The organism is Maribellus mangrovi, from assembly GCF_037646455.1.
GTDB lineage: Bacteria > Bacteroidota > Bacteroidia > Bacteroidales > Prolixibacteraceae > Draconibacterium > Draconibacterium mangrovi_A.
In genome coordinates this window covers 372,489-430,159 of sequence record NZ_JBBIXN010000003.1, presented here as the reverse complement: position 1 = coordinate 430,159, position 57,671 = coordinate 372,489, and the positions used below count along the sequence as shown (strand labels likewise).

Genomic DNA, 57,671 nt, shown 5'->3' with positions numbered 1-57,671 from the left:
GGAATTTTCTACCGATTATGGTTTGCCGATTATCACCTCTTTAAGTAATGACGAAACAGCTGGTTATTGGAGTTTATGGCAGATAAAAGCACAAAACAGTTTTGAAACGAAAACCACCTACCAATGCTATTTTATTGCCGACAATGGAAAACTTTATGATGCGTATGCCAATGACATTTGGAACAGGTTAATAACCAGAAGCAATGAATTTAAGCTATTACCAGACAAGCAGGAACCCGATTCGATGGATTTTAGAGCCATTTTGAATGACAAGCTATACATCGCATTTCAGAATATGGAAGTAGATGTAAGAGAAAAAATTCAATCGAAATACGATAACCGGTTAAATTCGTATAACTTTCAGAAACTAAGAATTAATAAAATTGGTATTGAAAACATACGAAACTCAAGGCTAAAAAAACTGGAAAAAGAACATGCTGACTGGTTGAATGCATTTCAAATGAACCAAAAAGTAATACCTGGAACAAGACAATTATTAACCATACGAATTGATGGATAAAGGGCTGATTCAACATATAATTGATGACTTTAAAAGCCATGGACGAAAGACCATATTGGTTGAAAACAATGATGGATTCTTGTTTAGAAATGATGTGGTGGCAATTCTTGAAAGAGAAGGAATAATAGTTGCCACCGGCACACAACTAGAACAAAGAGTAGCTTATGAATTAAAAAAAGATACTGAGATTTTGGTCTTACCTAATAAAGACAAGATTACTCATTTAGAAGATATTCGTAAGGATTCAGCAATTATTGAGTTTACTTTCGAGTACTATATGACACCGTATCATATCCCTTCAATTATTAAGGTTGAAATTGATATACTCGAAGAATTATTCAGAAAAAAACTACTGTTCAAGCAAAATAGAAAAGATACTCTTGCCTTAATAAAATCTTTAAAAGGAAAAGACTCCAGAGTTCAAAAATCATTGAATATAGAGGCTTTTGATGCCGAGGTGAGCCAAGAACTCACCAAAGATAAAATTGACTGGAATAAACTAAGTAAAATCATTTCATCTGCCATATTAAACACTATCGGTACAAGTCAACTCAACGAAGTGATGGAAAAAATAAAAGAAGTAAACAATTCATTTCAAGAGGTACTTCAGAAAAACTACCAGCAATCGAAAAATTCCAGTGCCGTAAAAAAACCTCAGATTGTATCTAAGGTTTTGGACTATCTTGAATTTAATTTCAAAAATGAAAAGATTGCCCTGATTGTAGCTGATGGTTTAGCTTATTGGCAGTACGAGTTGTTACAAAAAAATATAAAGGGTATTAAAAGTCAGAATACTATTTATTCTTGGTTGCCATCAATTACACAATTATCACGACAGGCTATTTTTCGTGGCGATACACCTAAATTAGATTATGTGCAGGGCCCCAAGAATGAGAGTAAACTTTGGTTTGATTATTGGCTGTCGAAAGGAATAAATAAACATGAAATTAAGTATGCACATGAGGATACTGATTTGAGCCAACTGGATTTGATTACTAAATTTGCGCTCGTTTTTAAAGATTTGGATGGGCACATGCATCATTCGCCAGATTTTAAAATGTTACTGGGATTAACTAGAGATTGGATTGAACGCAGTAAGATTGTTTCTGTAATCGAAGAACTAAAAGAACAGGGCTTTAGAGTATTTCTCACCACCGACCATGGTAATATAGAAGCTAAAGGATGGAGAAGTTTAAAAGGCAGGGAAAAACTTGGCACAAATAAGTCGGGAAGTAGAAGTGAACGGCATGTTGAATACAGTAAAAAATGGCTTACTGATGAATTTATTGAGAACAATCCGGAACTGAAAGATGATGTGGTTCTGGATGAACAAGCAATTTATTTTAAAAATGACTTGAGTTTCTCAAAAAATGAAACACTTGTAACACACGGTGGCAGCCATATTTTAGAGGTTTTAATACCATTTGTTGAAATTAGTAATGACGAATAAGAAAATTGATATAAACCAGCGTATCCCACTTGATACGCTTTATGCAGTACTTGAAAGTTACTTAGATGATAATTATTCTGATGAGTATATTATAGAACAATTACGATTACATTTTGATGGTGAAAACCGTTTGAAAAAATCGCTTCGAATTGTAAAAAAGATTGTTTCAAATAATCCACTTAGCGACTTTATCTTATCAAATAAAGAACAGGTGAAAGTCGCTATCAAAAAGAAAACCGATAGAAACTTAATATTAATTGCCTTATTAAGTAGCTCTTTTGTTTTTTCATACGATGTGATTTCAATACTTGGCAAGTTATTCAAGGTGCAGAACGCAGTTAACCGGGAAGCACTTACACGTGAAGCATCACGAATTTATGGTGGTAATCGTGCTTTGCCTAATGCCATTGATAGTGTAATCCCGATGTATTTAGAAGCGGAGTTATTTACCAGACCACAGCCAGGATTATACCAATGGGAAAGTGGTTTAACAGCTACTACAGAAATCACCAAACAAATATATTACGAGTCGTTTAAGGTGGTTAACTCAACCGATGAAGTATTGGATTTTCATTTAAGTGATCCGTATTTTTTGTTTGTAGAAGGTTTATGAGAAAAGAATAAATCAGGTGAGATGCAGATATAATTATCAATATATTACTTCCATATTTTATTGTCAATTTTGACAATATTTAGCCACAGGATTTCGAAATATAATCTCATGATTTGGGACGAGAATCGAAGTTGAATCTGCCGCTTCATGAATTTTATCCAGCATATATTTTTTCAGTAGCACATTGTAATCCATTCCTGATTTAATCCAATCCCGTTTCCTTTGAACTGTTGTAGGTATACCTGCTGTTAGATTTGAAAAATCAATGTCGTTAACCATTCTCTTTAAGGCACTTGTTATAAAATGGATTTCAGCAATTGAATATTCTTGGCAAATGTGATGATATAATGCAGCAGAAAATGAATATTGTTCAACATGCCAATCAGGCATGGGATTCATCCGAAATTTGCTTACATCAATTCCATTATTCGTAAAAAAATAATTGGGTGAGAAATTGGTAAATAGTATAATGTCCTGATACCTGTTTACTTCTAATGTATTTAGTAGATGTGGCACTTCTCCATCATCAATAAAATCATCCACTCCGATTTCATTCAAATGTTTTCCTAATAATTCTATTTCAACATCATTGAAGTCTTGGATTTGGTTAATATGCGCATTTATAACTATCGTACTTATTTTTTTAAATTTGAATTAAAGGGTAGGAATATTTCGATACCAACCAAAACAATTAGTCATTAAATTAAAATTTATTGCTAAAAGTGAAACTCAAATAACGAATATTATATATCTGAAGTGGAGTAAATTATTTCATTCGAAACAAACCCCCTAATTGTTAACATAGCTCCTTTTTTCACCCCTCCCACTAAGAACTCGAGAGCATTGTAATAAACACACTATGACGGTATTAAGTCGTTATTCAAGATCATTTTATATGAATAAGATTAACTGAAAAAAATAAAAACTATCGGTTCTGAAATCACTAAAAGAAATAAAAACTTTTATGATCATTTTAGAATTCAACTTTGATGATAACATCGAATTTAACCACAATGGTAAATTGTATAAGCTACGAAGAAGGAACTTTAATAAGGTATTGAATCTAATTTCTAAATCAATTTTATATAAAGGTGTGGATTATAATGGATATACGACAATACATAATTCAGTCTTCAATTCGGGTTATACTGGGTACCAAGCATATTTGGATTATCTGGTTAAATATGAATATATAAAAAGAGATTATTATGAAGTAGGAGTACGACCATATGGTTACCGATTCACTGAATTTTTTAAATCCCAAATTGAAGTAAATAGAATTATCTATCGTACAAAACCTCGCACGACCCAAAAACGCATTCAAAAATTTAATGAAGATGTATGTATCAAAGAACACATCAATGACAGACTAATTGAGGATTTTATGGACGCCAGTAAAAGTGTGGTATATTATCCAAGAAAAAAGCAAATTGAAAAAACGAAAGATGAATGGGGGAGATATTTCGATATTAAAAAGTGGTTGAGCAACAATATTAAATTACATAAATGGAAAAAGGAATATCTAATTTATAAATGGTCAAAAAATAGGCTCTATACAAACTTTACTTTCCTTTCTTCTCATATCAGAGCTAACAATATTCTTCTAAATAATGAGAAAATTGTTGAATTTGATATTCGTAGTTCATTTCCATTGATGCTTGCTCTTTATTGCCTTGATGTAAGCCCCGATTTAATTTATGATTATGATTTTGAATCTTATTGTTCGTCTATCTTAACAGGACAATTCTATAGCAAACTAACACAAGGCTTAAATAATATTCGGAATATAACAAAAGGTAACCATGAGTCAGACATAAGTAATAGGTTTCTGAGTAAAAATGAGGCTAAAATTCTTTTCCAGATGTATGTCAACGGAAACAGCAAAAAAACACACTATCTGAATGGTTTAAGAACTGACATTAACCGTTATATGGAAATTTATTACCCCCAGATACATCTATTATTATTGAATCTTAAGGAGTCTGGTGAGAAACCATTTACTGTCCTTGCTAAAATTGAGAGTCAAATAATATTTGATATCGTTGAGGAGCTTTATCTTGAATATGATGATATACGTATACTTACATGTCATGATGCAATTTATGTTCCAGCCTCATTTGAATCAGAAACAGATATAATTTGGAATAAACATATGGATCGCCTGAAGTCAAGATTACCAAGTGAAATTTCAGACGCAAATAATTCTCCTGCGGATATAAATGGTGTAGAATGTGGTGATGAGTATTTAGAAATTGAAGAATGGGATTACGAAGGGTAGATAAATAATTAATTGCAGTTACCTGTTTTCATTTAAGCATCATTCATTTTCTTCAATTAGGCGACTTCGAAATTTATATATAAAAGAAAAATAACTCAGAAATGGCAGAAGTATCATATAACTTGGTGACAATAACAGGAAGTAAAAACGAAATTGAAAAATTTGAAAAAACAGCTTACAAAAATGAATGTGAAGCATTTAACCTTGAAAACTTTATAGGTTATGAAGGAGAGTCTTCTCTTCCTAATCTTGCGGTTTTTAATACAAACTGGATTTCATTTGGAATACAAATAGAAAAAACTAATGATTCTCTGAAATATTTCTGCAATAGTAAGTGGAGTGCAGTAGATTTAAAACATCTCGTGCAGAAGTTTCCTGAATTAAATTTTAAGCAAGTTTATGTAGAGATCGCTACCGAGAAAGTTGGGGTAATCGATTATAGTTCCAAGGAACAACATGAGCTAATTGGCAATTTTGAGATGTGGGATAATCTGTGTTCACCTCATACTTATACGTTTATCGAAGATGTAGGAATTAAGTTAGATTGGCTTATTTCTCAAAACATCTCAGATTTGGATGGAAAACATTTCTTTGATATTGTTGAAGAACCCAAATTCCTCAATAGGTTTCATGAATTATATGAGAATCTATTTCATAATGCAATCGAACTCGAGAAGCAGAACTTGTTTAAAGCCAGACATGGAATGTTTTACAACTTGCATTCGCACCAAAAGGAAAATTTAGAATTCTTTGTTTGTGATTACATTTTACCAGACAAGCAAACTGAGTTTTTTGAGAAGCTAAGTTATATCAACTTCAATGTTTCTAAGGGAAGACGCTGGTGGAATTGTATTGATAATCATTGGAAAGAGTTCTTTATTGATAGCTTGATTAATTTTAATTCTACATTCAATGAAGAAGATCGAGATATATTAACTAAACACATATTTGAATCCATTCAAGTTTCTGACCAATATTTAATGGAGATATTAGAACTCGAAAATATTATTATACCCTTCCCACTGGTGTTTGATAATGCAGAAACTGTTTTAGATTTTCTTCCGAATTTGAAAACTATATATTTCGATCTTGAAGATTATGATGGAGGTATAGAAGTTGATGATAAACTATCATATTGCACTAAAGAAATAGAATAGTATCCTTATATTCGAACAAACAATTTAACAAGCTATGTCGAAACAACAGGTAAGTGAAATTCTAAAATGGCTTCAGGCAAATTATCCAGATATTGTCTTAACTCTTTCAGAAGTGCAAACACTGGTGGATATTGAACGCACTGCTGAACCAGGAACTTATGGCGCATGGGCTGAAAACATTCCACAAAAAATGATTGATGAAATGGATAAAGAGCTGAAAAACTCTGAGGAATATTTAAACTACCAAAATTTGGTGAATTTATTTACGCAAAAAATTGAACTCCGACTTAAAAACAAGAGCAACTAATCTAATCAATTAGCAAATTTGAAACTAAACCATTACGGTGAATTTTAAGTAACTTTCAATCATGCAGAGGATGAAACGCCGCAAAATGCTATTTGATCCTAGCTGGTCCAAACTGCCCACATCAAAGAAATTTTATTTGCTAGTCCAAAGAATTGTGGCAACACTGGCACAATTAAATCTATTAATGACATCTTATGATTCCCAGTTATTAAATCTTTATACATGTATGTAATAAAATATGGTACTAATTTGTGGCCACTAGTTATTAATGGAGGAGTGTTGCAAATATCTTATCAAATGTGTTTTATGTGATTTTTCGGCAACATTTGTATGAGATATTATACATATTCAAAACTATTTTGAAACGAACAATTAAGCTGGATACTCTGAATGACCATTCATGAAGTGGTTCATGTTTTTTATTCTTTTCTCTTTCTGTTTCAGTGTCAATTGGCTATACGGAAGTATCTTGGATTTTCTTCTTTTCTCTTTTTTCTTCTTAAGTTTATTGTTTTCATTCTCGGTTTCGTTGGTATCCGAATTCTTGCTTTCAATGAAGCAATTGAAGCTTCGATAAATTTGAGGGGATTTAACTTCTCTATCCATTATAATGTCTTTTAATCTCATCGCTTTTTACTTTATATATTAATATTAGGATGTGGCTTTTTGAATGATAAAAGCTGCATGTTTCTTTAATCAAGTAAAATCTAATGATGAGGCTGCTATAAGTTTTGAATTTGATGGTTTGTTACTTCAGAAAGATCGTTATACTAGGGAAATGGTTAAAAATATCAGCTGTAATTTATTAAAAAACCACCCCTATTTTATTGATTTCAGATGTTAAATGGTAGAAATAGTGCTTTATCAGAGGCGAAAAAGTCACGTTTACGCCAGATTTTTAGGAAATAATCCTTGCTGGTCATCAAGGAGCAAGGTTTTTTAAAATTATCCTAGAATAGACCTCTGTCTCTTATATAAAGAACAACTGAAAAGAAAATTCTAATTTCTTACAGTTTTTACTGCATTGAATCTCTGATCACAGGAGAAGCACCATTATTCATGGTGCCAAATCCAGAACTTGTAAGTAAGTCAACCTCGTTCGTTTTCAGGTTTTTGGTGAAGCGGTAATCTCAAAAGAACTGCACCAAAATTCATCCGCGATGGGCAAGATAAGGAGATTTTTGATGTAACCCTTGATGGCAATTAATGATAAGACTGAAACTTGTTAATTAGAAGCTCAAATCTTCCTTTCTTCTAAAATTTACTGCAAATTTTTTAGGTATTTGAACTGAAATATTATGCCTTTCATTATAGATCAATAGAACACCTTCGGTTTCTTCAACAATCTTATAATACTGCCCTCCCTCAAATTTTATATATGCGTTTATATTCCTTTCAAAATAATAGTAAGTATTGATGCATAACGTCGATTCGCTGGAACTTACTATGGCTCTCATAATTTTATTCAGATCACCAACCTTATATTTTGGTCTACCATTAATTATTTCTTTGAAATCAGATGCTTTTTTGTCAAAAGTTGATTCAGGCAAATTTGTATATTCTCGAGCAGACTTTCTATCCATATATTCATCCTCAAGCTTATCCCTAAGATTGGCATTTCTATTAAGTTTTTTAGAAAGATCCCGTAATTCTTTACTGCTCATATCTAATACTTCTGCTACACGATAACACGCATCAAAAATTTCTTGTTTCAACTCTTCTGATTCTTCTTTAAGAGAACCTCTTACTTTACGTCTGTAATCATCTCCTTTAAGATTTTCAGCAAGAGTCTTTAAGCAATCGTTTAAATCCTCAAGTTCATACTTTTTAATAGCCATTTTGGGTAGTTTTTGAATATTTGTGAAAAATAGAAAAATTTCTTCACATTTTTTCAAAACTGCTGATAGTCAGATTTTAATTCTGACACTAAGATCATCTGAATACGCATTTCACTATCCTCAAAAGTCCTCAAAACCTCAATGGTAGTCATACAATTGTCGTCAATTTGTAGTATGCAATTAGGCAAAAAACTACATACAAACAATTCTGGAAGCAGAGGGCAATGTATATCGAATTTATAAAACAACAGAGTTCAAAAACCACAAAAAAATAAGATTAATAAACATTAAAAAAATACAGATATGAAAAATTTAGAAAGAGGTAAGGAGAACAGAAATAAGGTATTAAACAGACTGGGACTAAGATCAGAAACAGTGAGAATGAAATATGTTCTCATTAATGGTATTCCTCATAAACTTAATTCGAACGACGAATTGGTTCCACTTAAACTAAAAGAGAAAAGATACAAGTCAGGGAAAGTCGTGAAGATGTCAAAACCGTTTACTACTAACGACTCACACGAGAAAATTCTTCTTGTTAGTTAAATTCATGATATCGTCAACAGTCCTCAAATTGAGATATGGATTTTTAACGCACTCTAACTTTGCATAAGATTTAGTTAAACAATAAAGACATTAATTAAAAAACAATAGGATTATGAAAGACATCACAAAAATGACAGACGAAGAGATTCTTATGAATTGCAGAAATGAAAAAAACTGGTTGGCTCAATTGGGCTATACAAGTGAAGAAATTGAAAAAATGTATGAATATAAACCTTATACTGAAGAAATTGAAGAATTTCTTTTTTTCAATAATGAATTAGACGAAATGATTTTTGAGCCAATCTTCGAAGAAATCTAATCAAAACACTTCAATTAACGTGTCACATCTGGCACAATTATCAAAAGCAAGGAGCCTGCTTTAAAACAAACCTGAGAGTTTAACTCAACCCAAAATCAGCGAGGGAAACCGCTTTGTCAAACCACGAAAATTATTAACCATAAAAAATTGATTATTATGATCGTGGACATTAAAAAATTAAAAATCAACCCTATTCATTCAAAGCTTTATCTTACAAATGATATTGATGATTTGGCAGAATCAATCAAAGAGACTGGTCAACTCGAGAAAATAGTAGTGAACAATGACTACGTAATTATAAGCGGAGTCAGAAGATATCTTGCACTTAAGAAACTGAATCGCACTGAAGCTGATGTGGAAATCAAAAATATTAATCAAGGTGACACAGTCACCTTGATTTCATTCAATAAACAACGAGTTAAAACAACTCGTGAATTACTCAACGAAGCAGACTATCTTAAGTCAATCTGGGGGCAAAAAAGAGGTCGAAAATCAGCCAATTCAACACCCTCTACCCAGAAAGCAAACACCAGAAGTAAGATTACCAAGAAGCTTGGCATTTCTGCTGGCAACCTGGTTAAACTTGAAAAGATTAAATCAATTAGCCCTGAATTACTTGATGAAATTGACAATGGAGTTGTGTCAATTAACCAGGCTCATAATTCTGTTGTGAAGTTTGAAAAACAAAAAAAACAGACTACTGAACAGATTATCCTGCCCTCCACGATTTCGAAAAATCATTATACAATATATAATAGTAGCTCGGATAAATTGGATGAGCTTGAGGATGAATCTATACAACTTTGCTTCACATCGCCGCCATACTGGGACCTCAGGATTTATTCTGGTGACAAAAATGAACTTGGTGCTGAAAAGACAAGTGACGAATATGTTCAACGAGTGGTAAATCATCTTCATGCCTGTTGGAGAGTTTTAAAACCAAGGGGTAGTTTTTTCTTAAACATTGGTGATACCTTTCATAAAAAAAGGTTGCAGAATATTCCTCATAGGGTGGTATTAGAGCTTATAAATAAGGGGTGGATACTTCGGAACTCTATCGTGTGGCATAAAGTGAATCGGTTGCCGTCAAATTCGAAGGATAACCTGACAAGTTCGTATGAATTTATCTTCCATCTTACGAAACAAGAAAGCTATGACTACAATCCTGTGCTCGCTCCAAAAAAGAATACTGTGAATAATGTGTCCATTATAAATCAAAAGACAAGGAACAATGGACTGAATATCTCTCATGTGAGTATTCCTGGATCGACCAACGGCAAACAATTAACTGACTTTTGGACAGAAGATGTAGTAACAACAGCAGTGGCAAATCAATCCATCGTAAAAAAATATGGCGGTACTGATCATCCTGCTCCGTTCGTTCAGGAAGTTGTTTTGCTACCATTGCTTCAAACGACTAAGCCTGGGGATCTAGTTTTGGATCCGTTTTCAGGTTCAGCCACGACTGGGGCTGTGGCATTGATGTGCGGAAGAAAGTACGTTGGCTACGACTTCAATCCTGCACATAATATGATGCAAGAAAAAAGATTGGATGAAGCTGTCAGGTTTTACAATCGAAATAATAGAATGAAGCAACTGAGCCAATCCAATTCTGTAATATCAATTAACCAGAACAAGCGAGCAGCTTAAAAGACTAAGATGACTTAAAAATTATAACAACAAATTTGTTTTTCGGTCAACTTTTTCAAAATATCAACTATAAATAAAAACAAGATGAACTTCTCTCTCTGTAATTACAGAGTCGGTTGTTCAGGACTTTATGTCCAAAATTTAAAGAAATAATATAAACCATTTAAAAATAAAGATCATGAACGAATACAATGAAAAAATCACAAACAATGTAGTTGAAATATTCTCAGACGTTATTGCTCAACTTACAAACACAATGACAAACAAAGATTTAATTCTGAAAGATTCAGTAGGAGGAGATAGATCATTGCTTGGAATGAAAATCACAAAAGTAAAATTTCTCGGCAAGGAATATTATTTAAAGGCTAACCGACATCTGTTGGTCATTGTACTTAAATATCTGGTTGAAAAGGATATGATCGATCTGATTGAAGAGTTACCACTCAAAAACATTAACACAAACAAACGCTGTCTTATCAATTACAGGCCTTTCCATGCTGATGACTACAAAATGAAAGATTTAATTTATCTCAACACAGAAGGAGGTTGTTTATACCTGGAAACCAAACTTGATACTCCGACAATACATGATGCTTGCTATAACCTTATGAGAAGATATGGAATTACGAAAGGAAGTCTTGAAGTACATTATTCAGATAAGAAGATAAAAGTACCAGTAAAATATAAGAAAAAGGTAAGGCGAAATGGTTATTGCCTAATCAATGATGACAACTTCAAATTGAATGACAAACAAGCAGCTTAATAATTGACAATTAAAACTTAATACATATGAACAAAATTTTCAAGTTTAAAACACAAGAACAATTGGACAAGTTTGATCTAATATACAACTATTCTGGTGTGTTGTCAACTGAAGGAAGCGTTTGGATTTATGGAGAAGGTACTCCTAAGTGGTTTTCCATTCAATATTGCGGTGATCGCTGGGTTATGAATCATAAAGTAGGGAGTAAGTGGGAGAATGTGAATTTCTATCCTGTTAATTACGATGAACTTACTGCTTTTATTAATGAAAGAATCAATACGGTTAAATCAAAAGAATCATGAAAATATTAGATAGAAACAAAACAGAATTTAAAACAAATGGAATACACACGTATCGGTTGGTAGGCTGTGATTTCAATGTGTATTGTCAAGGAAGATTAATAGCGAGAGAGAAATGGTATTGCTGAGTTTACAAGTAATAGAAAAACAAGAAAAATTAAAAACAATTAAAAAATATGAACGAAATGAAAATTAGAGCGAATGATGTCTATTCAGTAGATGAACCAAGGTATCCAAGATTAGCATTGCGTTTGTTGGATATTAATTCCGATTTACTGACAGACGATGAGGTTGATGAAATTCTTGAAGAAAGATTTGAAGAATATAATGAAAAAGCAGTGGAATTGCTGCCAGACGAGGTCATTCTAACATTTGAAGAAGGAAGCGAAATGTATGTCAATTACGTTGAATGTAATGAAGAACTTGATTATGTAGATTATTTTGAGAAACTGGAAGATACAATTTCAAAAATGTACTATGGACTTGACATAAGGTATCGTGACTATGAGAGAATTGAGTAATTTTCAAATTAATAATACAATCTCATTCGAAGTACGAATCGATTCTGAATTAAACTTTCTTGGAATATAATACTATAATAAAAGAATTATTGGCAATTTTATTGCTGATATATAAACCAAAATAAAAAATTAAATATGGAAATTAAACTAACAGCAGATTGGATTTGATCACAAGGTGATGAGATTTATTTTAAGGATGGTAAAGGCATAATAATAATAATAATAATAATGTATGATTACGACGTAATCAGGTATCGGTTGATAGAATTGGCATTGGACACTATGAATGTAAAATATGAAAGTGGTGATTATTATACTGAAGATAAAGACGGAAAAATAAACGATTCCTGGATCCAATATAGTATTGAGAATATTGAAGAGATTAAGGACGCTTGTCCGTTGATATATGATAAATTTAAAAACACGGTTATCAATTCTGATGAATAAACTTCTAAAAAATTTTTTTGATTGATTAATGTAATGTCAAAAAATGAAATGCTCTTAACTCCCTTTCTCTTTCCAAAAATAAAGTTCAAAAATGTCATTTTTGAACTTTATTTTTTTATTAGCCAGTGTATCAGAGCATTAACCAAATTTTCCAAGATCGCCCCCCAGGAAAAACGATTATTGCGTTGAAGATGAGGAGGTTATTGTAGATTTATTCCTTACGTTAGCCATGAATCAAAATTAAGAACCATGAATTTGACTAGTGACTATATTGAATATGACATTGCATTGAATAAGGGAATGAAACTCTTAAATGTTGACAAAAAATGCATTATCGGCTTTTACATCGTTCTTTCCATAAATATCGGAACTCGGGTTGGTGATACACTGAAAATTAAACATGGAGATTTATTGAGTGATAAGATTAATCTGAAAGAAAAGAAAACAAAAAAAACCAGGGAAATTACCTTGAACAGTGTCGTTAAACGTGCTTATCAAAAATTAACCGATAAACTGGATGAAATTCATTTCAGATACACTGATGATGATTTTGTTTTTGTTTCGCAAAAAGGAACAGTTTATAGGACTCAGTCAATTAATGTAATTCTCAAAAAAATCTTTAACTCTAAAAAACTGCAGATTAGCAGCCATAGTCTTCGAAAATCATTTTCAAGAAAAATTTACGATAACATGAATCAGAGTGAGTACGCTTTAGTGTTATTGTCAGATTTGCTCTCGCATAGCAATATTTCGATTACCAAAAGGTATCTTGGTATTAGAGCAGAGATTATTGAAAATTTATACCTTGAATTGGAACAATGAAAACTATTCAGTTTACAACAATTACTGCAAGAACTTTTAATGTCCAATTTGTTGAAGATGATTTTTTTGATTGGATGAAAATTTATGGATTCTCAGGATTGAAAATTGAAAATCAAGTTTGCTTATATCTCAACCATAAGCATAAGTTGGATCTAAATGTTCGAAATGATTCAGTTCAGTCTATAAAATACAAATTCAACAAATCGTTTTTTAAGAAGTACCAGTTAATTAATGATTCACTGAAATATAATTTGTAGAGAAATCCAATTAAGTCAGAGTTGACATCATTTATACATTGAACTCCATTCACCAATCTCATATTACAATTCAATATTCGCACAAATCAATGTTGACGGGGCATTCGGACTTAGTATCACCCAGAAAAATATCAAAAAAGAATAAACTTTTACATCAAAACCCTCTATAAACATTAGTGCTTTTCCATACTTTAGGGATTAGACCATAATCCTGAATTGTAATGGAAGCATTCAAAAAAGAATCCGATATGAATTGGAAAATAATGGTTTGTCGAGAATTTATTTCAAAGAAATATTGAAACGAATTAACAAGAAAGATATAAGAAGTGTGATTTCGTGGTGTAAGAAAAACAAGGTAGAGGTTTACAAAGATTGCTCAGGAAAGTTTGTAATCGAAGCTGAATTTGAGTTGGCATTTAATCGCCCTATCATTAACAGTTACAAACAAAAATATGGTGAGAACTGGGTGCAGATTTATGAACTGGCTAAAGAGAACAAGCTGTATTTAGCATCCGAGAACAATGAACGGATTTCAACTGAGAGAAGATACAAACCAAAAAGTAAAGCGAGTAGTAATTTTTTAAACGAGTTTAAGTGAAAAATGAATTAGAATATCAAAAATTTAAAGGACTAATAGTGTTTTGCAATAAATGTAAGCGAAACATCCATAATAAACAGAAAGGAAAGAAATGTAGCCACCCTATAGATAGACAAGTATATAAAGCCATAGTTAGAACAGGTTCAGGCTACGAAAGAAAAACAAAGATTTTAGAAGCAAGAGAATTTGATAAAGCAGTAACAGAATTTCTTGAATTTAAAGAGCAAGTTCAAAATCCTGAATTGTATCAGCAGAATAACAAACAAATGCAATCTCCTTATTTAAAAGATGCGATTGCTATGTATATAGACCACATGCATGATGAAGATGTTCCGCACCATATGAAAAAACATCTAACAGAATCATATATAAAATCCACAACGACATTTTTAAAAGAGTTTGTGAATTTTGTTGTAAAGATGGGAGCCAATTTTAATGCCTACAAGTTAGGTTCAATCAACGATATTGTAGTTGGAAAGTATTGCAATTTTCTGGATGAGAAGAATGGTAGCAATTATACTTATAACGGAAAGATAAAAACCATGCGAATATTCTTCAATTATTTAATTGAGAAGGAAGATTATGACCTGAAAAATGTATGGAAAAAAGTAAAACTCAAATCAGAGAAACCAACTGATATAAGTATCGCTGATAAAGATTTCTTTGATTTGTTGTCAGTCATAAGCCCTGATGATGCTTATGCTCAAATTGGAAAAACACACAGATTTATGTATCGTCGGTGGTTGAAAGATTTAATAAGATTGAAAGCTTTCACTGGAAGAAGAAATGCAGAATTATTTGCGATGCGCTGGAATATGATTCACTATGAGGATGGTATGCCAATTTATATTGAAAGTCCTAACATCAAAGTAAATAAACAACAGAATAACTTTGATGAGAAAGATTTTCAGTATTCATATATTCCTGTGGGCGAAGAACTTCTTGATTTATTGATTGACCTCAAGTTAAACGAATACTATGATAGTGATGAGTACATCATTGCTCCTGACGATGACAATAGAGTAAATTTGGAAAAACACACAAGTAAATATTTTAGCTTCTTTTTTAAGAAATTGAATAGAAGCTATACTAGACAATTGAAGCATTTAAGGCAAACATATATTACACAGGAAGATATGTTTTTGAGCAGAGGATTTTCCATGCAGCATAGTAACTATCGCATTACCGCGAAGCACTACATTGACAAGCGTGAAGTTGCTAAACAAATGGCACTAAATGGATTTCGGATTTTTCCAAAACAAGAATCAAAAAAGGCACTCCAGAAGGGCACTCCAGACAACAAAAAAAGAGCTACATCTCTGTAACTCTTTGATTATTAGGTGGAGAATACCGGAGTCGAACCGGTGACCTCTTGACTGCCAGTCAAGCGCTCTAGCCAACTGAGCTAATCCCCCAAATGCGCTGCAAATATAAAAATATTTTTTTTGAAATCTCCCAAAAAAAATGTGGTAAAGTTTTTGTAGTAAATTATTTGGATATTTAAACGACTGAGAACATGAACAGTGTTCATCACGGAGCGTGCTCCGGTATATTAAATTAACGGATTTTAGACTTGGATGTAAAGAATATTTTTTATCTTTAAGCCCCATTTTTAGGGGACAAAAATTCGAATAAAACTTAAAATAATAGCTTAGTATGGAACTTAAAAAATCGCCAAAAGTCGATCTCGAAAACAAAAGGAATACCTTTTTGTTGCTGGGATTAGTGCTTGCTTTAGGCATTACGCTTGTGGCTTTTGAATGGACTACCAAGCCGCAAAAAGTAGAAGGCCTTGGTCAGATTCAAACGCAGGAAATTGAAGAAGAGATCATTCCGATCACGCGCGAGCAACAAGTCAAACCACCGCCACCTCCTCCACCACCACAAGTAGTTGAGGTATTAAATATTGTGGATGACGATGTTGAAATTGAGGACGAATTGGAAATTGAAGACACCGAGGCTGACGAAACGACAGTTATCGATGTAGCTCCGGTTATTGAAACTTCTGAGGAAGCTGAACAAGATGATACTGAAGTTTTCTTTATTGTGGAAGACATGCCTGAGTTCCCTGGTGGCGACCTTGCACTTCGTAAGTATCTGGCCAGCCAGATTAAATATCCGGTTATTGCGCAGGAGAACGGAATTCAGGGGAAAGTATATGTAACCTTTGTTGTAGGTAAAGATGGAGCAGTAAGTAACGCACGCATTGCACGTGGAGTTGACCCATCGCTCGACAAAGAAGCATTGCGCGTTGTAAACAGTCTTCCAAAATGGAAGCCTGGAAAACAACGTGGCAAGCCGGTTAACGTATCTTACACGGTACCAATTAACTTTGTATTGCAGTAAAGTAAAAAACTATAATTTTGCACTCCTGTTTCATATGAAGCAGGAGTTTTTTTTTGAATTAAATTGAACATGATCGAAACAGCACCCATAACGGAAAAAGTAGTTATTGTAGGCTTAATCTACCAAAACCAGGATGAGAATCAGGTAAAAGAATATCTGGATGAACTTGATTTTTTGGCCGATACAGCCGGAGCCGAGGTGCTAAAGCGTTTTACTCAAAAGCTGGATGTGCCCAACAACGCCACATTTGTAGGCCCCGGAAAATTAATTGAGATCAGCAACTTTATTAAAGTAGCTGAAGCCGATACTGTAATTTTCGACGATGAATTATCGCCTACACAGCTTCGTAACCTGGAGCGCAAACTGGAGTGCAAAATCCTGGATCGAACCAACCTGATCCTCGATATTTTTGCGAAACGTGCCAAAACAGCCCATGCAAAAACACAGGTTGAACTGGCACAATACCAGTACCTGCTTCCGAGACTTACACGAATGTGGACCCACCTTGAGCGTCAGCGTGGTGGTATTGGACTGCGTGGTCCGGGTGAGACACAGATTGAGACCGACCGTCGAATCATTCTCGATAAAATTTCGCGTCTAAAAGCCCAGCTTGTAAAAATTGACAAGCAAAAAGCAACCCAGCGCAAAAACCGCGGGAAGCTGGTACGCGTTGCCCTGGTTGGCTATACCAACGTTGGTAAATCAACCATTATGAACATGATGGCGAAATCGGAAGTGTTTGCCGAAAACAAGCTTTTTGCTACCCTCGATACCACTGTAAGAAAAGTAGTAATCGGTAACCTGCCATTTCTTCTGGCCGATACTGTTGGATTTATCCGGAAGTTACCACACGGCCTGGTTGAATCGTTTAAATCAACCCTCGACGAGGTGCGGGAAGCCGATGTACTGTTGCACATTGTTGATATTTCACACTCCGGATTTGAGGAACAGATTGAAACCGTAGACAATACCTTAAAAGAGATTGAGGCCGGCGACAAACCAACCATCTATATTTTCAATAAAATTGATGCGTTTTCATACGACGAGAAAGACGAAGATGATCTTACGCCAAAAACGAAGGCCAATTTGACACTCAATGAATGGAAAAATTCGTGGATGGGAAAACACAATACACCGGCACTATTTATTTCCGCTACCGAGAAACAAAACATCGACGAATTTAAAAATTTGCTTTACGAAGAGGTGAAGAAGATCCATTCACAGCGTTTCCCATACAACGATTATCTGTACGACATTACCTGGGAACAGGAAGAGGATTAAGCCTTTTTACCATTCGTCAGGCAAACAGAGTACAGATCAGTACGTCGGTCTTTCAGGTTTCTGACGGCCCCAAAATTGTGCAATTCTTTTAACAAGTCCAGATCTACATCAGCCACCAGGATCATTTCGGTATTGGCGGTCGCTTCCGCTTTAATTCCGTTGGCCGGAAATGAAAAATCGCTGGGCGTAAATACCACCGATTGTGCAAATTGTATGTCCATATTTTCTACCCTCGGTAAATTACCAACCGAGCCGGCAATAGCTACATAACACTCATTTTCAATGGCACGTGCACGAGCACAATACCTTACTCTTGTATAACCGTTCTGTGTATCAGTTAGGAAAGGCACAAACAGAATGCTCATCCCCTGCTCGGCCAGTATTCTTGAGAGTTCCGGGAATTCAACATCGTAACAGATCAAAACCCCGATCGGGCCACAATCGGTTTCGATAACTTTTACCACGTCTCCGCCCGACAGTCCCCAGGTATTTATTTCATCAGGCGTTATATGTATTTTGTTGTAGGTTTCGTAGGTTCCGTTCCTGCGACAAACAAATCCAGTATTGTATAATTTATCATCTTCCACCAGCGGAAAGCTTCCGGTAACAATATTAATGTTGTAGGTAATTGCAAGGTTAACGAATCGCTCGCGGATCTCTTCGGTATACTCTGCCAGTTTCCGAATGGCTGCTGCATAGCCCAAATGATTGTAATCGGCCATCAGCGGGGCATTAAAATATTCCGGAAACAGTACGAAATCCCCGTTATAACTGGCTACAGCATCCACAAAGTATTCCACCTGCGTAAACAGTTCATCAATATTTTTGTATAGACGCATTTGCCACTGGATCAATCCAATACGAACAACTGATTTCAGTCCGCTTACTTTGGATGGCATTTTCTCGTAGTAAATATTGTCCCACTGCAAAAGTACCGCATATTCCTTCGATTCCTTATCGCCCTGTATATATCCCTTCAATACCTTCTTAACGTGAAAATCGTTCGACAGCTGAAAGTTGAGTACCGGATCGTGAATCTCTTTGTACTTTACTTTCTGAATGTATTCTTTGGGAGAAAGCTCTTTGGAATATTTGTGGTAACTTGGAATCCGACCACCAAAAACAATCGCTTTCAGGTTCAGTTTTTCGCAGAGCTCTTTTCGGGCATCATACAACCTGCGCCCCAAACGCAAACCACGAAAATCGGGACGAATAAAAACATCGATTCCATACAATGTATTGCCCTTGGGATTATGTGTATTAAAACTGTAACGCCCGATAATCTCCTCATAAGTATGATTATCGCCAAACAGTTCGTATTTCACAATTATCGATAGAGCGGAACCAACAACTACACCGTCAACCAAAATGGCCAATTGCCCTTCGGGAAAAATCTTCACCAGTTTTCTGATGTCCTTCTTTTCCCAGTAATCGTCTTTCCAATTTGGATAAGCCTCAACCGACGAGCGATATAATTCTTCGTAATCATCAATGTTCAACTGCCGCAATTCTACCGTACCAATATTTTCCATGCCATTCTGCTAATAATTCCTGCACATCAATATATAAAAAAAGCCCGGTATCCCGGGCTTCTTCATCTGAAATATAAATTAGTGTTATTTTACTTCTCCGTTTGCGATCAACCATTCAGCAATTTGCACCGCGTTAAGTGCTGCTCCTTTTTTTATCTGATCGCCAACACACCAGAACGTTATACTGTTCGGATCGGTAATGTCCTTCCGAATTCGGCCAACATAAACATCGTCTTTGCCCGATACAAATAGCGGCATCGGATATTCGTTTTTTGCTGGATTATCGATTACCGTCAGTCCGTCAAAATTCTCGAAAGCCTCTTTAACAGTTTCTATCGAAAGTGGGTCTTCGGTTTCCACCCAAATGGCTTCGGAGTGGGCACGCGCCACCGGGATTCGTACGCATGTTGCTCCCACCTCAGCGTCGGTATGCATAATCTTTTTGGTTTCCCAGTTCATCTTCATTTCTTCCTTGGTATAATCGTTCTCCAGAAATACATCGATGTGCGGGATAATATTCATCGCCAGCTGATGCTGGAATTTGCTGACCTTAGCTTCTTTGCCTTGTGAAACGTCGCTCACCTGTTCTTCCAACTCCGCGATTCCCTGAGCTCCGGCACCACTGGCTGCCTGGTATGTAGCCACGCGCACCCTTTTAATTTTCGAAAGATCCTGGATCGGCTTCAGTGCCACCACCATTTGAATGGTAGAGCAGTTTGGATTGGCAATAATATTTCTCGGACGAACACGCGAATCTTCAGGATTTACTTCGGGTACTACTAGCGGTACGTCGTCGTCGTAACGGAACGCACTCGAATTATCGATCATAATCGCTCCGTGTTTGGTTATTGTTTCAGCATATTCTTTCGAAACACCTGCTCCGGCCGAAGTCAGTGCAATATCAATATCTTTAAAATCGTCGCCATGTTTCAATTCCCTTACTGTGAGCTGTTTCCCCTTAAATTCATAGGTTTTACCGGCACTTCTTGCCGAACCAAAAATTACTAACTCATCCATCGGGAATTTCCGCTCGGCCAAAACCTGCAAAAATTCCTGTCCAACAGCGCCACTCACGCCAACAATTGCAACTTTCATTTCAAATAATTTTATAATTTAAAGTCCTTACTGTCAAATAAGTGCGATAAAGTTAGTATTTTGCATGTAATCAGTAATGTGATGGCACCCAATCTTCTAAAATTATTAACATACTCAATCTTGTTATTATCCCTGAATTCGTATTCGCAGGAAATTTGGAGGGAAAGCTTTAATACGCCCAACAAAGGAGTTTGGGGCGACGATGAAAAGTCCGACATTCAGATTGATTTTGAAGGAGTTACGAGCTGGACGCTCGACTATTCTTTGGTGGAACTCGTAAATGCCGATGATTACGCCAAAACCGTTTCAACCTCAGGTGGCCGTTTCGAGTGCCGCGATATTAATGCTGAACTAAGCTGGACTTCTGAACACATCGACATCTCGGAATACAAGAATGTGCAAATAAGTTTGATCGCCCGCGAAACCGGAAGCGGTGCCAACGAAAACAACAAATACCTGAAAGCTTTTTACGCTCTGGACCAGAATGAGAAAATTCCATTTGAAATTAACGCTGAAAACTACGGTAATTGGGGTACCGATACCGCAGTACAAACCGGATTAAATGGTAGCAATCTGCAAATAGTTGTGCACATGAATAACCACTATTCTGCCGACAAAGTGATCCTCGATGAAGTTGTTGTAACAGGCGAAGAAAAGAATCCGGTGATTATTGAAGCGGGAGATATACTAATCAACGAAGTGCTGTTTAATCCGGTGCCTGATGGCGAAGATTATGTGGAGATTTATAATTATTCCGACAAACTAATTCAACTGAATAAGCTCTATCTTGCATCGCGCGACAAAGAATATCAATTGACTCAAATCTATCCCTTGACTTCTGAAAAGATCGACTTTGAACCGCAGTCGTATCTTGCTCTTACTAAAGATACCAATAGCGTTTTCCCGTGGTTTACAATAGAATGCTCGGAGTGTTTTCAGCAAATGGAAAAGTTTCCATCGTTTAACAATGATGAGGATGTTGTGGTGTTGCTTAATAATGACTTTGAAATCGTAGATGAGTTGGTCTACACCGAAGACTTGCACCTTCCGGTTTTTCATGATCGCGAAGGTGTTTCGCTCGAAAGGATCTCCTTTGAGGCACCAACCAATGATCCTCAGAACTGGCAATCGGCCTCATCGTTTGCCGGCTATGGCACTCCAGGGTATAAAAATTCGCAAGCCGCGAATGAGGATGTAGAGAAATTAGCTGTAACCTTCGAGCCCGAATCCTTCTCCCCCAACAACGACGGATATCACGACAACTACTCCATTCATTTCGAACTCGACGAACCAGGCTATTTATGTTCGATTAAAATTTTCGATTCTGCAGGACGACAAGTACACACCCTCGCCCAAAACAGTTTACTTGGAACTTCAGAAACTGTAAATTGGGATGGAACCAACGAAAGTGGCTATCGACTCAACCTGGGCGTTTACATTGTGTGGGTACAGCTTTACGATTTAAACGGAAATGTTAAACAATTCAAAGATGGCGTGGTATTGACGGATATTTTGGATTGAAATTGTAACTTTAGTTAATATCATATTACTAACAATAAAACCAGAGTCTCAATACTCATAATCGAAATACTCATAACAAAGAAATGAAACGTAACTTCTTTTACTTTGCCTGGCGCGAATTTGTGCGATCGGCCACGATGAACAAAAACATGGCGACCAAGGGTGTGCTGATTTTTTTAGCAATCTATTTCTCGCTGGTCGGTATATTTTTTGGATTTCAGCTTACCGAAAAACTGGCCGAAGTACCCGATAAAATGCAGGCTTTTAATGCACTTATTTTTATATATGTTGGTTTCGACCTCATCATTCGGGTCATGGCACAAAATCTGCCCACCTTTGGCTACCAGCCATTTCTGATCACTCCGGTAAAACGCAAGCGAATAGCCCGTTACATGTTGAATAAATCGCTGTTGCATTTTTTTAATGTATTACCGTTGATATTAATGCTGCCTTTTGTTCTGAAAATTGCCGTACACGAGCTTGAAACTCCGGTTTTGGTGGCCTGGCTGGCATCACTTTTCCTGATGATCTTTGTCGAACATTTCCTGGCCATCTATATAAAATGGCGAACCAACGAATCGAATGCCCTTTTTTATGGATTTCTGGCACTTGCCGCCGGCATTTTTGCCATTGATTATTTTGGCATTTTCGATTTCGCTGCACAGTTCGGAAAACTGTTCGATATGGTAATTGCACAGCCAATCACAGCTCTGCTTTTCCCGGCATTAATTGCCCTATTGTACCTGCTTAACCAACAATATTTGTGGAGCCGTTTTTACATCGACGAACTCACGAAAAAGAAAAAAGAGGGCACCACTCACGATTTCTCGTGGCTAAACCAGGTGGGAGAATATGGCAAGATGTTATCGCTGGAGGTAAAAATGATTGCCCGCAACAAACGTCCGCGGCAGTCGGCCATGATGTCGGTACTTTTTATTTTTTACGGGCTGCTGATTTACCGTGATTACAAACCCGACGGACCCGAATTTATTATTGTGCTTGGCGGCATGTTCATGACCGGCATTTTCAGCATGATGTACGGACAGTTCTTTCCGGCCTGGCACAGTAGGTATTACCCGCTGCTGATGGCACAAAACATGAAAATGAAACAGGTATTGCAGTCGGCATTTTTCCTGATGGCAGTTACCAACATTATATTCTACCTGCTTTCGCTAGGCTATATGTTCATCACGCCTAAAGTGCTTTACATTCATTTTGTGGTGATACTTTATAATATCGGCGTAAATACCTGGGTAATTTTTGCCTTGGGACTGAATAGCCGGAAATCGATCGATCTTGACCAACGTGCCACATTCAACTACCAGGGAATGAGTGCCACCAACTGGCTGATCACTTTCCCCATTTTATTGGGTCCGCTAGCAGTTTACGGCTTGTTAACAGTGGCTTTCGGAAATATGGCAGCTTATGTTGTTCTTGGCTCACTCGGACTAATCGGCATTATCCTTCATCCAAAACTGATCGATTATTTTACCGGCCAATACCTGAAACGCAAACATAAAATGCTGGCGGGCTACAAGTCCACATAAAAAAAGCTGGAAGCGAGATGCTCGAAGCGGGAAGACATTTATAATCTTAAAATTACTCGATCATGGAAAAAGCAAAAGAATTCAAGTTTGAAAAATTAGTTGTTTGGCAAAAAGCTATGGATTTAGGAGAAATGATTAATAAACCAGCATCAACTTTTCCGGCCTATGAACTGTAAAATCTTTCTTCACAAATAAGAAGAGCGGCTGATTCAATTTAATGAACATGCTAATTGCATTTAGAAATAAGTTTAACTAATTAAATGAAGATTGACGTGAATACTTCGAGCTTCGCGCTGCTATCTTCCAACATTAATAAAATCATGATACAATCCATCAACTTACAAAAAGAATACAACGGAACAGCGGTACTGAACATCCCTGAATTAACGATCAACAAAGGCGAAATCTTCGGATTGGTTGGCAACAACGGTGCCGGAAAAACTACCTTTTTCTCACTGGTACTCGACTTGATTCGGGCCAGTCGCGGGAAAGTACTCATCAACGAAATTCCCGTGGCCAAATCAGAGGACTGGAAAGAACTGGTTTCGGCTTACATCGATGAGAGTTTTACCATTGGCTACCTCACGCCCGACGAGTACTTTGGTTTTATTGGCGAACTACGTAATATGAACGACACCGACGTTGCGGCCTTCCTCGAAAAATTCAGCGACTTTTTTAAAGATGAAATTCTGGGTAAAAAGAAGTTTATTCGCGACCTCTCGAAGGGAAACCAGAAAAAAGTAGGTGTTGTGGGTGCGTTTATGGGAAACTCCGAGGTAATTGTCCTAGACGAACCTTTTGCCAACCTCGATCCTTCGTCGCAGTACCAGTTGCGTAACATCATTAAAGAAATAGGGAAACGGCAAGATAAAACGATCCTGATCTCGAGTCACGACCTCGACCATGTGGCCGATGTTTGCTCGCGCATTGTTATTTTGGAAAAAGGGAAAGTGGTTCGCGATGTGCAGAAAACCGACACCACGCTGGCCGAACTGGAAGAATTCTTTACCGGTGTAAAAGTCGAAACTTCTTTCCACGACGAACTATAAAATTAGCGAATTCATGATGCTGAAAACGTTAGGTAGACAAACGTTTTTTCTGTAATTTTAACAGAAATTTTTCGCTCCATGGAAAATCAGGACCAAAATATAAAACAGGCTTATTCGAAAATGGCGCAGCTCTGCAGCCGTTCGGAACAGTGCTCGGCTGACATCCGCAAAAAAATCATGGCCTACGAAATCGTGGATGAAATTGTGGATGAGATCATCGATAAACTGATCGACGAGAAATACATCGATGATGAGCGCTATGTTCGGGCCTATGTAAAAGACAAATTTAAATTCAACAAATGGGGCAAAATTAAAATGCGCTATTACCTGAAATCGAAGGGCCTGTCGGATGAAGTAATTGAGCACGGACTGGAAGTGATCGACGAGGAAAAATACAAGGATTTACTGATTAAAACGATGAAAGCCAAAGCCAAATCCATCAAAAAGAAAAATAAATTTGAGAAGATGGGCCAGGTGATCCGCTACACCCAAAGCCGGGGATTCGAACCCGAGTTGATACACCGTTATATGAACCTGGCGCTGGAGCAGTAAACAGACCGCAGTCGAAGTACTCATTTTTTCAGTTTAACATGGCAGCTAAAAAGCACCAACAAAAATTCTCACTCTCTCGCCGGGCAAAAAGTTTTATACATTCTTTTCATGGCATTAAATTATTGATCAAAGAGGAACATAACGCGCGCATTCATTTGCTGGCTATTGTGCTGGTAATCATTGCCGGAATTTTTCTCAACATTTCACGTTTTGAGTGGATAGCAGTTGTTCTTGCTATGGGCCTGGTTTTGACTGCAGAAATCCTCAATACATCCATCGAAAACCTGGCCGATTTTATTTCCCCCGAACGAAACAACCGAATAAAAAAGGTGAAAGACCTTGCTGCAGCAGGAGTTTTTGTGGCAGCTTTAGCAGCTTTCATTACCGGACTGATCATTTTTGCACCCAAATTTATCAGGTTGTTCAGTTAGCACTATTCACAAGTCGGCCAACTATCGATTCAAAAAATATTCATTTGACTACGCAACCTTATCCGGGGAATTCACATCTTAATAAAAAACAAAATCGAAAATGAACCGCGTCTTCCAATTAACAATTCTGATTTTTTTCGCTTTTACATCATGCAGCGATGACGTTTTGAGACCCAATGATTTGATTGGAAAGTGGAATTGGATGAGTAGTACGGGAGGCATTGCCGGCGTAACATACACTCCGGAAATTACTGGCGAGACGATTGTCCTTGAATTCACCTCCGACTCAGTATACAAGTTAGTTCGCAACGATTCGCTACTTATCGATTGCGATTTCAGAATTATTCAATCTGAATCGATTTACGACCAAGAGATTACCGATATGATTGAATGTGATGGTTACCTGAGACGTTCATTTTCATTTAATGCTTCCGGCGATCTTGTACTAGCCGATGAAGCCTTCGATGGATTTATCAGCCAATACAAAAGAATAAAATGATCAGCGACCTGAAATAGAATACAAATCATTCTTTTTCAATATCACTCCCAAAAAAAATCTTGCTACCTTTGCTTTCCATCAAAAATTAAACAGACAATAATGATCTTAAAGGAACAGGTAAAAGACCTTGTTGAGCGCCGGGATGCGCTGAGGAGGCATCTTTGACTACGATGCAAAGTTGATTGAATTAGAAGAAGAAGAACTCAAAACACAAGACCCCGAATTCTGGAATAATCCCAAAGAAGCTGAAGCCCAGATGAAAAAGATCCGCACCATTAAATCGTGGACCGACGGATTCAAAAAGGTGGATCAGGCAACAGAAGATTTCATGGTACTTTACGAATTCTTCGAAATGGAAGAAGCCAGTGAAGAGGAAGTAGACAAAGCTTACTCCGACACCTTGGTTTTGGTGGAGGAACTGGAAGCACAGAACATGCTGCGTAACGAAGAGGACCGGCTGGGAGCGGTGCTTCGCATAAATGCGGGCGCCGGCGGAACCGAGAGTAACGACTGGGCCGACATGCTTTTCAGGATGTACACCCGCTGGATTGAAAAAAACGGCTACAAAATGAAGATTGCCGACATGCAGTCAGGCGACGAAGTTGGGATAAAAAGTTGTACTATAGAAATTGAAGGCGAATTTGCTTATGGCTACCTTAAAAGCGAAAATGGTGTTCACCGGCTGGTGCGCCTGTCGCCGTTCAATGCACAAAATAAACGCATGACCTCGTTTACCTCGGTGTATGTGGCTCCGCTGGTGGACGATACGATTGAGGTTGAAATCAATCCGGCCGATATTACCTGGGACACTTTCCGAAGCGGGGGCGCCGGCGGACAGAATGTAAACAAAGTGGAAACGGGCGTTCGACTGCGTCATGCTCCCACCGGAATTACCATCGAAAATACCGAAAGCCGCTCGCAACTCGGCAACAAGGAAAATGCCTTGCGCTTGTTAAAATCTCAGCTTTATGAAATGGAGCTGCGGAAACGCCATGAGAAAACGGCCGAGATCGAATCGCAGAAAAAGAAGATCGAATGGGGATCGCAGATTCGCTCGTATGTGCTGCAACCCTACAAAATGGTGAAAGACCTGCGCACCAATTTTGAAACCGGAAATGTAAATGCAGTCCTCGACGGTGAACTCGATGGATTTATTAAAGCATACCTCATGGAATTCGGAGGCGAATAAGCATAAATCCCGGCATTATCTGCTTGCAAATATCCGGCACTTTTAGCATCTTGTAGAAATAGTTGTTCCACCCGAAAATTAGGCTAAAATGTATAGAAACGAAAAATTCATTAACAGGGAGATCAGTTGGTTATCATTTAACGAGCGGGTGCTTCAGGAAGCTGAGGATCCACAAACTCCCTTATTCGAGCGAATTCGATTTATAGGTATTTTCTCGAACAACCTCGATGAATTTTTCAGGGTTCGGGTGGCCACCGTCCGAAGAATGGTCGACATTGGAAAAGACGAGGAAAACCTGCTGGGAGAAATGACTCCTACAGAATTACACAATAAGATTTATGCCACCGTTCATCAACACCAGGAAAAGGTACAGGAGATATTTAAAAATATTATTGATGAACTGAAAGCGAGCGATATTTATATTATCGATGAAACTGAGCTCACCGAAAGTCAGGGTGAATTTGTAAAAAAATATTTTTACGACAAAGTGCTTCCCAATCTGGTACCAATAATGCTGGGAAAAAACAAATTCCCGTATTTACGCGATCGCTCGGTTTATCTGGCCATTAAACTCTGGAAGGAAGAAACACCCGAAGATAAGGCTTATTCATTGATTCGGATTCCCGGGCGATCTGTGCCGCGCTTTCTGGTTATCCCGGGAGAGGAGGGAAAACAATACGTCATTATGCTCGATGATATCATCCGTTTTTGCCTGGCTGATATTTTCTTTTATTTCGATTACGATCGTCACGATGCCTACACCATCAAAATTACGCGCGACGCCGAACTAGACCTGGACGACGACATCTCGAAAAGTTTTATCGAGAAAATGAGCACCAGCCTTAAAAAACGTAAAAAAGGGAAACCGGTGCGTTTGCTTTACGACCGATACATGCCCGATGATCTGCTCGAGTTTTTGCTCAAAAAGATGAAACTGGCAAAAGCTGATGCGGTTCCCGGGGGGCGTTACCACAATCATAAAGATTTTATGAACTTCCCTGAAATCGGGAAGAAAGAGCATTATTATACCAACCTCCCGCCATCGCGGCACAAAGACTTGCCTCCTTTTACCAGTGTACTGAAAATGATGCGGCAAAAGGATATCATGCTGCATTTCCCTTACCACACCTTCAATCACTTACTCGATTTTCTTCGTGAAGCAGCCATCGATCCGCAGGTGAAAGAAATCGGATTAACGATCTACCGTGTGGCGCCGGCCTCGAAGGTTGTAAATGCCTTGTTAAATGCGGTTCGTAATGGGAAAAAGGTAACCGTTGTAATCGAATTGCAGGCACGTTTCGACGAGGAGGCTAACATACTATGGTCGAACAAGTTACAAGAAGAAGGCGCCGATGTTATTAATGGTGTCCCCGGCATGAAAGTACACAGTAAACTAGCCTGGGTGCAACGAAAAGAAGAGGGTAAGATGCGCAATTACGCTTACATTGGTACCGGTAATTTTCACGAAGGTACAGCAAGAGTATATACCGACAAAGGATTACTGACCGCCGATCCGAGACTGGCAGATGAAGTGGAAAAGGTATTCAACTTTTTTAAGCAAAATTACCTGCATTTCAACTACGAGCACCTGGTAGTGAGTCCGTTCTCGATGCGAAAACACTTTGTTAAAAACATCGATAATGAAATTAAACTTGCAAAAAAAGGGAAACCTGCATGGATGATCTTAAAGATGAATAGTTTGATCGATCCCGGTATGATGATGAAAATATATGAAGCCGCACAAGCCGGTGTTAGGGTGCAACTGATCGTTCGCGGAATTTTCGGTTTGCAGATCGGAATCAACGGTTACAGCGATAACATCACGGCCGTTAGTATTGTAGATAAGTACCTTGAACATACCAGACTTTTTTTATTTGGCGCCGGTGGCGAAGAAAAAATGTACATTTCCTCGGCCGACTGGATGCCGCGTAACCTTAATCGCAGAGTTGAGGTAGCCTGCCCAATCTACGACGATTCGATTAAGGCTGAATTAAAGGAACAACTCTTTATCCAGTTGAGCGATAATTCAAAAGCCCGAATACTGGATCCCTTGCTAACAAACGATTATGCAAAAGGAAACGAGGACAAAAAATACCGGGCACAGGAAGACTTCTACAATTACATTAAATCGATTACAAATTAGATCTTGAAAAATAATTGTCCATGAAAATCTACCACAACCCACGTTGCTCGAAAAGTCGAAAAGGACTGCAATATCTGGAAGAAAAAGGCTGTGATTTTGAAACCGTAAAGTACCTTCAGGATGGTATCAGTGAAAAAGAGCTGAGTGATTTAATCGCCAAAACCGGCCGGCCTGCATTTGATTTTGTCCGTACGCAGGAAAAAGTATACAAGGAACAGTTTAAAGGGAAAAACCTTAGTGACAAAGAATGGGTAAAAGTGCTGGTTGAAAATCCGAAACTGTTGCAACGGCCCATTGTTGTAAATGGCGACAAAGCCGTTCTTGGGAATCCGCCTGAAAATATTGATTCGATATTGTAATTTAGCGGTACATCAAATATGTTTATCCTCTGCACCAAAGTATGCGTTAAACTAAATTAAAGCATATTTCATCCGATTTTCGAAACAATTCATTGCCCAATCTTCTTTTATAAATAGATTATAACATAAAAGATATTGAAATGAAAACAGTAGGAATAATCGGATCCGGAAATGTTGGAAAAGCCCTTGCACACGGTTTTATAAATCTGGGGTACAAAACTTTTATCTCATCGAGAAAACAAAGCCATCGCGACGAACTGGAAAAAGAGTTTAAGGGGAAATTGGTAGCCACCACACCCGAAGATGCGGCTGCACAGAGCCGGCTTATTGTTTTTGCCGTAAAGGGAACAGCAGCAAAAGAAGTGCTCAATACTATCGGGATCCAGAACCTTGAAGGAAAAACGGTAATCGACACTACGAATCCCATTGACGATGCTGCACCAGAGAATGGTGTGTTACGCTATTTTACCGACATCAACAAAAGCCTGATGGAAGAAATTGCAGGAACTGGCTCCAAAAGCCAATTTTGTGAAGGCCTTTAGTTCAGTGGGTAGTCTACACATGGTTCAGCCGAAATTCGACGAAAAACCCACCATGTTTATTTGCGGACAAAACCAGGCTGCAAAAAAAGAAGTAAAAACTCTGCTAGAAGAATTTGGTTGGGAAACACAGGACATGGGATTTATAGAAGCTGCCCGTGCTATTGAACCACTCGCAATGCTTTGGTGTATTCCGGGACTGGAGGCTAATAGCTGGAACCACGCTTTTAAACTGCTGAAGAAATAATTGAAATCAAAGAACAAAAAAACCGGCTGCAAAATCGCAACCGGTTATATTAAACTGTCCTCTTCCTTTCCGCAAAAGACAATCTAATTATTTCGCTAATTTTTCTTTGATCAGATCCGGAATTTCAGCCGGTTCTTTAGCAACCGGTACTCCGGCGGCATTAAAAGCTTTTATTTTTTCCTCGGCAGTTCCGGCGCCACTTGAAATAATCGCACCGGCATGTCCCATGCGTTTTCCGGGAGGTGCCGATTGACCGGCAATAAAGGCCACGACCGGCTTGGTCATTTTTTCTTTTATAAAGCGGGCTGCCTGCTCTTCGGCATCGCCGCCAATCTCACCAATTACCACAACGGCTTCGGTTTTTGGATCGTTCTCGTACATCTCTAAAAGATCGATAAAATATAAGCCCGAAACCGAGTCACCTCCTATTCCTACACAGGTTGTTTGTCCTAGTCCGCTCTCGGTAAGCATGTTCACCACTTCGTAGGTCAGTGTTCCCGAACGTGAGATCAACCCAACATTACCCGGTTTAAAAATCATGGCCGGAAGAATTCCGATCAGGCTTTCTCCCGGAGTTATCAATCCCGGACAGTTGGCACCGATAAGTTTTGTACCGTGTTTTTCCAGTATCGGCATTACACGAATCATATCCTGAACAGGAACATGCTCAGTGATGCAAACCACCAGTTCGATTCCTGCGTAGCTGGCTTCCATAATGGCATCGGCAGCAAATGGTGCAGGAACAAATATTACGGAAGCGTTTGCCCCGGTTGCTTTAACAGCGTCTTCAACTGTATTAAACACCGGAACACCCTCAACCTGTTGGCCCGCTTTACCGGGAGAGATTCCTCCAACAATGTTGGTTCCGTAAGCTTTCATTTTACTGGTGTGAAAAGCACCGTCGCGACCGGTGATTCCCTGTACAATCAGTTTGGTATCTTTATTTATTAATATGCTCATTCCAATCTTCTTTAAAAATTAAACTTTACGGATTACTTTTTGCTCAACTCAATAGCTTTCTTGGCGGCTTCGCTCATGGTTTTTACCACTGGTAAACCGGTCTGTTCGATAATTTCGAGTCCCTCTTTTGCATTGGTTCCCGAAAGACGAATTACTATTGGAACGTCGGTTTTTATCTCATCGAGCGCAGCTACTAAACCACGCGCCACATCGTCGCAGCGGGTAATTCCTCCGAAGATATTGATCATTACTGATTTTACATTTTGGTCGCCCAGCAGAATATTCATCGCATCGATAACCTTCTGCGGATTCGACGAGCCGCCAATATCGAGGAAGTTGGCCGGCTCACCACCATAAAGTTTAATCATATCCATAGTAGCCATTGCCAGTCCGGCACCGTTTACCATGCAACCAATGTTTCCATCGAGTTTTATGTACGAAAGACCTTTTGCATTTGCTTCCAGCTCTTTTTTCTCGTTCTCATCCGCTTCACGCATGGCAATGATCTTTTTCTGACGGAAAAGCGCATTATCATCGAAGTTCATTTTTCCGTCGATGGCCAATACCTGTTTGTCGGGTGTTAATACCAGCGGATTTATCTCGGCCAGCGAAGCATCGGTATCCACATATAATTTGTACAGCTTTACCAAAATTGCAGCAGCCTGACGAACCTGCTTCGGATCGCCGAACAATTGAAGCGCTACTTTTCGGGCCTGCCAGTCCATTAATCCCATGGTAGAATCGATGGGCATTTTAATAATTTTCTCGGGCGCCGTTTTAGCTACTTCTTCAATTTCAACACCTCCTTCGGCACTTGCCATTAAAGTAACCGCCTTGGTATTTCGATCATTGATAAAGCCAACGTAAAATTCCTTCTCAATATCGACAGCATCGGCAACCAGTACTTTTTCAACGGTAATTCCCTTGATGTCCATCCCAAAAATCTGTTTGGCTTTTTCGATGGCTTCGGTTTTTGTGGTAGCCAATTTTACTCCACCAGCCTTTCCGCGTCCGCCAACCAATACTTGTGCTTTTACTACTCTCAATTTGTCTTTGTCAGAGATTTTTTGCTTAACCTCATCAACCGAATGGCACAATTCACCTTCCGGCACAGGAATCCCGTACTTCCTGAATAAATCTCGGGCTTGATATTCGTGAATCTTCATATATGTATTTTGTTTCTAAAATCACCTTGCGGTGATGGTATTTTTAAAGATTTCGCATTTACTCGGTCAGGAGATTGTATGGAACAAATTTCCGGTTTTATTGAAAATGCTAAACAAAGCTTAAAATTATTAATTATTTAACTCCAAGCACCATGAAATTGTTTTCAATTTTTATGACCTATAACACATTTCTTTTGTAACCTGAATCACAGTTCTCAAAATTCAACTTAAAAGAAGCTGAACTATTCAACAGGATTTTTTTTTTAAGTAGCTTTGCAGGCTAAATAAATTGTATGAAAGACACGATCCAAAAGGTAATCGAACACGAGGCACAGGCTATATTGAATATCCCTGTTGGAGAGGGGATGGAAAAAGCCATCGAACTCATTTATAACCGGGTGCACAAAAACAAGGGAAAACTGGTGACCAGCGGAATGGGAAAAGCCGGACAAATTGCACTGAACATTGCCACTACTTTCAGTTCAACGGGTACACCGGCAGTTTTTTTGCATCCCAGTGAATCGCAACACGGCGACCTCGGTATTTTGCAGGAAAACGATGTTTTGCTCGTCATCTCCAACTCGGGAAAAACCCGCGAGATCATTGAGCTGATCGAATTGGCTGAAAACCTCTATCAGGGTCTGCCATTAATTTTGATTTCCAGTAATCCTGAAGGCCTTTTAGCCAAGACAGCGGACGCCTTTATTTATACCGGCAATCCAAGCGAAGTATGTCCGCTGGGACTTTCACCAACTACCTCAACCACGGTTATGACCGTTATCGGCGATGCACTTGTAGTTTCGATGATGAACAAAATAGGCTTTACCAACGAAGATTACGCCAAACGCCACCACGGAGGTTACCTGGGTGATAAATCCCGATTGCAGGCAAGAACAGAAAAGAACATTTAATTGTTGCAATAGAACAATCACAAACCACAAAATCTAAAAGAATGCGAATTACAAAAGAAAATACCGCAGGATTAATTATCGACATTCAAGAACGTTTGTTCCCGGTGATGAATGAAAAAGAAACCCTTTTAAAGAATTGTCAGACGCTCATTGAAGGACTGAATGTGCTAAATATTCCACTACTGGTTTCACAACAATATACAAAAGGGCTGGGCGAAACACTTCCTGAAATAAAATCGTTGATTACCGATTTTAAATATTTCGAGAAAAACGACTTCAGCTGTTACGAGCTGCCCGAAATTAGCGGAAAACTCAACGAACTAAATGCACGAAATGTAATCATCTGCGGTATCGAATCGCATGTTTGTGTGCTGCAAACCGCGGTTGATATGAAAGATGCCGGATTGAATCCGATTGTTGTGATGGATTGCGTTTCGTCACGAACCAAAGAAAACCTTGAGATTGCCAAGGAACGTTTTCGTCACGAAGGAATTATGATGACTTCGTACGAATCGATCCTATTTGAACTGACACGCGCTGCAGGAACAGCAGAATTCAAAGCCATTTCAAAACTGGTAAAATAAAAAGATGCTCGAGATCTGCGCCATTGCCTCAGGAAGTAACGGAAATTGTTATTACATAGGGAATAACACCGATGCCATATTGATTGACGCCGGTATTTCCACCAAGCAGATTTTGCTGCGCATGGCAGAACGCAGACTTGATCCCGGGAAATTGAAGGCTCTTTTTATCACCCACGAACACGGTGACCATATGCGCGGTGCAAGGGTGCTTGCCAAACGGTTGCAAATTCCGGTATACATTACCGCAAAAACCTTTAACAGCGCTTATAAAAATCTACGGCCGCATTATCCTACATTTTTTAAACCCGACGAAGTCATTGAGGTGGGTGAATTTACGGTTTATCCGGTATTGAAAAATCACGATGCTGCTGAGCCGTGTTCTTTCAGGGTGAGTTACCACAACACCAACATCGGAGTTTTTACCGATATTGGAGAAGTCTGCGACAATGTAAAAACAAATTTCAGGGAATGTGATGGTGTTTTCCTGGAATCGAATTACGATGAAAAAATGTTGTGGGAAGGAAATTATCCCTGGCCGCTAAAAAAACGAGTAGCTTCAGATTTGGGGCACCTTTCCAACGACCAGGCATTTCAACTGCTTAACGAAAACGGTTCCGAGAAACTTCAGTGCGTATTCTTAAGTCACCTGTCCAGAGATAACAACTCTCCTGAAAAAGCTTTTGAAACCATGGAACCACTTTCCGAACGGTTCAATATAAAACTGGCTTATCGATACGAAGCCAGCGAAATCTTTCGGCTTCAATAAAAAATCCCGGATCAATCATGTTAATCCGGGACTATCTATAAATAATTTCGAAATTCTAATTATTCAGCAGGTTCTTACTTAAAGCCACAAGGGTTTCCTTTTTCCGTGATTCAGGTACCAGAATCGAAATATTGTGGCGGCTTCCACCATACGAGATCATCCGGATCGGAATTCCATCGAGTGCATTAAAAACCTTCGATGCAAAACCTTTTTCCTCTTCAATAATATCCCCAACGATACACACGATCGACATGCCGTAATCGACATGAACCGTTCCGAACATACTCAACTCTTCCATAATCTCTGAAAGATGCTGAGTACTGTCAACTGTCAGCGAAACAGCTACCTCCGAAGTCGAGATCATATCAATTGGCGTGCGGTACTTTTCAAATATCCCGAACACGTTTTTCAGAAAACCATAGGCCATTAACATGCGCCCCGACCGGATTTTAATGGCCGTAATTCCATCTTTTGCAGCCACGGCTTTAATACCCATTCCGTCCGATTCGGAAGTGATAAGTGTTCCGCTATCGGAAGGATTCATAGTATTTTTTAAACGCACCGGAATGTTTTGAACGCGCGCCGGCAGAACGGTCAAAGGGTGTAGAATCTTCGCACCAAAGTAGGCCAACTCAGCGGCTTCGGTAAACGAAAGCTGTTCTATTTTCTTCGTTTTCTCTACAAAACGCGGGTCATTATTATGGAATCCGTCGATATCGGTCCAAATCTGAATTTCTTCGGCATCAATAGCAGCTCCGATCAACGATGCAGTGTAATCACTACCTCCTCGCTGCAAATTATTAATATCGCCGTTCACATCCCGGCAAATAAATCCCTGAGTGATGTAGTAATCGGCTTCGCCAACTTCCTCCAGCACAGGCTTTATGTGTTCGCGAATAAAATTGGTGTCGGCTGCTTTATCCTCATCAATCTTCATAAAATCGAGTGCCGGTAACAGTTTGGCGTTAAATCCATTCTCGTTCATTAAAAGCGTAACCAGGTTGGTTGAGATGATTTCTCCCTGAGCCAAAATGGTATTTTCGCCCACATCGGTGAATGTTCCGGCAGTATGCGACTTTATGGTTTTAAAACTGGCTTTCACAACTTCCAGTCCCTTTTGCTTATTTTCTTCAGTCTTGAAAAGTTCGGCTACCACTTTTTTATAAGTGGCTTCCAAATTACCGATGGTAATTCTGGCGCTGTCCTTATTTTTTTTGCGTAAGAAACTTGATATTTCGACCAGACCATTTGTTGTTCCAGACATGGCCGAAAGAACAATTATCTTTTTCTCTCCATCTGCCACCAGTTTCATTACCGCCCGCATATTTTCTGGCGATCCTACCGATGTTCCTCCGAATTTTAATACTCTCATGTTGTTCTTTAGTTATATATTAATTAGATGGTTAATAACGCTTTGATTTTAAAACACAAAATTAAGGAATTAGTGCACACAAAAATCTCCGAAGAATCAGAATTCTAACATCTTTACACTGCCAGTTTCTCAAGCAAAAAAGCCACAAGATCTTTTCCCGACATATCCTCGAAACCTAAGGCCGGCACATAAACAACCGCCTCCAATCCAACTTCTACAGCGCGGTCTTTCAGCGCTTTGGCATGCAAAGGGTGATGTTGCAATTCATCGGCATTGGTCGGAATGCCGGCTTCCTTATCATTATAAACAAAAAACGGCGCACTTTCGGCACTCATTTTCCCCAGAAAATCCAGCTCTTTTCTGATGGCAGTTTGCGCATAGAGGTCGACACCTTCTGCCGATTTCAAACCAAACGCCCGGGCAATCATCAGCAACTCTTCAGGACTCTTTTCTTTAGGAAGACCAAGAATATCGGCCCAGCGCAGAATATCGTAAGTGGATTGTACAACAAAAGCTCCAGCCGCAGAAATCTTTGTCGATTCGCGCAAAATGGGATCGTCACTTTCCGGCTCCGCCATATCGTCCGAAAAAGCCAGCCACAAAGATGTCCCTGCTCCTGCCGAACCTCCTGAACACGCTATTCTATCTTTATCGATATTGTATTTTTCAGCATTGTAGCGAATATATTGCAGGCACCGTTTCGAATCGTTCATACTGGAAAGTATCCCGTAAGGCGGCTCATTCATATAGCGATAATTGATAGTAGCTACCGATACACCTGCCTCCAGAAGTCGTGGCCAGTCCTCAGAATCGTAGTAGCGCGATTTGTCTCCGCCAATAAAACCTCCACCGTGAATAAAGATGACAAGTGGTGTTGGCTTTTTCGAGTCTGCCAGCCAGATATCAAAAGTATTGCGCTCGTGCGCACCGTATTTTTCGTTAACGAATGTGGCGGGCACACCTGCTGCGTTAATTGCTTCCAAATCCTGTAATTCCATTTTGTCTGCTGCGTTGACTCGCAAAAGTATAAATATTGGCAGCATCGCCAAAACTACAGTCTCTATTTCACAGGAAGTTAAGACAATCAAAAACTACCGAAGATGGCATGTTTTTCGGAATTAAAATAGATGGTGGAATAAATACTGAAATGCTCTTTGTTGGTTGTTAATTTGCGCTCCATGTACAGAACAGGTTGGCCGGGTTTGAGTTTTAACAATTGTCTGATCTGCACAGTTGGCTTTACGGCCTTTAATTTTTGTTCGCCTCCCAGTATTTCTATCTGATAATTCTTACGCAGGATATCAAAAAGCGATTTGTTTTCGAATGATCGCTGTGTAATGCGAGGAAGGTACATATTTGGCAAGTGGTTTACATCGTAAAAAACAGGCTCATCCTCAACATACCTCAAACGCTCCATGTAAATACAACCCGATTCCTGCTCGAGTTCCGACAACTTAAAAGGAAAATTTTCGGGCCAGGTTTTTACTGTTGGTTTCTGAAGAATCTCGGTTTTCAGGTATCGTACCCCGATCGCAGAAGCCGTTCCGGCAATGGACAAAATCCCAATATTTTGAGGTGGTTTGCGCACGATACTGCCTTTCCCCTGCTTTTTCAAAATAAGTCCGTCTCTTACCAGGTTATCCAAAGCATGACGAACGGTTGGACGTGTCATTTCATACACAGCACTCAACTCGTTTTCCGAGGGTAGAAGGTCACCTTCAGTGTAAACACCTTTTTCGATGTGTTTACGTAACAACTCGTATAGTTTTCGGTATTGCGGTATCTCGTTCATTGATCACCTCAAAGTTAAACTATTTTTAAAACATTCAAAACAACTTGTATATACAAGTTATAAAATATATTTTTACACGCAGAATTTAAATCAATACATAAATAACTGATATATAGTTTTTTGATTTTTATTTAATTTTATATTTGTAGGTACAAGTAAAACAAAACAAATAAAACTAATTATATGGCAATACCAGTAATGATGCCACGACAAGGACAATCGGTTGAATCCTGCATCCTTGGTCAATGGTTTAAAGAAGTAGGTGAAGAGGTCAACGAAGGCGACATCCTGTTCTCTTACGAAACCGACAAGGCATCTTTTGAAGAAGAAGCTAAAGAAGCCGGTATTTTGCTCGCCACTTTTTTTGAAGAAGGTGATGAAATCCCGGTACTTACCAATGTCGCAGTTATCGGAAAAGAAGGAGAATCGGTTGAAGAATTCAAACCGGGAGCTGCCTCAGCCGCCGAAGAAGCACCGTCCGAAGAATCAAGTGAAGAAACGGTTGAAGAAGCTCCAAAAGTTTATGAATTTGAAGTGGATGAGGAAGGTTCGCGCATAAGAATTTCGCCACTGGCAAGAAACATGGCAAAAAAACTTGGTGTTGATATTGGCGCAGTTAAAGGAAGCGGTCCACACGGACGAATTATTGCACGCGACATTGAAAGCGCTGCAAGTACTGCACCCAAAACTGAAAAAGCTGCACCGGCAAAACAGACAACTGCGGTTCCGGCAGCCAAACCGGCTCCTGCAGCAGTTCTCGAATCGGGAGATGATTTTGAACTGAAATCCATCCCAAATATTCGCAAACTGATTGCTACAGCAATGCACCAGTCATTACAAAATTCGGCGCAACTAACGCACCATATGAGTGCCGATGCCCGTCAGATAATGAGACTACGCAAAAAATTCAAACAACAACTCGAAGCCGGCGACATCAAGCAAAATGTTACCATTAACGATTTGGTTTGTTTTGCAGTAATTCGTGCGCTCGAAAAATTCCCTCAGGCCAACACCCATTACCTGGGCGATAAAATGAAGTGGTTCAATAAAGTCCACCTGGGATTAGCCGTTGATACCGACCGTGGCTTGATGGTTCCGGCACTGAGAAATGCCGATGACCTTTCGATCACCGGTCTTTCAAGCCAGTTAAAAGAACTTTCGACTGCTGCCCGCAACGGAAATGTAAATCCTGATCTGCTAAATCCGGCAGCGGCTTCATTTACGGTTTCCAACCTTGGAAATTACGGCGTGGAAATGTTCACTCCGGTGATCAACCTGCCGCAAACAGCAATTTTGGGAGTTTGTACCATTGTTCCACGACCAAAAGAGCTGGAAGATGGAGTGTATGGTTTTGTGCCCATGATGGGGCTTTCGCTGACCTACGATCACCAGGCACTCGACGGTGGTGAAGCAACACTCTTCTTAGCTGAGATCAAGAATCAAATCGAAAATCTTTCACTTTAAACTCATAAAAAGATGCCAAAAGTACAATATATAAATCCTGATGAGGTGCGTAAACCGAGTCAGTTGGAGTTCAAGCCGATTCCGGTAAACCAGTACAACAAAACTGTTGAGGAGGAAAAAAAGAATTTCTCCGACGAGGAACTTGTTAAAATCTTTCACGATATGGTTGTCATTCGTGAATTTGAAACCATGTTGGACCTGATTAAAACCAGGGGCGAATACAACGAAGTACCATACAATCACCCCGGCCCTGCTCACCTTTCCATTGGTCAGGAAGCAGCCGCTGTTGGTATGGCTTACACCCTGGATGTTGAAGATTTTATCTTTGGTTCGCACCGAAGCCACGGCGAAATTCTTGCCAAAGGACTTTCCGCCATTGGCAAACTAAGCGACGAGCAGCTCCAGAAAATTATGGACTCTCACTTCGACGGAGTAACTGCGGCCCCTGTAAAAGAAGGACACGACGGAACGACAAAAGAGTTGGCCATAAAATTCCTTATCTATGGAACGCTGGCCGAAATTTTTGCCCGAGAAACCGGTTTCAACAAAGGACTGGGTGGCTCGATGCACGCTTTCTTTACTCCATTCGGCGTTTACCCGAACAATGCTATCGTTGGTGGCTCAGGTGATATATCTGTGGGTGCAGCTTTATACAAAAAGGTAAACCGCAAACCAGGAATCGTGGTTGCCAACATAGGTGATGCATCAATGGCCTGCGGCCCGGTTTGGGAAGGACTGGCTTTTGCCTCCATGGATCAGTTCACACAACTTTGGGAAGGTGACATGAAAGGCGGATTACCGCTGATCATCAACATTATGAATAACCAGTATGGTATGGGTGGACAGACCAGCGGTGAAACCATGGGTTACGATGTGGCAGCACGTATTGGTGCAGGTGTAAACCGCGACCAGATGCATGCTGAACGAGTTGATGGTTACAATCCCTTGGCCGTGATCGATGCCTACAAACGTAAACGTAAAATTCTGGAAGAGAAACGCGGACCGGTATTGCTCGACGTACTGACCTACCGTTACAGTGGACACTCTCCTTCCGATGCATCTTCGTACCGTACCAAGGAAGAAGTGGAAGCCTGGGAAGCACAGGATTCGATTGTCTGGTTTGGCAAAGAGCTTGTTAAAAACGGTGTGGCCACACAAGAACAACTGGATAAAATAAAAGTGGAAACAACTGAGCTGATAACTAACGCATTAAAACTGGCCATCGACGATGAAGTTTCGCCTCATATGGACATGAAAAAACACCCTAACCTTATCGGGGAAATGATGTTCAGTAACGAGTCGGTGGATAGAATGGAAGATCGCCCGGTGGAAGTGAACCATCCATTGGATGAAAATCCACGCGTTAAACAGTTGGCAAAAAAAGAACGTTTTATGTTCGATGCTGAAGGTAAACAACATTCAAAAATTAAAACCTACGGCTTACGCGATGGTTTATTTGAAGCCATTGCCGATCGTTTTTACAAAGACCCAACCCTGATTGCTTATGGTGAAGAAAACCGCGACTGGGGTGGCGCTTTTGCTGTTTACCGCGGTTTGACCGAAGCTCTGCCTTACCAACGTTTGTTCAACTCACCTATTTCGGAAGCATCAATTGTTGGTACTGCCATTGGTTATGCAATGTGTGGTGGTCGTGTAATTCCTGAGATCATGTATTGCGACTTCCTGGGACGCGCCGGTGACGAGGTATTTAACCAACTTCCAAAGTGGCAGGCCATGAGTGGAAACGTATTGAAAATGCCGGTAACGATCCGCGTTTCGGTAGGTTCGAAGTATGGTGCACAACACTCGCAGGACTGGACAGCCCTGGCTGCTCACATCCCGGGCTTGAAAGTAGTTTTCCCGGTAACACCATATGATGCCAAAGGACTGATGAACTCAGCACTGCAAGGTACCGATCCGGTTATTTTCTTCGAAAGTCAGCGTCTGTACGATATTGGTGAGCAGTTCCATAAAGACGGCGTTCCGGCAGAATATTACGAAATCGCGATGGGTGAACCGGATGTGAAGAAAGAAGGTAGCGATGTAACCATCCTGACAATTGGAGCAACACTGTACCGCGCATTGGATGCCGCAAAAACTCTGGAAGAAAAATACAATATTTCAGCAGAAGTGATCGATGCACGTTCGCTGGTACCCTTTAATTACGATGCCGTGATCGAATCGGTTAAAAAGACCGGTCGCATTGTGATCTCGGGTGATGCTTCAGGACGCGGATCGTTCCTGCGTGACCTGGCTTCAAACATCACCGAACTGGCTTTCGATTACCTCGATGCTCCACCTGTTGTAGTGGGTTCGCGCAACTGGATCACACCGGCTCACGAGCTTGAAGATTATTTCTTCCCGCAACCGGAGTGGATCATCGATGCCATTCACGAGCGTATTCTTCCTTTGGAAGGACATGTTTCAGAGAATGACTTTACCGAAGCTGAACAACTGGACAGAAATGCCAGAGGCATTTAACTGATATTGGAATTCAATCAACCATTCAAAATAAAATCCGGTTTCAAACGAGACCGGATTTTTTATTTGGAAAAATGTAAATTTAAAACATGAATTTTCGAATTTCAAATCACGCTTTAAAAAGGATGCAATCAAGAGGTATCCTGAATGAAACTATCCATCAAATATTAAATGAACCTGATACTATCCAATCTCAGGATGAGAACACTACTATTTATTCGAAGCTTGTTGAAGAAGATTCAAAAACTTATCTTTACAGAGTATTTGTAAACACGACAAAAGTCCCTGCGCTTGTGATTACAGTTTACAAAACATCAAAAATTGAAAAATATGGTCATTAAATACGATAAGGAAACAGATATCATCTACATCCAATTTTCTGAAAACGAGGTGGTGGAAAGTGATGAAGATAAACCGGGAGTTATCCTTGACTATGGAGAAAACGGGGAGATTGTTGGGATTGAGGTATTAAATGCTTCAAAGAAGACAAAACACCCCAACGGCATAAGTTACGAAGTAGCATAAATTGAATCTGTCAAATAATAAGAATCCGGTTTCAAACGAGACCGGATTTTTTATGTTTAATACTCTTCCTTTCGGCAAAAACATTATTTTTGGTTCAATACTCTTTTACATAGCTACGTCATGAAAAAAAGCCACCGTACAGTAATTATTTTTCTTAGTATTCTTTTTTCTGTAGTTCTAATTTCAGCTTCTTTTGCAAAACTGCAACATTACCACCACAAAATAACAATAACCCTTTTTGCAGCAACAGCTGTCATTTTTATCATTGAACTGATTTATATTTACGTAGTACTTTCAAGACTGAAATAAGGGGTAATTATATCACTCTGAGCTCATAGCACAAGACCCTTAGCTCACAGCTCTTTTAGTACATTTTTAAAGGCTGACCTATTTGCAATACCGTGTTTTCGGAAATGTTATTCAACCTGCAGATTTCCCGGATCGGTGTTTTATAGCGGCGTGAAATTACCCATAACGAATCGCCCGAACGAACTTTATAATATTCAGGTACAGCCAGGTTGGTAGAATAGCCTTGTGGTTTCAACGTTCGATGCAGGGCTACCAGGGTTTCAAAATTTTGGGCAATAGGTCTTACCTGCTGCTGATTGAAATCGTAAACCAGTTCCGGATCAAAAGCTCGTCCATCTTCGTGCATTTCGAAATGCAGATGCGGCCCCCGGGCACGACCGGTACTTCCGGCCAAAGCGATCGGTTCACCTTTCTTCACCCATTCACCTTTTGTCTTCAGGAATTTCGACAGGTGGGCATAATAGGTTTCGATGTTGTTATCGTGCTGAATAATGATGATGTTTCCAAATCCACTACCCCATCCTGAGCGAGTGAGATAACCATCCTGTACGGCATGAACGGTATCACCTTTCGCCATTTTTATGTCAGTTCCGTAGTGCATTCTCCCCGAACGCGGTCCAAAGCGGCTGATGATGTAGCCACCATCTCCCGGCACCAGAAATTGTGATAAATAACTTTGATATTCGCTAAGTTTCTGCTCACGTATCAGTTTGTATTCTTCTGCATTAACCGGATGCTCCAACCCGGGCACAACCACCAGTTCATCGGTATTGACATACTGACCGGCACTATTCAGCACCAGCCCGGTAAGAAATACAAACAACAGATACAATACCTTCATCTTTCCCATAAATTTGGTCGCAATACTAAAGAAAAAACACATCGGTAATTCAGCTACTCCCTGAATTTGATTATCATTAACATTTCAGGGGACAGGTTATTGTCAAACCGATTATCTCCTCCAGATTGTTACCAACAAAATTAACCAACCTGCAATAAAACTCAAACCTCCTATTGGCGTAATCGCACCTAGTGTTTTTATTCCGCTGAGTGCCATGGTGTACAAACTCCCGGAGAACAATACAATTCCGGCGAACAATAAAATGGCCGGCCATTTTGTACTTAAATCGGGCAGAACCACTGTCAACACTCCGATCAGCAGCAAGCCAAGCGCATGATAAAGATGGTAATCTACTGCGGTTTTCCAGGTTTGTAACATTTCGGCCGAAAGATGCGTTTTTAAGGCATGTGCACCAAAAGCTCCTGCAGCAACAGCCAATGCCAGCAGAAATGTGGCTGTCATTAAAATAATTTTGCTCATGATTCCTGTTTTTTATTCGAATTGAACAACAAGAAAACCGAGTGAAAGTTTGATTCCATTCCGCAAAAACAGGATACCAAAGGACACCTATAAGTGCGCAGTTTTGTTTATTTGTGCGTACATTCAGATTAATGCATATGACAGACTCAAAAAGTATATTTACAACCTTCCCCAAGCCGGAAGAATTGCTAAAATGGTATCAGGATCAACCAAAAACTGAGACGCCCGACATTAACGGCCACATTCACACGCCACATTCGTTTAGCGCGTTTTCGGAAGTGGAACAGCCCTTTGTACTTGCTAAATCGGAAGGTGTTTCAGTACTCGGCATCAACGACTTTTACACTACCGACGGCTATAATGAATTTGCAGAAATGGCAGAGAAACACAAAGTTTTTCCGCTGTTCAACATCGAATTTATGGCCTTGCAAAAAGACTTGCAGGAAGCCGGTATTCGTGTGAATGACCCCAGCAATCCCGGCCGTACTTATTTTAGCGGAAAAGGATTAAGGCAACCAGCTCAAATGAGCGAGGCTTCGGCCAATAAAATAAAAGACCTACAGGAAGAAAGTAACCGCCAGACTTACCAGATGGTGGAAAAGCTAAATGCTTTTTTTACTGAAAAAGAAATAGATATTCAATTCGATGCGGAAGAATTGCAAAGTCGGTTGGCTAAAAACCTGTTTCGCGAACGCCACATTTCACAGGCCATTCGGATAGCAGTGTTTGAAAAAGAAGAAACCGATCTGGGAAGAGCAAAACTTTTTAATGTCATATTTCAGGGCAAGCCGGTGAAGTCAGCTATCGATGATTTGGCAGGACTGGAAAATGAGATTCGTGGGAATCTTTTAAAATCGGGTGGTGCAGCATTTGTTCCTGAGGATCCAAAAGCATTTTTATCCCTCGAAGAAGTTCAGGAAATAATTATTGACGCAGGTGGAATTCCATGTTACCCGGTGTTACTCGATTTCGGCGATGAGAATTACACCGACTATGAAGGAGATAGCGAAAAGCTATTGGCGGAATTGAAAAGCAAAAACGTATTCAGCATTGAACTGATTCCGGCCAGGAACAAATTCAACATCCTAAAGGACTTTGTGAAGTTTTTCAACAATAAAGGTTTTGTGATCACTTTTGGTAGCGAGCACAATACACCAAAACTCGACCCGATAAAATTGAGCGTAGGCGGCGGATTCGAACTGGATGATGAGTTGAAGCAGATCAATTACGAAGGAACTGCAGTGATTGCAGCTCATCAATATCTGGTGTCAAATGGCCAGGAAGGTTACCTGCTGAACGGTATCGCCAAAACCGACGAGAAAGCAACTTTTATTGAGTTGGGTAAAGCAGTAATTGCAAAGTTCCTAGAGAAATAAAATAAATAACTCCGAGCTCTCTGCGAAATTCTCTAATTGCTCTGCGGTAAAAAGATTTCAAACCACAGAGAACACAAAGAAGACACAGAGCAATACGGAGAAGAATATAGAAATCATGGAGCAAGGAGTAAAAGAACTAGTAGAAATCTCTCAATTCTACGGAACAAATAAAGCAATGGTGATTGCAGGTGGTGGAAACACCTCATACAAAACCGACGAAAAGCTTTGGATAAAAGCCAGCGGATTTGCCTTGTCGACGATAAGCGAAGAAGGTTTTGCGGTAATGGATCGCAAAAAACTGGACAAGATTTCGGAAAACCAATACAGCTCAAATTCAATCGAACGCGAGAACCAGATTAAAGATGACTTAGCCGATGCTACGATTACAAAAGGCAAACGCCCGTCGGTGGAAACATCCTTCCACAATGCCATCAACTATAAATTTGTGATTCACCTGCACCCGACTGCGGTGAATGGAATAATGTGCAGCAACAAAGCCGAAGAGTTGGTGAAACCTGTATTCGGCGATGAAGCGGTGTACATACCATACATCGATCCGGGGTATATTTTATTTAAAGCTGTTGAAGCTAAAATCATAGCATTCAGAACCGAAAAAGGATACGATCCGAAAGTTATTTTACTTCAGAACCATGGCATTTTTGTGAGTGCCAACACCACACAGGAAGTAGCCGACATTTACGACGAGATTATTGCGAACATTGAAAAAGCGGTCTCAGTTCCGGTGGACAACACCATGCTTCCGGTTGCTGAACATGTTACGGAAGTGGTTCCGGCCATTCGCGCCATTGTTTCGCAGGACGGGCTGAAAACCATCAAAGTTACAAACTCAGCACTGGTCGAAAAGTTCAATACAAGTGCTGAAGCTTTCGAGAAAGTGAATTATCCTTTCACCCCGGATTTGATCGTTTACTGTAAATCGAAATACATTTATATCGATGAAGTTGCCTCTCCTGAAGCAACTATCGAAACCTTTAAAACAAATTACGAAACCTTTGTTGCCGACTATGGTTTTGCACCAAAAGTGGTTTTCATAAAAGGCATTGGTATGCTTTCGATTGGCGACAATGCAGCACAGTCAAACATCATAAAAGAGGTTTTTGAAGATGCTATGAAAATTTCCTGGTTGTCGGAATCATTCGGCGGTCAGCATTTTATGACACCCGAACAAATCCATTTCATCGATACATGGGAAGTTGAAAATTACCGCCGCAAAGTTTCTGCAGGGGCTTCGGCCGGACGTGTAGAAAACAAGATATCAATTGTTACCGGTGCAGCACAGGGATTTGGCGAAGGAATAGCCCGGGTGATGAAAGAAAACGGTTCGAACATCGTCGTCGCCGACCTGAATGAAACGGTGGGTAAATCTACAGCCGACTCGTTCAACGATATTAAAAACAGCAGCCATGCTATTTTCGTTCAATCCAATGTTGCTGATCAGGAATCACTAAAAAACCTGATGCACCAAACTGTTTGCGAATTTGGCGGACTTGATGTTTTTGTAAGCAACGCCGGAATTTTACGTGCCGGAGGTTTGGAAGAAATGACGCCGGAGAATTTCGATCTGGTTACAAAAATCAATTACAACGCCTATTTCTATTGTACCAAAGCAGCGACACCAATCATGAAATTGCAGAATAAATACAATGCTTCGTTGTATGCCGATGTGATTCAGATAAATTCCAAATCGGGACTGGCCGGAAGCAAGAAAAACTTTGCCTATGCCGGTGGAAAATTTGGTGGCATTGGCTTGACCCAATCGTTTGCACTGGAACTGGCGCCCGATAGAATTAAGGTGAATTCAATCTGCCCGGGAAACTTTTACGAAGGTCCGCTTTGGAGCGATCCTGATAACGGATTATTCGTGCAGTACCTGAATGCAGGAAAAGTTCCGGGAGCCAAAACCATCGACGATGTAAAAGCGTTTTACCTGGCACAGGTTCCGCTCGGAAAAGGGTGCTCTCCTGTTGATGTAGCTAAGGCGGTTTTCTACGCTATCGATCAGGAAAATGAAACCGGACAGGCCATTCCGGTTAGTGGCGGACAAATTATGCTGAATTAATACATGCCTGTAAAAGCAATTATATTCGATTTAGACGGTACTTTGCTCCATTCGATTGTGGATATAGCAGATGCCTGCAACCATGTTTTGGAAGAAAACAATCTGCCAACGCATGATACTAAATCGTATGTTTCGTGGATAGGAAACGGGGCTGCAAAACTGGTAGAACGGGCACTCCCCGATCACATTAAAAGTGATCAGGAAAAACTGGATAATTTCGTTCAGGAATACAAAGATTATTACCTCTCACATTTGATGGTGAAAAGCCATTTGTATGAAGGAATTGATGAAGTGCTAGCATTCCTTAAACAACATAAAATTCCGTTCGCTGTAAATACGAATAAACCACATAGCCAAACCGTGCCGATCGTAGAAAATTACATGAAAGATTTTCTGCCCGATCTGGTAATGGGACAAAACGGGAACAATCCTAAAAAACCGGATCCCTTTGCGGCCAAGCTGATTGCTAAAAAATTTGAAGTCGGGAATCAGGATGTTTTGTTTGTTGGCGATTCGCATGTCGACATTAAAACAGGCAAAGCTGCCGGGATGCAAACATTGGGAGTTACCTGGGGCTACGGCAAGATTGAACCGATGAAAGAAGCAGGTTGTTCTGATTTTATAGCGACAACAAACGAATTACTGGAGTTTGTAAAACTCAAAATTGAAGAATTAAATTAAAAACAGATATGAAGACAAAAGCAGTACGATTATACGGCAAAAAAGATTTGCGTTTGGAAGAGTTTGAACTTCCGAAGATAAACGACGACGAGATTCTGGCAAAAGTAGTAAGCGATAGCATTTGTATGTCGAGCTATAAGGCGGCCACGCAGGGAACCGACCATAAACGCGTGCCCAACAATGTGGCTGAAGAACCGATTATGATCGGACATGAATTTTCAGGTGAGATTATTGAAGTGGGTGCGAAATGGCAGGATAAATTCAAGCCCGGACAGAAATATTCGATCCAGCCGGCTATTTATTACAAAGATGGCCCGGTGGGTATTTTAAGTGCGCCCGGTTATTCTTACCAATACATTGGTGGTGATGCAACCTATGTGATCATCCCTAAAGATGTATTGGAGCAGGATTGTTTGCTGGCTTACGACGGTCCCGGATTTTACCCGGCATCGCTTTCTGAGCCCCTGAGTTGTGTGATCGGTGCCATGCATGCCAACTACCACACTACTCCGGGTTCATATGTTCATGAGATGGAAATTGTTGAAGGTGGGAAAATGGCCATCCTTGCAGGAGTTGGCCCGATGGGACTGGCAGCCATTAACTACGTAATTAGTCGCGAGGACCGCAAACCATCGCTTTTGGTGGTGACCGATATTGCACAGGATCGTTTGGACCGCGCTGCTGAAATTTTCCCCGTTGAATGGGCGAAAGAAAAAGGAATCGAACTGATTTATTTAAACACCGGCGATGTTGAAGATCCGGTAGCTGCGCTGAAAGAAGTTTCAGGCGGAGAAGGCTATAACGATGTATTTGTTTTCGCTCCGGTAACTCCGGTGGTTGAACAGGGCGATGCAATACTCGCACACGATGGCTGTCTGAACTTTTTTGCAGGCCCGTCGAATACTGAATTCTCGGCCAAACTGAATTTTTACAACGTTCACTACGCATATACACACATAGTAGGAACATCAGGCGGGAACAACGACGATATGGTAGAAGCGCTCGACGTAATGAGTAAAGGCCTTGATCCGGCCGGATTGATCACCCACATTGGCGGTCTGAATGCCGTAGCTGAAACTACGCTGAATCTACCTAATATTCCGGGAGGAAAAAAATTAATTTACACGCACAAGGATCTTCCGCTTGTGGCAATTTCTGATTTTGAGGAATTGGGTAAAAGCGATCCGTTTTACGCCGAGCTGGCCAAACTGGTAGCCCAAACCAAAGGTTTGTGGAATGTAAAAGCCGAAGAATATTTGTTGGAGAATGCTCCGGAGGTATAATAAATAATGAAGCCATATCAAAAGTCCGAAAACTACGTCATTCTGAATTTGATTCGGAATCTATTAAAAGTAATTACTGCGACTTAAAGATCCTGAAATGAATTCAGGATGACGATAACAGGACTTTTGGTATGGCCACAAACAGAATAGATAAATTATTCATCTCTAAGAAGCTGCACACCCAATAAGTTCTTATTTATTGCTGATTTAACGATTCCAGGTAACTCAATCCCATTCGCAAATCGCCGTAACTAAATTCCTCGCCCAAAGCACCACGCGCCGGCCCCAGATTCCTTTCTTCTGAATTTTTAAAGTAATCTATTATTTTATCGAGCTTTTCCTGCGACAAAAATTCAAGAATGTCAATTTCACCTTCCTTTATAAAATGCGAAAGGTGCCCCTCGATCGTAATTTCGGCAAATCCTCTTTCACGGGCGATCTCAGAAATCGATTTTCCTGATCGGTAAAGCTCAAAACTTACCTTTTTAGTATCCACTTTGGGCTTCTTTTCTTTCTTCGGATTTTCCTTTAAGGGAATTTCACTGTGGTCGATGCTATTTTCTTCACAATAACCACGAATCAAATCAATAATATCTTCACCAAACTGATCGATTTTTCGTTTCCCCAGTCCGTTAATCAGTTTCAGCTCTGCTAAATTAACCGGCAAATAAGTAACCAACTCCACCAACGATTTCTGCGAAAAGACCATGTAGGCTGGCCCCACAAGTTCCTGCGATTTTTCATACCTCCACGAACGCAACAGATTATATAACTCAGGATGCGAAATATTTGTATAGCTCTCCAACTCACGCGCTTTTTTCTTTGTGGATTTTGTGGCGCCTGTATCGACCAGTGCTTTGGCTCGGGCATTCATAATTTCCTTCACCGAGAAATCCTCGCGACAGATTTCAAAGGCCGCCTGTTTTGTTTTGGCTTCTTCGGCTATGTCGCCGAGTCGTTGGTGAATCTGCTTTTTTACTGCCCGATTATCAATGTCCCAGTCAGTTTGTTCCAGCGGTTCAAGCAAAATTGCATTTGTTTTCTCGAAGAAATAATCGGCTGCCTTTTTAATGCGCTGCTGAAGTTTGGTGTTTTTAGCTACATCGGGCTCTTGTTTCAGGTATCGAACAATTTGCTGCTGAAATTTATCACCCACCCCTGCCAGTTCATTTTTCAGTCCATCTCTCATATTTCGATACTGCCGAACAAAGACCTCGGTAAAACTTCCCGGATTCTCATCCATGATCTTGCCGATTGAATTCACCAGGTAACCCGTCCGGTTAAAGCGAAACATTTCTGTAAGCAGCTCACGTTGAAAAGTCAGTTTTGCCTGGTTTAGTTCTTTTTCTCCGGGCTGGTTTGCCTCTACCTGATGAATAAATCCATCCACTGTCTGATCGGTGATAATGCTGGTTTTCTGAATCGGTGTTTTCAACACCATTCCTTCCAGCGTTTTGCAACGGCTCAGCGCCACATACACTTGTCCGTGGGCAAACGATGACTGCGCATCGATAATGGCCCGCTCGAAAGTAAGTCCCTGGCTTTTGTGAATGGTGATCGCCCAGGCCAGTTTTAGCGGGATCTGGCTGAACGAACCTTCCACCTCTTCGGTAATTTCCGCCGTATTTTTATCGATCGAATATTTTATATTTTCCCAGATAAGGCTGCTGACTTCAATTTCGTCCTCATCACCGGGACATTGTATATAAATCGTACTTCCATCAAATGCCGTTATCTGCCCGATCTTTCCGTTAAAGAAACGCTTTTCAGGATCGGGATCGTTTTTTACAAACATCACCTGCGCACCCACTTTCAGATGCAGTTCATGTTCAGTCGGGAAGACATATTCAGGGAAATTCCCTTCAATATGTGCCTTGAATATTTTTTCTTTTGCAGGCAGCTCTTTCAGTTTCGAATCGTTTATGCGATGCGCCTCCGCATTGTGGGTGCAAAGTGTAATGTAGCCTTCATCATCGGTCGGTTTAAAGTCGGGCTGGTAACGTGAGTTCAGTTCGTTTCGTGTTGTCTCATCAAGTATATTATCACGCACTTTGTTCAATATCGAAATAAACTTATCATCCTGTTGCCGGAAAACCTGTGTCAATTCAATACTCACATAAGGTGTTTCGTGCAGGGCTTTGCTGCTGAAAAAATAGGCAGTATCGTACTCGCTTTTCAGTAAGGCCCATTCTTCGCGTTTCACAATGGGTGCCAGTTGTTGCAAATCGCCGATCATCAACAATTGTGCTCCGCCAAAAGCTTTCCGTCGATCTTTAAATCGGCGCATCACACGGTCGATGGCATCCAGTATATCGGCGCGCACCATACTTATTTCGTCGATCACCAGCAGATCGAGGCTGCGGATAATGCTGATCTTTTTCTTGGTGAAACGCATCTGGCGATTCCTGTCGCTTTCGTTCCCAACCTGCGGGCCAAACGACAGCTGGAAAAAAGAATGAATGGTTACGCCTCCTGCGTTAATAGCCGCCACACCGGTTGGCGCCACGACGATCATTCGTTTTGGCGAGCGTTCCTTTAAACTTTTCAGAAAAGTGGTTTTCCCGGTCCCGGCTTTCCCGGTGAGAAAAACATTTTGCCCGGTAAAACGGATGAAATCATAAGCCAGGTCGAGTTGTTTGTTGGATTGCATTAGAACTATTTTAATACGAGCCTAAAGATATTAATTCCTTTAAAAATTAAGATCATTTAAACAGAACCTTATAAAACAGGATCCAAAAGAAAACAGTCAGATCGCAACTCAACAAAGTGACAAGCAACAATCTATTCCTTTGCTAAAGGCAACAAAAACCCAAATTCACTTCCTTCTCCAGGCTTGCTCTTTACCCAGATTTTACCTCCGTGCTTTTCAACAAATTCCTTGCATAAAACTAAACCCAAACCGGTACCTTTTTCACCCTCGGTGCCCTTTGTGGTAATGTCACTGTCAATCCTGAATATTTTATCAATGTGCTCCGGCGGGATACCAACACCGGAGTCTTTTACTGTAATCTCACAGTGTTTTCCATTCTTCTTTAAGCGAATGGATATTTCGCCATCCCTGGGTGTGAATTTCAATGCATTTGCGAGCAAATTTCTTATGATGAGCGAAAACATATTTTCATCCGCAAAAACCTCGATATTTTCTTTGGCCATAACTTCAACAAGAATGTTCTTTTTGAATGCCAGTTCTTCCTGAAATCCAATCCATTCTCTCACTTTTTCCACTGCATTCATTTTTTCAGGCCGGTATTCAATCGCATTTCGTTGCAGGCGCGCCCAGGTAAGCAGATTACCCAAAAGATCACTGGCATGCTTGGATGAATTGTGAATGTTACCCAAATGATAAGCCAGTTTATTGGCATCCATTTTTCTAAAACCTGAAAGTAACAGTTCAGAAAAACCGACAATAATATTGAAATGATTGCCCAGATCGTGCCCGATTATGGAAAAGAATTTATCTTTTGTCCGGTTCAGTTCATTTAACTCCTCGTTTTTTGAGGTGATAATTCGGTTTTGCTCTTCAATTTGAAGGGTTCGCTCGGCCACTTTCTTTTCCAACAGGATTTTTTCATGTTTTAACCGGCGTTCACGTAATTTTACAAAGAACACTACTCCCAAAATAGTAAGCAATAAATAGATGGAATAAGCCAGCTTACTCCGCCACCAGGGGGGCAAAACAATAAAGGATAATCCGATAGGCTGGTCATTCCAAAGACCGTCGTTGTTAGAGCCCTTGATCCAAAAAGTGTACTCTCCGGGTGGCAATGCAAAAAATGGCACAAATGCACGGGTTCCGATTTCAATCCACTTATCGGAAATAGCTTCCATTTGATACTGGTAGTGATTATTTTCCGGATTAGTATACTCAAGTGCAGCAAATTCTATAGTAAACGACTGCACCCTGTGGTTTAAAACCAATTCACTGCCGTTTTCTATGTTTACCTTCTCTTGTTCACCATCGGTAACTTTTGAAAACGAGGTAAATACAAGATCCGGAGTATAGGGATTACCGGTAATCGAATCAGGATAAAAAGTATTGAAACCATTCATTCCTCCAAACAACAATTCGCCATCGGCACAGGCACACGAAGCTCTCAGGTTAAATTCCATACTTTGCAGCCCATCTTCCATGGTATATATTTCAAGTTGTTTTTGATCTGTATCGAACATGCATAAACCATTTCCTGTTGCAAGCCAGATATTGTTGTTTTTATCTGTTTGCATTTCGTAAATGTAATTACTCGGCAGTCCCTGCTCCTGGTCCATGAAACTAAATTCACCTGTTTTCTTGTCGAAAATATTGATGTAAGCATTGGACCCGATCCAAATATTCCCGTCGGTATTTTCGGCCAAAGAAATCAAAAAGTCGCTGCTAATGTCCGCATTGGTCCTGTTATAATGATGCATTTGTTTGTTGTGGGGATCATACATATCTAAACCATTAATGGTGGCTGCCCATATCAATCCTTCCGAATCTTCCAAAATACTGTAAATGAGGTTAGCACCCAAGCGATGATCAGGTTCGGCATCTACATGAAACCATTCCTGTGTGGATGTTGCAAGATTAAATTTATACAAACCATTTGAACTGGCAATCCAGATATTTCCTGTCATATCCTGGATAATGTGATAAATGCGAATACTCTCAAATGTCGGGAAATCAGGCAGCTCAAAAAATTCGGTCCACAATACAAATTGCTTCTTAGTTTTATCATAAATAAATACTCCATCCCTCGTACCCAGCCACATATTTTTAGCATTATCCTTAAAAATCACATGTATAAAATCGTTCGATAAATAATGATTTCCGGTTTGTTGACTCGAGAAATGTTCTACTTCGTTGGTCAAAGGATTTACCAGGTTGAGTCCCTGTCCCCAATTACCCACCCAAATAATACCGTCCTCATTCTTGTACAATCCGGCTATTACATTGCCCAAAAGATCGGTAGAGCCCGGTAAGTTTGTATTTCTGAAAAGCCTGAATTTCTTCTGTTTTAAATCGGTTTTACTGATCCCCGACAGGGTGCCCACCCAAAGGTTATCCGATTTATCGATTAACATGGGCTGAACGATATCATGCCCAATACCGCTGTTTGCCTGCGTAAGGTTTCTTGTGCTGTATTTATCTCTGCCGACTGGTAAAATAATGTATACCCCCAAGCCTTCAGTACCGAGAATAAGGTTATTGTTTTTATCCTGAAGAATACTGCGTATACTGATTTGAAATCTATAATCTTCGCCTGAAACAAGCGGAAAACTGACTTCTTTAAATTCGATACTTCCTGGTTCACATCGGTATAATCCGGTAAAAGTACCAGCCCAAACCAACCCGTTACTATCCTGGAACAAGGCCGTAACGTTTTCCTCCATATGACTTAAAGAAGTATTATTTACAAAGGAGGCATAAACAAATTCTCCATTATCAGGTGAAAACAGTGCAAGCCCGTTTGTGCTTCCCACCCATACTTTTCCGTTTTTATCTTCCATAACCGGAATGCGAACGTCCTGAACGGTTGCTTCGTATTCTAGTTCGCTGATAAAATGAGAGAAGCTGTGTTCCTGAATATCGTATACAGAGATTATGGGGGGAGTATTTATGAGGATTTTTCCGCTGTTTAAACAAATATTGTCGTAATTGTAATTGGTGACATCGAACCGGTATCCGGTCTGGTAACGAATCCTCTCAAATCTGTTTTCAGTTCTGATATACTGGTGCAATCCGCCTTTGGTTCCGATCCAGAGGTTTCCTTCCGAATCTTCAGAAATGGCATAGATCCAATTGTTTGAAATGGAATTTGAATCCTTGGGATTGTAGCGAAACCGTTCAAAATTCCGGCCATCAAAACGATCGAGGCCATTTTGTGTGCCCAGCCAAATGTAGCCTTTTGAATCCTGAAAAATGCAATTTACCACACTTTGTGAAAGGCCTTCATTTATTGAATAAGTGGTAAAATTGTATTGTTGCGAATAACTACTGTAGAACAGCAACAAACTGAGAATTAAAATTCCGGCTAATTGTTTCATGGTTTTTAAATCAACAGAAAAATACTGAATTTTCCTGCATTTGGCAAATCGTTGGATCTTTCCTTGTTTGATAGATCTAATAAAGAGCAGCATGTACATTTTATTCATGAACTACCCGCAGCAAACTAACGAGGAATCCCTGCCTCGCCAGTTGGCAGGCTTCAGGAGATCAAGGGGGTTAAATAATTTAATTCAAAAGTAAGTTGAACTTTTCTTCACTGTACTTATAAGACAGCCTGGCGCGTGCTAAGGTAAACCGGATGGCGTCGGTCTCCGTCAGCTGACGGATTCCTCGCCATGACAACCGCAGGGGGTTTAACCTGCAGCGGACGATGACAGTTCTTTTAAAAGATAATACTTACTGTCCGCTGCCATACATTTCCCAGTTCGAAATGTCATTGCGATCCCAAGTAATCGGGAGAAGCAATCTCATATACTTGTACTTTATGTAGGTGCGAGAGGGTGTGAACCGGATGACTTCAGTAGTTTTACTCCCTCATCATGATGATGGAGAGAGTATGTATCTGCTGCGGAACAAATAATTTGGATGAGCGTATTGCCGCATTTAAGAAAATGAAGGAGGCCGGCGCTGACAGCCGGCCTCCTTTTAAAGTCCGTTGAGGAGTAGACCTCAACCCAAAGCCCGAAGCTTTGGTTATTTGATAAAAAATAAGGGCCAAATTATTCTTTGTAAATAATTCTTCCTATCTGGAGTTCTCCGTCCAGATCTAAACGGTAGATATACATTCCGGATACTTTGTGCTCCGGTGTGTATTCTACCCGGTTCATAACTCCGGCCTCAACCGGACGATCAAGTATTCTGGCTACTTTCTGACCAGTAATGTTGTAGAGTTCAAGTACGCCATATGCATCTCTGCCTGAAACAAACTCGAAGGTTACTTTGTCGCTAAACGGATTCGGGTAAACTTTCAGAGTGCTTTCTTCAAAACTTGGATTTTGAATTTCAGCTGATTTTTCCTTGTTATCCTCACAGGTTATTGCTAAACCGGTAGGTCCGGGATATGTATCATCACCATCGATATAAACATTAGCCATGGCATGTGTATGAACATGTACCGGATTTATACCATCAACAACAAAGCTTACTGTATATCCATCATAGAAATCTAAACCTTCTGATACGTCAGTATATTGTCCCGGTGATACCGATTGAGCTCCATCCAATTCAGGATACGGATAACCCAGACAACCAACAAAAGTATGAGTGGCTGTTAATGAGTAATCGTCATCCATGTTATAGTATACTGAGAGTGTTGTTCCAATATAACTAACGGTTACATATCCAACAAGCTCTCCGTTATCAGTATTACATTGAGCAGCACCCATCCAGAGCTCTTGTGTAAAGGTCTCTCCAGGATTAAACAGAGTTCTCCAACCCCATTTATCGGAGGTTCCTTCAAAAAGAGGATCAGTTATGAAGCATTCACTTCTTCCTGCCAGGAATCCATAAGCTGTTTCACTCGGACATGGTCTAACATAAACGGTGTAGCATTCCTCTGCCGGGTTATCGCAATCATCCACTGCAGTGTAACAAACTGTTACCGTTTCTCCTACTTGGAAATCAAAACCGTCGCAAGGAAATACGGTACCACTTGCATCAGTAATTGTACAACCGCCAATTAAAATTTCATCATCACAGTTATCACTTACTGCAGGTGGTGGTGGTAATATTACCGGTTCATTGCAGTCAAACGCCAGATCAGGCATTTCTTCAATTACAGGTGGTGTGAGATCTACTTTCCATGTGTAAGTTACCTCTGCAGTACCCGTGTTATCGCAGATATCGGTTGCTGACAGGTAGAAGGTCTGGCTCCATGTGCAGTTTTCTGCACCGGGAACT

General features: G+C 39.8%; 55 protein-coding genes and 1 tRNA gene (1 of these 56 only partly in view). 40 read left to right on the top strand and 16 right to left on the bottom strand.

The features are described 5' to 3' along the window. The 3 genes in view from WFY05_RS14730 to WFY05_RS14720 are tightly spaced (each overlapping or abutting the next) and all read left to right on the top strand, a layout consistent with a single transcriptional unit that may run on beyond the window. On the top strand, positions 1-520 hold the 3' portion of the coding sequence (locus WFY05_RS14730; RefSeq protein WP_340113657.1) for a DEAD/DEAH box helicase. Its footprint begins 2,249 nt before the window's first position; 520 of the gene's 2,769 nt are visible here — the last part of the coding sequence; the start codon falls outside the window, past its left edge; it ends in the stop codon at positions 518-520. Next, positions 513-1,970: a PglZ domain-containing protein gene (locus WFY05_RS14725; RefSeq protein WP_340113656.1), complete on the top strand. Its 1,458-nt coding sequence runs from the start codon at positions 513-515 to the stop codon at positions 1,968-1,970. The genes WFY05_RS14730 and WFY05_RS14725 overlap by 8 nt, the downstream gene beginning before the upstream one ends. Beyond that, complete coding sequence (locus WFY05_RS14720) at positions 1,960-2,583, top strand: hypothetical protein (RefSeq protein ID WP_340113655.1); 624 nt, start codon at positions 1,960-1,962, stop codon at positions 2,581-2,583. Before WFY05_RS14725 ends, WFY05_RS14720 begins: the two co-directional genes overlap by 11 nt. Positions 2,584-2,646: 63 nt before the next feature. On the opposite strand, the gene WFY05_RS14715 is transcribed toward WFY05_RS14720, so the two are convergent. Further along, positions 2,647-3,126: a hypothetical protein gene (locus WFY05_RS14715; protein ID WP_340113654.1), complete on the bottom strand. Its 480-nt coding sequence runs from the start codon at positions 3,124-3,126 to the stop codon at positions 2,647-2,649. Between the two features lie 421 nt (positions 3,127-3,547). On the opposite strand from WFY05_RS14715, the gene WFY05_RS14710 reads away from it, so the two are divergent. The 3 genes from WFY05_RS14710 to WFY05_RS14700 all read left to right on the top strand — a co-directional run bounded on the left by WFY05_RS14710 (position 3,548) and on the right by WFY05_RS14700 (position 6,325). Then, positions 3,548-4,861 carry a hypothetical protein gene (locus tag WFY05_RS14710; RefSeq protein WP_340113653.1) on the top strand — a complete coding sequence of 438 codons (1,314 nt, stop codon included), beginning with the start codon at positions 3,548-3,550 and terminating at the stop codon, positions 4,859-4,861. 101 nt (positions 4,862-4,962) lie between these two features. Beyond that, positions 4,963-6,018 carry a hypothetical protein gene (locus tag WFY05_RS14705; RefSeq protein WP_340113652.1) on the top strand — a complete coding sequence of 352 codons (1,056 nt, stop codon included), beginning with the start codon at positions 4,963-4,965 and terminating at the stop codon, positions 6,016-6,018. 34 nt (positions 6,019-6,052) lie between these two features. Continuing rightward, positions 6,053-6,325 carry a hypothetical protein gene (locus WFY05_RS14700; protein WP_340113651.1) on the top strand — a complete coding sequence of 91 codons (273 nt, stop codon included), beginning with the start codon at positions 6,053-6,055 and terminating at the stop codon, positions 6,323-6,325. Positions 6,326-6,697: 372 nt separating this feature from the next. Here WFY05_RS14700 and WFY05_RS14695 read toward each other — a convergent pair whose 3' ends face one another. After that, the gene (locus tag WFY05_RS14695; RefSeq protein WP_340113650.1) at positions 6,698-6,931 is read right to left on the bottom strand and encodes a hypothetical protein; all 234 of its coding nucleotides are present in this window, start codon (positions 6,929-6,931) and stop codon (positions 6,698-6,700) included. Positions 6,932-7,554: 623 nt separating this feature from the next. Further along, positions 7,555-8,163, bottom strand: a complete 609-nt coding sequence (locus WFY05_RS14690; RefSeq protein WP_340113649.1) for a hypothetical protein — start codon at positions 8,161-8,163, stop codon at positions 7,555-7,557. Positions 8,164-8,466: 303 nt separating this feature from the next. Between WFY05_RS14690 and WFY05_RS14685 the strand changes: the two genes are divergently transcribed. The 10 genes from WFY05_RS14685 (at position 8,467) to WFY05_RS14640 (ending at position 15,710) form a co-directional block, all read left to right on the top strand. Further along, complete coding sequence (locus WFY05_RS14685) at positions 8,467-8,709, top strand: hypothetical protein (protein ID WP_340113648.1); 243 nt, start codon at positions 8,467-8,469, stop codon at positions 8,707-8,709. A 112-nt stretch (positions 8,710-8,821) separates the two neighbouring features. After that, entirely contained in the window at positions 8,822-9,028 is a 207-nt protein-coding gene (locus tag WFY05_RS14680; protein WP_340113647.1) for a hypothetical protein, read from the top strand. A gap of 156 nt (positions 9,029-9,184) precedes the next feature. After that, positions 9,185-10,678: a DNA methyltransferase gene (locus WFY05_RS14675; RefSeq protein WP_340113646.1), complete on the top strand. Its 1,494-nt coding sequence runs from the start codon at positions 9,185-9,187 to the stop codon at positions 10,676-10,678. Between the two features lie 178 nt (positions 10,679-10,856). Next, positions 10,857-11,441 (top strand): hypothetical protein, encoded by a 585-nt coding sequence (locus WFY05_RS14670; protein WP_340113645.1) that lies wholly within the window; start codon positions 10,857-10,859, stop codon positions 11,439-11,441. Between the two features lie 26 nt (positions 11,442-11,467). Beyond that, positions 11,468-11,743 (top strand): hypothetical protein, encoded by a 276-nt coding sequence (locus WFY05_RS14665; RefSeq protein WP_340113644.1) that lies wholly within the window; start codon positions 11,468-11,470, stop codon positions 11,741-11,743. Between the two features lie 173 nt (positions 11,744-11,916). Next, positions 11,917-12,261, top strand: coding sequence for a hypothetical protein (locus WFY05_RS14660; RefSeq protein WP_340113643.1), 345 nt, complete (start codon positions 11,917-11,919; stop codon positions 12,259-12,261). Positions 12,262-12,489: 228 nt separating this feature from the next. Further along, on the top strand, positions 12,490-12,708 hold the full coding sequence (locus WFY05_RS14655) for a hypothetical protein (protein WP_340113642.1): 219 nt from the start codon (positions 12,490-12,492) through the stop codon (positions 12,706-12,708). A gap of 249 nt (positions 12,709-12,957) precedes the next feature. After that, positions 12,958-13,530: a tyrosine-type recombinase/integrase gene (locus WFY05_RS14650; protein ID WP_340113641.1), complete on the top strand. Its 573-nt coding sequence runs from the start codon at positions 12,958-12,960 to the stop codon at positions 13,528-13,530. Between the two features lie 552 nt (positions 13,531-14,082). After that, the gene (locus WFY05_RS14645; RefSeq protein ID WP_340113640.1) at positions 14,083-14,385 is read left to right on the top strand and encodes a hypothetical protein; all 303 of its coding nucleotides are present in this window, start codon (positions 14,083-14,085) and stop codon (positions 14,383-14,385) included. Continuing rightward, entirely contained in the window at positions 14,382-15,710 is a 1,329-nt protein-coding gene (locus WFY05_RS14640) for a site-specific integrase (protein ID WP_340113639.1), read from the top strand. Before WFY05_RS14645 ends, WFY05_RS14640 begins: the two co-directional genes overlap by 4 nt. A 16-nt stretch (positions 15,711-15,726) precedes the next feature. Here the strand turns inward: WFY05_RS14640 and WFY05_RS14635 are convergent. Beyond that, positions 15,727-15,800 (bottom strand) — tRNA-Ala (locus WFY05_RS14635). A gap of 241 nt (positions 15,801-16,041) precedes the next feature. Between WFY05_RS14635 and WFY05_RS14630 the strand changes: the two genes are divergently transcribed. Together WFY05_RS14630 and hflX are read left to right on the top strand one after the other, a co-directional pair. After that, complete coding sequence (locus tag WFY05_RS14630; RefSeq protein ID WP_340113638.1) at positions 16,042-16,731, top strand: energy transducer TonB; 690 nt, start codon at positions 16,042-16,044, stop codon at positions 16,729-16,731. A gap of 69 nt (positions 16,732-16,800) precedes the next feature. Then, on the top strand, positions 16,801-18,012 hold the full coding sequence (hflX, locus tag WFY05_RS14625) for a GTPase HflX (RefSeq protein WP_340113637.1): 1,212 nt from the start codon (positions 16,801-16,803) through the stop codon (positions 18,010-18,012). Here hflX and WFY05_RS14620 read toward each other — a convergent pair. After that, on the bottom strand, positions 18,009-19,544 hold the full coding sequence (locus WFY05_RS14620) for a carbon-nitrogen hydrolase family protein (RefSeq protein ID WP_340113636.1): 1,536 nt from the start codon (positions 19,542-19,544) through the stop codon (positions 18,009-18,011). The genes hflX and WFY05_RS14620 overlap by 4 nt on opposite strands. A gap of 84 nt (positions 19,545-19,628) precedes the next feature. Then, on the bottom strand, positions 19,629-20,639 hold the full coding sequence (locus tag WFY05_RS14615) for an aspartate-semialdehyde dehydrogenase (RefSeq protein ID WP_340113635.1): 1,011 nt from the start codon (positions 20,637-20,639) through the stop codon (positions 19,629-19,631). 120 nt (positions 20,640-20,759) lie between these two features. On the opposite strand from WFY05_RS14615, the gene WFY05_RS14610 reads away from it, so the two are divergent. From WFY05_RS14610 to WFY05_RS14560, 11 genes are all read left to right on the top strand, one after another. Next, on the top strand, positions 20,760-22,160 hold the full coding sequence (locus tag WFY05_RS14610; RefSeq protein WP_340113634.1) for a lamin tail domain-containing protein: 1,401 nt from the start codon (positions 20,760-20,762) through the stop codon (positions 22,158-22,160). An 83-nt stretch (positions 22,161-22,243) separates the two neighbouring features. After that, positions 22,244-23,707, top strand: coding sequence for a DUF5687 family protein (locus WFY05_RS14605; protein ID WP_340113633.1), 1,464 nt, complete (start codon positions 22,244-22,246; stop codon positions 23,705-23,707). A 320-nt stretch (positions 23,708-24,027) separates the two neighbouring features. Continuing rightward, positions 24,028-24,756 (top strand): ABC transporter ATP-binding protein, encoded by a 729-nt coding sequence (locus tag WFY05_RS14600; RefSeq protein WP_340113632.1) that lies wholly within the window; start codon positions 24,028-24,030, stop codon positions 24,754-24,756. Between the two features lie 78 nt (positions 24,757-24,834). Next, entirely contained in the window at positions 24,835-25,308 is a 474-nt protein-coding gene (locus WFY05_RS14595) for a regulatory protein RecX (protein WP_340113631.1), read from the top strand. A gap of 38 nt (positions 25,309-25,346) precedes the next feature. Next, entirely contained in the window at positions 25,347-25,739 is a 393-nt protein-coding gene (locus tag WFY05_RS14590) for a diacylglycerol kinase family protein (protein ID WP_340113630.1), read from the top strand. Between the two features lie 202 nt (positions 25,740-25,941). Then, on the top strand, positions 25,942-26,238 hold the full coding sequence (locus tag WFY05_RS14585; protein WP_340113629.1) for a hypothetical protein: 297 nt from the start codon (positions 25,942-25,944) through the stop codon (positions 26,236-26,238). Positions 26,239-26,337: 99 nt separating this feature from the next. Further along, a protein-coding gene (gene prfB, locus WFY05_RS14580) for a peptide chain release factor 2 (protein ID WP_340113628.1) occupies positions 26,338-27,427 on the top strand; the annotation gives its coding sequence in 2 pieces (ribosomal slippage) (positions 26,338-26,400 and positions 26,402-27,427; 1,089 coding nt in all). An 88-nt stretch (positions 27,428-27,515) separates the two neighbouring features. Then, positions 27,516-29,570 carry a polyphosphate kinase 1 gene (ppk1, locus tag WFY05_RS14575; protein ID WP_340113627.1) on the top strand — a complete coding sequence of 685 codons (2,055 nt, stop codon included), beginning with the start codon at positions 27,516-27,518 and terminating at the stop codon, positions 29,568-29,570. 20 nt (positions 29,571-29,590) lie between these two features. Beyond that, entirely contained in the window at positions 29,591-29,929 is a 339-nt protein-coding gene (gene arsC / locus WFY05_RS14570; protein WP_340113626.1) for an arsenate reductase (glutaredoxin), read from the top strand. Between the two features lie 113 nt (positions 29,930-30,042). Next, a complete protein-coding gene (locus WFY05_RS14565) occupies positions 30,043-30,471 on the top strand; it encodes an NADPH-dependent F420 reductase (RefSeq protein WP_340113788.1) in 429 nt (142 codons plus the stop codon). Then, positions 30,458-30,715 carry an NAD(P)-binding domain-containing protein gene (locus WFY05_RS14560; protein WP_340113625.1) on the top strand — a complete coding sequence of 86 codons (258 nt, stop codon included), beginning with the start codon at positions 30,458-30,460 and terminating at the stop codon, positions 30,713-30,715. The genes WFY05_RS14565 and WFY05_RS14560 overlap by 14 nt, the downstream gene beginning before the upstream one ends. An 87-nt stretch (positions 30,716-30,802) precedes the next feature. Here the strand turns inward: WFY05_RS14560 and sucD are convergent, their stop codons facing one another. Both sucD and sucC read right to left on the bottom strand, forming a co-directional pair. Further along, complete coding sequence (gene sucD / locus WFY05_RS14555; protein ID WP_340113624.1) at positions 30,803-31,675, bottom strand: succinate--CoA ligase subunit alpha; 873 nt, start codon at positions 31,673-31,675, stop codon at positions 30,803-30,805. A gap of 32 nt (positions 31,676-31,707) precedes the next feature. Then, positions 31,708-32,841: an ADP-forming succinate--CoA ligase subunit beta gene (gene sucC / locus WFY05_RS14550; protein WP_340113623.1), complete on the bottom strand. Its 1,134-nt coding sequence runs from the start codon at positions 32,839-32,841 to the stop codon at positions 31,708-31,710. 293 nt (positions 32,842-33,134) lie between these two features. Here sucC and WFY05_RS14545 point away from each other — a divergent pair, with 293 nt between their 5' ends. Genes WFY05_RS14545 through WFY05_RS14535 form a run of 3 tightly spaced genes read left to right on the top strand, consistent with a single transcriptional unit; the run spans position 33,135 to position 35,102 of the window. Continuing rightward, positions 33,135-33,752 carry a KpsF/GutQ family sugar-phosphate isomerase gene (locus WFY05_RS14545; protein ID WP_340113622.1) on the top strand — a complete coding sequence of 206 codons (618 nt, stop codon included), beginning with the start codon at positions 33,135-33,137 and terminating at the stop codon, positions 33,750-33,752. A gap of 41 nt (positions 33,753-33,793) precedes the next feature. Beyond that, complete coding sequence (locus tag WFY05_RS14540) at positions 33,794-34,336, top strand: isochorismatase family protein (RefSeq protein WP_340113621.1); 543 nt, start codon at positions 33,794-33,796, stop codon at positions 34,334-34,336. Between the two features lie 4 nt (positions 34,337-34,340). Continuing rightward, on the top strand, positions 34,341-35,102 hold the full coding sequence (locus tag WFY05_RS14535; RefSeq protein ID WP_340113620.1) for an MBL fold metallo-hydrolase: 762 nt from the start codon (positions 34,341-34,343) through the stop codon (positions 35,100-35,102). 55 nt (positions 35,103-35,157) lie between these two features. On the opposite strand, the gene WFY05_RS14530 is transcribed toward WFY05_RS14535, so the two are convergent. The 3 genes from WFY05_RS14530 to WFY05_RS14520 all read right to left on the bottom strand — a co-directional run bounded on the left by WFY05_RS14530 (position 35,158) and on the right by WFY05_RS14520 (position 38,266). Next, positions 35,158-36,474 carry an aspartate kinase gene (locus WFY05_RS14530; protein ID WP_340113619.1) on the bottom strand — a complete coding sequence of 439 codons (1,317 nt, stop codon included), beginning with the start codon at positions 36,472-36,474 and terminating at the stop codon, positions 35,158-35,160. Between the two features lie 113 nt (positions 36,475-36,587). Continuing rightward, on the bottom strand, positions 36,588-37,472 hold the full coding sequence (locus WFY05_RS14525; protein ID WP_340113618.1) for an alpha/beta hydrolase fold domain-containing protein: 885 nt from the start codon (positions 37,470-37,472) through the stop codon (positions 36,588-36,590). Between the two features lie 86 nt (positions 37,473-37,558). Further along, complete coding sequence (locus WFY05_RS14520) at positions 37,559-38,266, bottom strand: GntR family transcriptional regulator (RefSeq protein WP_340113617.1); 708 nt, start codon at positions 38,264-38,266, stop codon at positions 37,559-37,561. 183 nt (positions 38,267-38,449) lie between these two features. On the opposite strand from WFY05_RS14520, the gene WFY05_RS14515 reads away from it, so the two are divergent. From WFY05_RS14515 to WFY05_RS14500, 4 genes are all read left to right on the top strand, one after another. Next, positions 38,450-39,730, top strand: a complete 1,281-nt coding sequence (locus WFY05_RS14515; RefSeq protein ID WP_340113616.1) for a dihydrolipoamide acetyltransferase family protein — start codon at positions 38,450-38,452, stop codon at positions 39,728-39,730. A 12-nt stretch (positions 39,731-39,742) separates the two neighbouring features. Next, the gene (locus WFY05_RS14510) at positions 39,743-42,211 is read left to right on the top strand and encodes an alpha-ketoacid dehydrogenase subunit alpha/beta (RefSeq protein WP_340113615.1); all 2,469 of its coding nucleotides are present in this window, start codon (positions 39,743-39,745) and stop codon (positions 42,209-42,211) included. An 89-nt stretch (positions 42,212-42,300) separates the two neighbouring features. Continuing rightward, positions 42,301-42,552 (top strand): DUF4258 domain-containing protein, encoded by a 252-nt coding sequence (locus WFY05_RS14505; protein ID WP_340113614.1) that lies wholly within the window; start codon positions 42,301-42,303, stop codon positions 42,550-42,552. Continuing rightward, positions 42,542-42,736, top strand: a complete 195-nt coding sequence (locus tag WFY05_RS14500) for a DUF2283 domain-containing protein (protein WP_340113613.1) — start codon at positions 42,542-42,544, stop codon at positions 42,734-42,736. Before WFY05_RS14505 ends, WFY05_RS14500 begins: the two co-directional genes overlap by 11 nt. Before the next feature lie 364 nt (positions 42,737-43,100). Here the strand turns inward: WFY05_RS14500 and WFY05_RS14495 are convergent, their stop codons facing one another. Beyond that, the gene (locus tag WFY05_RS14495; protein ID WP_340113612.1) at positions 43,101-43,886 is read right to left on the bottom strand and encodes a peptidoglycan DD-metalloendopeptidase family protein; all 786 of its coding nucleotides are present in this window, start codon (positions 43,884-43,886) and stop codon (positions 43,101-43,103) included. A gap of 111 nt (positions 43,887-43,997) precedes the next feature. Further along, entirely contained in the window at positions 43,998-44,366 is a 369-nt protein-coding gene (locus tag WFY05_RS14490; RefSeq protein WP_340113611.1) for a DUF423 domain-containing protein, read from the bottom strand. 137 nt (positions 44,367-44,503) lie between these two features. Between WFY05_RS14490 and WFY05_RS14485 the strand changes: the two genes are divergently transcribed. The 4 genes from WFY05_RS14485 (at position 44,504) to WFY05_RS14470 (ending at position 49,786) form a co-directional block, all read left to right on the top strand. Continuing rightward, positions 44,504-45,742 (top strand): hypothetical protein, encoded by a 1,239-nt coding sequence (locus tag WFY05_RS14485; protein ID WP_340113610.1) that lies wholly within the window; start codon positions 44,504-44,506, stop codon positions 45,740-45,742. 115 nt (positions 45,743-45,857) lie between these two features. Beyond that, positions 45,858-47,822: an SDR family NAD(P)-dependent oxidoreductase gene (locus WFY05_RS14480; RefSeq protein WP_340113609.1), complete on the top strand. Its 1,965-nt coding sequence runs from the start codon at positions 45,858-45,860 to the stop codon at positions 47,820-47,822. A 3-nt stretch (positions 47,823-47,825) separates the two neighbouring features. Next, a complete protein-coding gene (locus WFY05_RS14475) occupies positions 47,826-48,503 on the top strand; it encodes an HAD family hydrolase (protein ID WP_340113608.1) in 678 nt (225 codons plus the stop codon). An 8-nt stretch (positions 48,504-48,511) separates the two neighbouring features. Continuing rightward, positions 48,512-49,786: a zinc-binding dehydrogenase gene (locus WFY05_RS14470; protein WP_340113607.1), complete on the top strand. Its 1,275-nt coding sequence runs from the start codon at positions 48,512-48,514 to the stop codon at positions 49,784-49,786. 196 nt (positions 49,787-49,982) lie between these two features. On the opposite strand, the gene WFY05_RS14465 is transcribed toward WFY05_RS14470, so the two are convergent. From WFY05_RS14465 to WFY05_RS14455, 3 genes are all read right to left on the bottom strand, one after another. Then, positions 49,983-52,436 carry a helix-turn-helix domain-containing protein gene (locus WFY05_RS14465; protein ID WP_340113606.1) on the bottom strand — a complete coding sequence of 818 codons (2,454 nt, stop codon included), beginning with the start codon at positions 52,434-52,436 and terminating at the stop codon, positions 49,983-49,985. Positions 52,437-52,567: 131 nt separating this feature from the next. Then, positions 52,568-55,810 (bottom strand): ligand-binding sensor domain-containing protein, encoded by a 3,243-nt coding sequence (locus WFY05_RS14460; protein ID WP_340113605.1) that lies wholly within the window; start codon positions 55,808-55,810, stop codon positions 52,568-52,570. A 681-nt stretch (positions 55,811-56,491) separates the two neighbouring features. Further along, positions 56,492-57,671 (bottom strand): T9SS type A sorting domain-containing protein (locus WFY05_RS14455; RefSeq protein ID WP_340113604.1); only part of this gene is annotated, 1,180 nt, incomplete at its 5' end.

What these genes read in the sequence shown, in the direction of transcription:
- WFY05_RS14470 (WP_340113607.1), top strand. Translation starts at nt 48,512, where the DNA reads ATGAAGACAAAAGCAGTACGATTATACGGCAAAAAAGATTTGCGTTTG.
- WFY05_RS14675 (WP_340113646.1), top strand. Translation starts at nt 9,185, where the DNA reads ATGATCGTGGACATTAAAAAATTAAAAATCAACCCTATTCATTCAAAG.
- sucC (WP_340113623.1), bottom strand. Translation starts at nt 32,841, where the DNA reads ATGAAGATTCACGAATATCAAGCCCGAGATTTATTCAGGAAGTACGGG.
- WFY05_RS14695 (WP_340113650.1), bottom strand. Translation starts at nt 6,931, where the DNA reads ATGGATAGAGAAGTTAAATCCCCTCAAATTTATCGAAGCTTCAATTGC.
- WFY05_RS14545 (WP_340113622.1), top strand. Translation starts at nt 33,135, where the DNA reads ATGAAAGACACGATCCAAAAGGTAATCGAACACGAGGCACAGGCTATA.
- WFY05_RS14585 (WP_340113629.1), top strand. Translation starts at nt 25,942, where the DNA reads ATGAGTAGTACGGGAGGCATTGCCGGCGTAACATACACTCCGGAAATT.
- WFY05_RS14700 (WP_340113651.1), top strand. Translation starts at nt 6,053, where the DNA reads ATGTCGAAACAACAGGTAAGTGAAATTCTAAAATGGCTTCAGGCAAAT.
- WFY05_RS14505 (WP_340113614.1), top strand. Translation starts at nt 42,301, where the DNA reads ATGAATTTTCGAATTTCAAATCACGCTTTAAAAAGGATGCAATCAAGA.
- WFY05_RS14475 (WP_340113608.1), top strand. Translation starts at nt 47,826, where the DNA reads ATGCCTGTAAAAGCAATTATATTCGATTTAGACGGTACTTTGCTCCAT.
- WFY05_RS14690 (WP_340113649.1), bottom strand. Translation starts at nt 8,163, where the DNA reads ATGGCTATTAAAAAGTATGAACTTGAGGATTTAAACGATTGCTTAAAG.
- arsC (WP_340113626.1), top strand. Translation starts at nt 29,591, where the DNA reads ATGAAAATCTACCACAACCCACGTTGCTCGAAAAGTCGAAAAGGACTG.
- WFY05_RS14515 (WP_340113616.1), top strand. Translation starts at nt 38,450, where the DNA reads ATGGCAATACCAGTAATGATGCCACGACAAGGACAATCGGTTGAATCC.
- WFY05_RS14680 (WP_340113647.1), top strand. Translation starts at nt 8,822, where the DNA reads ATGAAAGACATCACAAAAATGACAGACGAAGAGATTCTTATGAATTGC.
- sucD (WP_340113624.1), bottom strand. Translation starts at nt 31,675, where the DNA reads ATGAGCATATTAATAAATAAAGATACCAAACTGATTGTACAGGGAATC.
- WFY05_RS14500 (WP_340113613.1), top strand. Translation starts at nt 42,542, where the DNA reads ATGGTCATTAAATACGATAAGGAAACAGATATCATCTACATCCAATTT.
- WFY05_RS14530 (WP_340113619.1), bottom strand. Translation starts at nt 36,474, where the DNA reads ATGAGAGTATTAAAATTCGGAGGAACATCGGTAGGATCGCCAGAAAAT.
- WFY05_RS14525 (WP_340113618.1), bottom strand. Translation starts at nt 37,472, where the DNA reads ATGGAATTACAGGATTTGGAAGCAATTAACGCAGCAGGTGTGCCCGCC.
- WFY05_RS14590 (WP_340113630.1), top strand. Translation starts at nt 25,347, where the DNA reads ATGGCAGCTAAAAAGCACCAACAAAAATTCTCACTCTCTCGCCGGGCA.
- WFY05_RS14655 (WP_340113642.1), top strand. Translation starts at nt 12,490, where the DNA reads ATGTATGATTACGACGTAATCAGGTATCGGTTGATAGAATTGGCATTG.
- WFY05_RS14510 (WP_340113615.1), top strand. Translation starts at nt 39,743, where the DNA reads ATGCCAAAAGTACAATATATAAATCCTGATGAGGTGCGTAAACCGAGT.
- WFY05_RS14720 (WP_340113655.1), top strand. Translation starts at nt 1,960, where the DNA reads ATGACGAATAAGAAAATTGATATAAACCAGCGTATCCCACTTGATACG.
- WFY05_RS14630 (WP_340113638.1), top strand. Translation starts at nt 16,042, where the DNA reads ATGGAACTTAAAAAATCGCCAAAAGTCGATCTCGAAAACAAAAGGAAT.
- WFY05_RS14490 (WP_340113611.1), bottom strand. Translation starts at nt 44,366, where the DNA reads ATGAGCAAAATTATTTTAATGACAGCCACATTTCTGCTGGCATTGGCT.
- WFY05_RS14660 (WP_340113643.1), top strand. Translation starts at nt 11,917, where the DNA reads ATGAACGAAATGAAAATTAGAGCGAATGATGTCTATTCAGTAGATGAA.
- hflX (WP_340113637.1), top strand. Translation starts at nt 16,801, where the DNA reads ATGATCGAAACAGCACCCATAACGGAAAAAGTAGTTATTGTAGGCTTA.
- WFY05_RS14620 (WP_340113636.1), bottom strand. Translation starts at nt 19,544, where the DNA reads ATGGAAAATATTGGTACGGTAGAATTGCGGCAGTTGAACATTGATGAT.
- WFY05_RS14485 (WP_340113610.1), top strand. Translation starts at nt 44,504, where the DNA reads ATGACAGACTCAAAAAGTATATTTACAACCTTCCCCAAGCCGGAAGAA.
- WFY05_RS14520 (WP_340113617.1), bottom strand. Translation starts at nt 38,266, where the DNA reads ATGAACGAGATACCGCAATACCGAAAACTATACGAGTTGTTACGTAAA.
- WFY05_RS14495 (WP_340113612.1), bottom strand. Translation starts at nt 43,886, where the DNA reads ATGAAGGTATTGTATCTGTTGTTTGTATTTCTTACCGGGCTGGTGCTG.
- WFY05_RS14540 (WP_340113621.1), top strand. Translation starts at nt 33,794, where the DNA reads ATGCGAATTACAAAAGAAAATACCGCAGGATTAATTATCGACATTCAA.
- WFY05_RS14685 (WP_340113648.1), top strand. Translation starts at nt 8,467, where the DNA reads ATGAAAAATTTAGAAAGAGGTAAGGAGAACAGAAATAAGGTATTAAAC.
- ppk1 (WP_340113627.1), top strand. Translation starts at nt 27,516, where the DNA reads ATGTATAGAAACGAAAAATTCATTAACAGGGAGATCAGTTGGTTATCA.
- WFY05_RS14600 (WP_340113632.1), top strand. Translation starts at nt 24,028, where the DNA reads ATGATACAATCCATCAACTTACAAAAAGAATACAACGGAACAGCGGTA.
- WFY05_RS14650 (WP_340113641.1), top strand. Translation starts at nt 12,958, where the DNA reads ATGAATTTGACTAGTGACTATATTGAATATGACATTGCATTGAATAAG.
- WFY05_RS14665 (WP_340113644.1), top strand. Translation starts at nt 11,468, where the DNA reads ATGAACAAAATTTTCAAGTTTAAAACACAAGAACAATTGGACAAGTTT.
- WFY05_RS14670 (WP_340113645.1), top strand. Translation starts at nt 10,857, where the DNA reads ATGAACGAATACAATGAAAAAATCACAAACAATGTAGTTGAAATATTC.
- WFY05_RS14535 (WP_340113620.1), top strand. Translation starts at nt 34,341, where the DNA reads ATGCTCGAGATCTGCGCCATTGCCTCAGGAAGTAACGGAAATTGTTAT.
- WFY05_RS14480 (WP_340113609.1), top strand. Translation starts at nt 45,858, where the DNA reads ATGGAGCAAGGAGTAAAAGAACTAGTAGAAATCTCTCAATTCTACGGA.
- WFY05_RS14460 (WP_340113605.1), bottom strand. Translation starts at nt 55,810, where the DNA reads ATGAAACAATTAGCCGGAATTTTAATTCTCAGTTTGTTGCTGTTCTAC.
- WFY05_RS14465 (WP_340113606.1), bottom strand. Translation starts at nt 52,436, where the DNA reads ATGCAATCCAACAAACAACTCGACCTGGCTTATGATTTCATCCGTTTT.
- WFY05_RS14705 (WP_340113652.1), top strand. Translation starts at nt 4,963, where the DNA reads ATGGCAGAAGTATCATATAACTTGGTGACAATAACAGGAAGTAAAAAC.
- WFY05_RS14725 (WP_340113656.1), top strand. Translation starts at nt 513, where the DNA reads ATGGATAAAGGGCTGATTCAACATATAATTGATGACTTTAAAAGCCAT.
- WFY05_RS14710 (WP_340113653.1), top strand. Translation starts at nt 3,548, where the DNA reads ATGATCATTTTAGAATTCAACTTTGATGATAACATCGAATTTAACCAC.
- WFY05_RS14615 (WP_340113635.1), bottom strand. Translation starts at nt 20,639, where the DNA reads ATGAAAGTTGCAATTGTTGGCGTGAGTGGCGCTGTTGGACAGGAATTT.
- WFY05_RS14595 (WP_340113631.1), top strand. Translation starts at nt 24,835, where the DNA reads ATGGAAAATCAGGACCAAAATATAAAACAGGCTTATTCGAAAATGGCG.
- WFY05_RS14605 (WP_340113633.1), top strand. Translation starts at nt 22,244, where the DNA reads ATGAAACGTAACTTCTTTTACTTTGCCTGGCGCGAATTTGTGCGATCG.